This window comes from Weizmannia agrestimuris (assembly GCF_943193165.1).
GTDB classification, from domain to species: Bacteria; Bacillota; Bacilli; order Bacillales; family Bacillaceae_C; genus Weizmannia; species Weizmannia faecalis.
The window spans coordinates 1-57414 of the sequence record NZ_CALPDC010000008.1 but is presented as its reverse complement, the minus strand read 5'-3'; the positions used below and the strand labels follow the sequence as shown (position 1 = coordinate 57414).

Here is a 57414-nt window from a genome sequence, read left to right as displayed (position 1 = left end):
CACTTCTTCGACAGCCAGGCCGTTTTCCCTTAAAAATTTTGCCGTTCCCGCCGTTGCTTTTAAGGTAAAACCGATCTCGACAAAGCGTTTCGCAAGCGGCAGGGCTTCCGGTTTGTCTTTATCGGCAACCGTAAACAGGATGCTGCCATCCGGCGAAAGCTTCATGCCTGCTGCAACGAGCCCTTTGTACAGCGCTTTTTCAAATGTACGGTCGCAACCCATCACTTCTCCCGTCGATTTCATTTCCGGTCCGAGTGTCGGTTCCACCCGCTTCAATTTTGCAAAAGAGAAGACCGGCACTTTCACGAACACCTCCGCTTTTTCCGGCCTCAAGCCGGTGCCATAGCCGAGATTTTCAAGCGATTCGCCTAAAATCACTTTCATCGCGAGTTTTGCCATCGGGACATCGGTAATTTTGCTTAAAAACGGAACCGTCCGGCTTGAGCGCGGGTTCACTTCGATCACAAAGAGTTCATTGTGCGAGACGATAAACTGGATGTTCATTAACCCTTTGATTTCAAGCTCTGAAGCAAGCTTGCGGCACGTCTCCACCATTTCCGCTTTTAATGCCTCGGAAAGCCGCTGCGGCGGATAGACTGCGATCGAGTCGCCGGAGTGGACGCCGGCCCGTTCAATATGTTCCACGATGCCCGGGATTAAAATATCCCGGCCGTCCGCGATCACATCGACTTCAAACTCCTGCCCTGTCACATAGCGGTCAATCAAAACCGGCTGGTTCGGGCTGACTTTCACCGCGTGTTTCATATACTGGCGCAAGTCTTCTTCATGGTAGACGATTTCCATCGCCCGTCCGCCGAGCACAAACGACGGGCGCACGAGCACCGGATAGCCGATTTCGGCCGCAATTCGGACGGCTTCTTCCGCCGAAGTGCCGGTTTTTCCAAGCGGGCGTTTAATGCCGAGCCGGTTTAACAAATGGTCGAATTTGTCGCGGTCTTCGGCACGATCGAGATTTTCAAGCGAAGTGCCGAGAATGCGCACCCCGCGGTTTGCGAGCTGTTCCGCGAGATTGATCGCCGTCTGGCCGCCGAACTGGACAACAACCCCTTCCGGCTGTTCCAAATCGATGATATGCATGACATCTTCAATCGTCAGCGGTTCAAAATAGAGCTTGTCAGAGATGCTGAAATCGGTGGAGACGGTTTCCGGGTTGTTGTTAATGATGATCGCTTCGTACCCGGCTTCCTGGATTGCCCACACCGCATGGACGGTTGCATAGTCAAACTCGATTCCCTGGCCGATCCGGATCGGGCCGGAACCGAGGACAATGATGCTTTTTCTGTTTGTCACAACCGATTCGTTTTCTTCTTCATATGTACCGTAAAAATACGGCGTTTCTGATGCGAATTCGCCGGCACATGTATCGACCATTTTATAGACCGGTAAAATGCCATTCTCTTTGCGCCATGCGTACACTTTTTCTTCTGTCGTTTTCCACAGCCCGGCAATCGTCTGATCGGCAAAGCCCATTTCTTTTGCTTTCCGGGCCGCCTCTTTGTCCCATTGCGCCTCCTGAAGCGTGTTTTCAAAGCGGATGATGTTTTCCAGCTTATGAAGGAAAAACAAGTCGATTTTGCTCCAGTCATGCAGCTGCCCGATCGTGACACCCTTTCTTAGCGCTTCTGCGATGTAAAAAAGGCGTTCGTCGCCGGCATTTTTGATCCTTTTTTCGATCACGCCCATACCGGATGCTTCCTCGAGTTCCAAATGATGGACGCCGATTTCAAGCGACCGTACTGCTTTTAACAGCGATTCTTCAAATGTGCGGCCGATCGCCATTACTTCGCCCGTTGCTTTCATTTGCGTGCCAAGTCTGCGGTATGCCTGTTCAAACTTATCGAACGGGAACCGCGGAATTTTTGTGACGACATAATCAAGCGCCGGTTCAAAATTGGCGTAAGAAGTGCCGGTGACCGGGTTTTTCATCTCGGCCAGCGTGAGCCCGACTGCAATTTTCGCTGACAGTTTCGCAATCGGGTATCCGGTTGCTTTCGAAGCGAGCGCAGATGAACGGCTGACGCGCGGGTTGACTTCGATTACATAATATTGAAAACTGTCCGGGTCAAGCGCGAACTGTACATTGCAGCCGCCTTCGATGCCGAGGGCGCGGATAATTTTCAATGAAACATTGCGCAGCATCTGGTATTCTTTGTCGCTTAACGTCTGGCTTGGGGCGACGACAATCGAATCGCCGGTATGGACGCCGACCGGGTCAATGTTTTCCATGTTGCAGACGACGATGGCATGGTCTTCGCTGTCGCGCATCACTTCGTATTCGATTTCTTTAAAGCCGGCAATGCTTTTTTCGAGCAGGCACTGGTGGACAGGGCTCTGGCGCAATCCGCCTGATACGGTTTCGATCAGCTCCTCTTCATTACGGCAGATGCCGCCGCCCGTTCCGCCCAGCGTGTAAGCCGGACGGACGATGACCGGGTAGCCCGCTTTTTCGATAAAACGGTAAGCTTCTTCGAGTGTATGGATGATCATGCTGTCCGGCACCGGCTCGCCAAGTTTTCCCATCAGTTCGCGGAACGCTTCCCGGTCTTCCGCCTGCTCGATGGCGCCCAGTCTTGTTCCGAGCACTTCGACGCCGTACTCGTCAAGGATGCCGGATTTCGCCAGTTCCATTGCAATGTTGAGACCGGTCTGGCCACCAAGCGTCGGCAGGAGGGCATCCGGGCGTTCTTTGCGGATGATGCGGGCGACAAATGCCGGCGTAAGCGGTTCGATGTAGATTTTATCCGCCATTTCCGTATCGGTCATAATCGTTGCCGGATTGGAATTGACCAAAACGACATGATACCCTTCTTCTTTTAAAGCAAGGCAGGCCTGCGTGCCGGCGTAATCAAATTCTGCAGCCTGGCCGATCACGATCGGGCCGGATCCGATCACAAGAATTTTTTCGATATCAGTGCGTTTTGGCATAGGTTTGTTCCTCCTTTTGTTTTTCAACCATGGTTAAAAACTTGTCGAATAACGGGTTCGAATCGTGCGGGCCTGGCGATGCTTCCGGGTGGTACTGGACGGTAAAAGCAGGGTATTTGCGATGTGCCAGTCCTTCAATCGTGCCGTCGTTCAATGCCCGTTCCGTTACGATAAGGTCTGTTCCGGCAAGCGAATGTTCATCGACCGCATAGCCGTGGTTCTGCGAGGTGATCACCGTTTTCCCTGTTTCGATGTCCTGGACAGGATGATTCGCGCCGCGGTGGCCGAATTTTAATTTGAACGTATCGGCGCCGCACGCTAACGCAAACAGCTGGTGCCCGAGACAAATCCCGAAAAGCGGCACTTTCCCGAGTATGCCTTTTACCATATCAACCGCACAAGCGACATCTTTCGGGTTGCCGGGACCGTTTGACAACATCACCCCATCCGGCCGGAGCTGTAAAATGTCCGCCGCCGTTGTATCATACGGCAACACGGTAACGCGGCAGTTTCGTTTTGAAAGTTCGGTTAAAATGCTTTTTTTCGCGCCGAAATCGACAAGGGCAATATGTTTGCCGGGCCCTTCCATTTCGTAACGCTTCTTTGTGGATACTTGTGCAACGGCATCATGAATAGCTCGTTTCTCTTGAAGATTTTTGATCACGGCTTCCGGATCTTCGTCTTCGGCACAAAGGGCGGCCCTGAGCGTACCGAAAGCGCGGATTTTTCTTGTCAGTTTCCGGGTGTCAATGCCGGATATACCGGGGATGCCTTTTTCTTTTAAAAAGGTATCGAGCGTTAAGGTGCTCCGCCAGTTTGACGGGTACGAAGCCGCTTCTTTCACCACGACCCCCTTCACATACGGCTTTACCGCTTCAAAATCGTTCCAGTTGATGCCGTAGTTCCCGATGAGCGGGTAGGTGAACGTGACGATCTGGCCGTAAAAAGACGGGTCGGTTAATGTCTCCTGGTAACCAGTCATCCCGGTTGTAAAAACGATTTCCCCGTAAGCCGCTTTTTCACTGCCAAAACCTTCCCCTTTAAAAACCGTGCCGTCTTCCAAGAGCAGTTGCCTTTTCATTTCAATGCCAGCTCCTTTTCCCATACCAGTTTTCCGCTTCCCCATGTGGCTTGCGGGAAGCCTTTGCATACACACCCCAAAAACGGGGTATTTTTTCCTTTCGATAAAAAGCGATCCGGGTCAATTGTTTTTTCTTCTGCCAGGTTAACTGCCGTGATATCGGCGGGTGCCCCTGTTTTCAGCGTCCCGTATGGAAGACCGAACACGCTAGCCGGCTTTATTGTCATCCAGTCAACAAGCTGTTTTAGCGTAAATATGCCGGTTTCAACAAAATGTGTATATAAAAGCGGAAAAGCTGTTTCAAATCCGGTGATGCCAAATGGCGCCTGTTCAATGCCTTTTGCTTTTTCCTCCGCGGTATGCGGAGCGTGGTCAGTGGCGATAAAATCAATCGTGCCATCCAAAAGGCCTTCAATAAGGGCGTCGCGGTCTCTTTTCGACCGGAGCGGCGGGTTCATTTTCCAGTTGGCATCAGGGCCCGGGATGTCGTCTTCAGAAAGGAGCAAATGGTGCGGTGTCACTTCGGCTGTCACTGGAATGCCGGCCCGTTTTGCGTCACGAACAACCCGGACGGATTCTTTCGTGCTGATATGGCAGACATGATAATGGCAGCCTGTATGTTCTGCAAGCAACACGTCGCGGGCGATCTGCACCGACTCGCATACGGAAGGGATCCCTTTTAACCCGTGCGCCGCCGCGAAAGATCCGTCATGCACGCAGCCGCCCCGGATGAGCGAATTGTCTTCACAATGGGCGACGACCGCCATACCGAGTGTTTTTGCCTGTTCCATCGCAGCTAGCATCTGCCCCGCTTCCTGCACGCCGACGCCGTCATCCGTGAACGCGAAGGCGCCTGCTGCTTTTAAACCGGCAAAATCCACGAGTTCGCCGCCTTTTTCATCAAGGGTGATGGCAGCATAAGGGAGCACGCGCACAACTGCATCCCGGCTGATTTTTTCCTTTAGAGACAAAAGGCGCGCCGGCCGGTCGGTAACCGGTTTGGTGTTTGGCATCGCCGCTACCGTTGTAAACCCGCCTTTTGCCGCGGCCATCGTCCCGGTGCGGATCGTTTCCTTCTGTTCGAACCCCGGTTCCCGCAAATGCACATGCAAGTCGACAAACCCGGGGAGAACCGTAAGCCCCGTTGCATCATATACCTGTTCGCCCGCTTCTTTCAGTTCCGAGCCGGTTTCCGCAATTTTTCCATCTTTGATCCGGATATCCCGCTTTACCGATTCTCCCTTTTCATCTAAAACCATCCCGCCTTTAATTAACCAGTCCACTTGGCAAACCACCTTTTCTGTTTTGTCAAAATAGCGCGATCCATAGCAATTTTCATTTTTCAAGCTGTCTGGAAAACCGCTTTTTCTTTCTGTAAAATCGTTTTTAAAATCGCCATCCGTGCAAACACGCCGTTTTCCATTTGTTTAAAAATCCGCGACCGGCTGCATTCCACGAGGCTAGTTGCAATCTCGACATCGCGGTTGACCGGCGCCGGGTGCATAATGATGCTGCCCGGTTTCATCATCCGTTCCCGTTCCACCGTCAGCCCGTATGCGCGGTGGTATGCTTCTTTTGTCAGATGAGCGGTTTCTTGATGGCGTTCATGTTGGATGCGGAGCAGCATGACGACATCTGCTTCCGCTACGCCGTCATCGATCGGAACGTACGGGAGATGCATGGTCGGATCAAACCATTCTACAGGCCCCGAACATGTGACGGTGGCACCGAGCTTTTTCAATGCTTCGGCATTTGATCTGGCAACACGGCTGTGGACGATATCACCGATGATACACACCTTTAAGCCGCGGAAGCCGCCGAATTCCTGTTTGATCGTCAAAAGATCAAGCAGGCATTGGGACGGATGCTGGCCGCTGCCGTCTCCCGCATTGACAATCGAAAGCGCCAACCCTGCGAGCTGCCTGTAATATTCATCTTCCTGGTGGCGGATCACCACCACTTTGACGCCGATCGACTGCAGTGTTTTCACCGTGTCGTACAATGTTTCACCCTTTTGCACGCTTGATGCCCCGACTTCAAACGGAAGCAGCTCAAGGCCAATCCGCCGTTCTGCCACTTCAAAGCTGCATTTTGTCCGCGTGCTCGGCTCGTAAAACAAATTGGCTGCAAAAACCGGCTCCGGCGCTTTCCATACGGCCCCTTTTGAAAAGGCATCGGCTTCTTCCAGAAGTTCCAAAATTTCCTCATTGCCCAAATCGGATATCGTCAGAAAATGCTGCATGTTCCATCCTCCTTTGTTTTTCAGCCAAAAAAGCACCCTGCTTATGGCAGGGTGCGTGAAATGGCACGGCAAGTCAAAAGCCTTGCGCGGCCGGCACCCTTCCAAGCCTCTCCGGACTTGCAGTTAAAAGGTGTTCCGTATTCATTTCAATGAAAAAGCCCCTTTGCCGTGAGGGTACAAAGGGGCTTTCAAACCTCCTTTGCAAACCTCACAGGGCTTGCTTAAAAGGATTACACATCGTGGATTGTGACCAGGTCCCGCCCGTCCACATCCGTCAATTGTACAACGATTCTTTCCGACTGGCTCGTCGGGATATTTTTTCCGATAAAGTCGGGGCGGATCGGCAATTCCCGGTGGCCGCGGTCAACGAGCACCGCGAGCTGGATCCGGCTCGGGCGGCCGATATCCATCAGCGCGTCCATCGCCGCGCGCACTGTCCTGCCTGTATACAGCACATCATCGACAAGCACGATTTCTTTATCGGTGATGCTAGATGGCAGGTTCGCGCCTTTTACTTCCGGTTCGCCGTTTGCCGTTTTTTTCGATAAATCGTCACGGTACAGCGTAATGTCCAGCTCGCCGACTTCGACTTTGCGCCCTTCGATTTGCGCAATTCTTTCCGCCAGACGCTCGGCAAGGTAAATGCCGCGCGTTTTAATCCCGATGAGCATCGTATCTTCAATGCCTTTATTCCGTTCAATGATTTCGTGGGCGATCCGCGTCAACGCCCTGCGGATCATGATTTCATCCATTACTACCGCTTTTTGGGCCATGGTGTCTCCTCCCGAGAAAAATCAAAGCCTTCCGCACCGAAGGCAGGAAGGCTTTGTAAAATGAACGTTCCCTTGCCAGCCTCACGGGACTGTCTTTAAAAGGCTTATGAAGTTATTTTTACCTTACCCGTTTTTCATCCGTTTGTCAATCCTTTTTTATATCGAGCTTTTTGCGATGTTAACAATTTTTCTTTCAATGCAAATAGAACACCACCAGAAATATAATATTGTCAGATAAATATATGCCCATTTTCACTATAAAGTCAATTTTGCACGCTTAAAAAATGTACTGTTATCAGATAATTGTTGAAAAAATATAGAAATGTATCTAAAAAAAGGCGCACGAATCCAATGATCCACAAGCGCTTTTTTTGAAATTGATTTCCTTTATGTGGATAAGTTAAGAAACGAGGCTTCTCATTTTTTCAGCCTGGTTCTCTTTGATCCGGCCTAAGGCCATGGCTAACATGACACAGAGTGCCAGTCCACAACGCAGCTTCATTTTAGCCATTCCCCGAATTGTATGAAGTTCAAAGCCGAAAGAAGTATCAAGCCGGCTGTTCACGCGCTCTACAGCTGTACGTCTGTTGTATTCTTTTTTCCACTTATAGCTCGATCGATCAATGGGTGTAAAAATACGCCTGTCTTCAGATAATGAGATACGGAGCCCTTGTGCCACGGGGCATTGAGCCTTGCCTTCACATGTCACTCCCATTTGTTTCGCCGGGCAAAGTTTTTTTAGTTTCTGGCGGTCTTTCTCAAATCCCCCGTTGCACATTTCCCGTTGTTTACCTGTTTCAGGGCATACGCAGGATACGGTTCCTTTGTAGTTATAAACGACGTTTTCCTTTCCCGGGAGTAATCGTGTTTTGTCGGGGTCTTTCCACATATTGCGAATATCAATGATGGGCTTAATCTTATACGTATCCCAGAGTTTCGTAATCAGCTTCGTGTCATCATAACCCCGGTCTCCCGCCATCGTTTCCGCTGTTTTCAGAAGCTTTGGCTGCTTTTCTTCCATTTGCTCTAAGAGTTTATGCCCTTCCGTAATGTCTGACTCAGACGCTTTTGTAACCTTGAATGTTACCGGTAACTCGTAGGTTGCATCCACCACCAGATGCAGTTTGTAGCCAAACCATTTCACAACTTTTTGCCATGGGTTGCCTTCTTTTGTCACACCACTGTAAACCTTCTGGCTATGATTTGCATCCAGATCCCGGCGGCCATCCTCGGTTTCATGCTTGTTCGGATGTTTAGAAAACGATGAGATCGCCTTGCTGTCGATTGCCAAGCGTTTACCAAAATCCGGCAACCGTTCCAGGAGCTGTTCTACCAAAGTCTCAAACATTTTATCCATCATTTCTTCGTCACGGATTAGGGATTTTAGAAAGCGCGTATAGGCATATGAAGTTGGAACCTGCCCTTCAAAGCCACACATCTCCCTTAATTGGCCATTACGGGAGAGTTCACGGCGTAATTTCTCAATGCTTTCATGTTGAAATACAATGCCTGCCAAGATAGAATTCCACATGGCACGAACGGGGTAGTCATTACGGCCCTTCCCCCTTTTCTTTTCAAGGCTTTGCATGAACGCTTCATCAGGCATGTAGTCCAGTACAAGGCGAAGACGGTCTAAATCTCCAAGAATCTCAATTTCTTTCCATGTAAACAGACTCATTTGTGGTATAATAGCCATACAGGTGAACCTCCCAGTGTTAACTCCCAGTGTTAAGATGTTAGTCCTAAAACTATTTTAACCTACTGGGGAAACGGGTTCACCTGTTTTTGTTTCAGTGGGGTGGAATTTTTGTCCACTCCTTATTTTTTTATCATTTTTGCTTGTTTCCCCCTCTTTTTAGGGGGAAAATTTTTTTATCCTTTTTTCAAACCCTTGGGCTACAAGGAGTCTGTAACATCGCAATTACCTCATATCATGATGCTCACAACCCACGCCTGAGTGTGTTTAAAAGATGCGCGAAATCATCCGGCAGCGGTGCTTCAAATGTGAGCGTTTCTCCTGTGCGCGGATGGCGGAAACCGAGTACCCCAGCATGGAGCGCCTGGCCGCCGAAATCAATCGTTTTTTTCGGCCCGTATTTCGGGTCGCCTGCCAAAGGATGGCCGATATACTTCATATGGACGCGGATCTGGTGGGTGCGCCCCGTTTCAAGCCGGCATTCGATAAACGTAAACCGGTCAAACCGTTCCAGCACGCGGAAATGGGTCACCGCGTCTTTTCCGTTATCGACCACGGCCATCCGCTGGCGGTCAGCCGGGTCCCTTCCGATCGGGGCGTCAATGGTGCCGGCTTCATGCGGAATATTGCCGTGAACAAGCGCAAAATATTTGCGGGTTACCGTTTTTTCACTGAGCTGCGCCGCCAGCTTTTCGTGCGCGTAATCGTTTTTGGCCACCATTAACAGCCCGGATGTGTCCTTGTCAATCCGGTGGACAATCCCGGGGCGGAGCACGCCGTTAATACCCGATAGATCTTTGCAGTGGTACATCAGGCCGTTCACAAGCGTCCCTGTAAAATGCCCATTCGACGGATGGACAACCATGCCTTTTGGTTTATTGACGACAAGCACATCGGCATCTTCATAATAGATATCAAGATGCAAGTCTTCCGGTTCAATATCGGGCAATTCCGGCTCCGGCACCTCAATTTCAACCAAGTCGCCTGTTTGCAATCTGTAATTTGCTTTTTCTTTTTTGCCGTTTACGGTAATGTCACCATCTTTAATCCATTGCTGAACTTGTGATCTTGACCATTCTTCCCGGATAGAAGAGACCATTTTATCAAGCCGTTCATTTGCTTCGTGTTCAAGAATGGTGTGATCCATTTTTTCCATCAGTTTTCTCCTTTGTCTTTCTGTCTTCCAAAAGCATCGAAATCAGCAATAATACAACACCAATCGTTAAACTGGCATCCGCCACGTTAAAAATGGCAAAATCATAACTGCCGAAACGCAAATGGACAAAATCAACCACTTCGCCGCGGAACAGGCGGTCAATAAAGTTGCCGATTGCCCCTCCTAATATAAGGCCGAGGCTGATGCCGACTAGCGCCCTATCTTTCGCATATTTTTGTATGTAATAAAGAATGCCGGCAATGACAATTAGGGTAATGAGATAAAATAGCCACATCTGCCCTTCCAGTATGCTGAAGGCAGCGCCTGTGTTGCGCGTCGATGTGAGAAAAAAGAAACCCGGAATCACTTCGATGCTTTCCCCGAGCGCCATCCCTTTTAAAACGAGCCATTTGGCCAGCTGGTCCAAGATGATCACAATGAGTGCAACCGCATAATAAAAAATAACCAATCGCTTTTCCTCCGCCTGTGTTTACGGCAGGCGCAAAATACCGCCTGGTCCGGAATATATTTCTTTCTGCATTTTAGCATAAACAGCAGGAAGTGAAAAGAACGGACGGCTGGATCCGGTCCGCCCGTTCCTGCCAGCTTCTTTTAGGCGGAAACCATTTTTGCTGATTGAAGTTGCGCAAAAGCAATGCCCTTTTTGACATTTCTTTCTCCCTTTTCTAGTGAATAAGATCGTACGGGACGGTTACTTTGCCGTATGACAGGATGGTTTGCCGGTCCGCAGGCAACAGGGCAGGGATTTCCGCAAGGCCCGGGTCAACTTTCCGGGTGCCGTGGAACCCGTCCAATGCCGCCTCAATCTCTTTCAATTCCTCCTGAACCAGATGTTGCACAAGCTCATGTTTCGCCTCGTATACGGATAATTCAGCCCGTAGCGATTGCAGCCAAATTTTCGGATCTTTACGCATCTTCCAACAGCCTCCCCGCTTCTTTGTTGGTTTTAGCATTCCCGCAGGCAAGGCTTGTTTGCGGAAAAACGTTTTCTAAAAGTAACAAAATCATGCAGCGGCAAACGGTTTTTGCCAGTTAAAATCCGGCGCTGGCAATGGGCTGAAATCCGTTAAAAAAGCCGGCGCTGCATGTCTTCATGCAAGCCCCGGCTTAAAGCTTCACACTTCCCGCATCAATGTTTTCACAACTTGTGCACAGCGCGGGCAGAGCGTCGGATGGTCATGGTCCAGGCCGACTTCCGGCGTTACAACCCAGCACCGTTCGCATGTTTCGCCTTCCGCTTTTTCGACGACAATAGCCGCGTGTTCAAGCTTCAGCGCATTTTCCGGCGCGTCTTCAATGGCGCCTGCCACTTCAAATCCCGATACAATGAACAATTGCTTTTTGCTTTCCGAAATGCTGTCAAGCAGTGCTTTCGTCTCCTCATTCACATACAAGGTCACTTTCGCCGTCAGCGATTTCCCGATTACTTTTGCATTCCGCGCTTCTTCCAATGCTTTTAAAACGTCTCCGCGGAGCGCCATAAACGCATTCCATTTTTCTTCAAGCGCACTAGCATCCGGCAAATCCACATATTCCGGCATATCGGTCAGCTGGACGCTTTCTTCCGCGACACCCGGAATATACTGCCAGACTTCATCGGCTGTATGCGGCAAAATCGGCGACAACAGCTTGGTTAAGGAAACAAGGCATTCATACAAAACGGTTTGCATCGCACGGCGTTCCGGATTGTCTGCAAGCTCGATGTACAGCACGTCTTTTGCAAAATCCATATAGAACGAACTGAGGTCTGTGGCACAGAAATTGTTCACCGCATGGTAAATGGTGGCAAATTCGTACCGCTCATAAGCCTCCCGCACTTCTTTTACAAGCTTGTTCAATTTGACAAGCATAAACCGGTCGACCTCGCGCAACTCTTCATAGGCAACTTGGTGCCGGGCCGGGTCGAAGTCGTTCAGATTGCCCAGCATAAACCGGAACGTGTTGCGGATTTTCCGGTAGACTTCGGACACTTGTTTTAAAATTTCATTGGAAACCCGGACATCTGCCTGATAGTCAACGGAAGCGACCCACAAGCGGATGATGTCAGCCCCCAGCTGTTCAACCACTTTGCCAGGCAAAATCGTATTGCCGAGCGATTTGCTCATCTTCCGGCCTTCGCCGTCCAGCACAAACCCGTGGCTTAAAACGCCGTCGTACGGGGCGCGCCCTGTTACCGCCACACTGGTAATGAGCGACGAGTTAAACCAGCCGCGGTACTGGTCGGAGCCTTCAAGGTACAAATCAGCCGGCCGTTTCAAGCCTTCTTGTGCAGCCAGCACGCCCTGATGGGAAGAACCGGAATCGAACCAGACGTCCATAATATCCGTTTCTTTTTTAAATACGCCGTTCGGGCTGCCCGGGTGCGTAAAGCCTTCCGGAAGCAGGTCTTTCGCTTCCCGTTCAAACCAGACGTTTGATCCGTGTTTGCGGAACAGGTCGGACACATGCCGGATGGTTTCTTCCGTGATGATCGCTTCGCCGTTTTCCGCGTAAAAAACAGGGATCGGCACGCCCCATGCACGCTGGCGGGAGATGCACCAGTCGCCGCGGTCGCGGATCATGTTATGCATCCGGAGTTCGCCCCAAACAGGCGTCCAGTTGACCTCTTCAACGGCTTTCAAAATGTCATCGCGGAACATGTCAACCGATGCGAACCATTGCGATGTTGCCCGGAAAATTACCGGTTTTTTCGTCCGCCAGTCATGCGGGTACGAGTGCGTTAAAAACTTCAGTTTCAAAAGCGCACCTGCCTGATCCAGTGCTTCACAGATCGGTTTGTTGGCTTTGTCGTAAAACAGCCCTTCAAAACCGGGCGCGTCTTTTGTCATCATGCCTTTGTCATCTACAGCACAAATCACATCAAGCCCGTATTTTTTGCCGATGAGAAAGTCATCTTCCCCGTGTCCAGGTGAGGTGTGGACGCAGCCGGTCCCGCTGTCGGTTGTGACGTGGTCTCCGAGCATAACGAGCGAATCGCGACCGTACAGCGGATGTTTTGCAACAATGTACTCCAGCTTTTTCCCCGGAACCGTTTGAACGACTTCCGCGTTTTCCCATTCCAAAACGCTGCTTACTTCTTCAAGCAGGGCTTCGGCAACCAGATATTTGTTGCCGCCCGTTTTTACGACCACATAGTTGATCTCCGGATTGACGGCAATGCCGAGGTTTGACGGAATGGTCCAAGGGGTCGTCGTCCAGATGACGATTTTCGTATCCGTATCAAGCACGCCTTTTCCGTCTTTTACGTCGAACGCAACATAAATCGATGGCGATTTAATGTCTTTGTACTCAATTTCTGCATCTGCAAGCGCGGATTCGCTGGAAGGGGACCAGTATACCGGCTTCAGGCCTTTGTAAATATAGCCTTTTTTCGCCATTTCCCCGAATACTTTGATTTGCTCGGCTTCATATGCGGGCCGGAGCGTTAAATACGGATTTTCCCAGTCGCCGCGCACGCCGAGCCGTTTAAACGCTGTCCGCTGGCGATCGATTTGCTCATGGGCATATTTTTCGCACAGTTTCCTGAATTCGGCAACCGACATTGATTTCCGGTCTACGCCTTTTTTTGTCAGTTCCTGCTCTATAGGCAACCCGTGCGTATCCCAGCCCGGTACATAAGGGGCATGGTAACCTGTCATTGATTTGAACCGGTTGATGATGTCTTTCAATGTTTTATTCAGGGCGTGGCCCATATGAAGATCGCCGTTTGCATACGGAGGCCCGTCATGGAGCACAAACAAGGGCCTTCCTTCCGTGCGTTTCATCACCTTTTGATAAATATCCATTTCTTCCCATTTTGCCTGGATTTGCGGCTCTTTTTTCGGCAAATTTCCACGCATCGGGAAATCCGTTTTCGGCATTAAAAGTGTATCTTTGTAATCCATGCTGATCCTCCTGCCTTTTGCATATTGTATTTTGAATTTTTCGTTATGTTCAGCCTTGCCAAAAATCCAATAAAAAAACCTTCCCATCCCCAAAATAGGGACGAGAAGGTTCCCGCGGTACCACCCTAGTAGGCATTCCATATGCCCGCTCGACATCCGTAACGTGGAAGGTCCCGCTTAACTCTACTGGCCTTTTCGGCGTTCAAGGCAAGAACTCAAGGGGGATGTTCAGGCTGCGCGCTTTGCCGGGCTCGCACTGTCCCCGGCTCGCTTGGAAAGCTTTCACAACCCTACTGCCCTGTCATCGTTTTTTCGTATACAGTATTGAATGTATTCCATTATAGTTGACCCTTTTCGGATTCGTCAAGTCTGATTTGCTTCTTCTTCTTCGAGCTCAAAGTCCGTGGCATCGACTTCAAATTCCATCAGCTTTTCCCAATCGTCGCTATCAATCAGGTCAAGCTGCGCCTCAATCAGCATTTTAAAGCGCGTCCGGAAGACTTTCGACTGTTTTTTCAGCTCTTCGATTTCGAGCGCAATTTTTCTTGCTTTCGAAAGGGCTTCATTGACAATCCGATCGGCATTTTTTTCCGCCTCGCGGATGATCAGTTTCGCTTCTTTCTGGGCATTGCCCTTGACTTCTTCCGCCGCTTCCTGGGCAACAACAATCGATTTATTTAAAGTTTCCTCAATGGAAGTAAAATGGCTCAGGCGTTCGTTTAATGATGCCACCTTATCTTCCAGGTTTTTCTTTTCGCGGATCAGCATTTCATAATCTTTGATCAGCTGGTCAAGAAATTCATTTACTTCATCTTCATCATAGCCGCGAAACCCTTTGCTGAACTCCTTATTATGTATATCTAAAGGCGTTAAAGGCATGTGGCCACCTCCTGTTCAATTTGCCTTTCGATTGCAAGATTCCCCTTCTTTTTTATATTATAATGGAATTCGACGATTTTTTGGGAAAATCCTGCTAATCCATCAAATTATTTTAAAATCCCTGCCACCATTCGCCACTTTTCTTTCTTCGTTTTGCCTTCCACGCGGATGAGCCGGCTTCTCCCGTACCCCCTAGCTGAAAAAGTATCACCTTCCTCGCACTGGAATGCCGGATCTTCCACTGTTTTCCAGTTCACTTTTACAAGCCCGTGCTCAATCAGCGCCCGCGTTTTTTGCCTTGAAATATTGTAAACGGCGGATAAAATCGCATCAAGGCGGAGCGAACTGACGGTGGCCTGTTTTTCAAGCCAGCGTTGCTGTTGCCCGATGGCCTCGCCCAACTGCATTTTCGTAAGGGTAACCGGCGTTTTTCCAATTTGCCGGAATTCCATTTGAATAAAGTCCGAAAGTTCCGCTGCCACGAAAAACTGAATGCGCCCTTCCCCGATTAAAATATCCCCGAATTTTTCGCGTTTCAGGCCGAGCGCCATCAGCGAACCAAGCACATGTTTATGTTCAAAGGAAACAAATTTGGCAGGGTAATGGACTTCGAATAAGGCAAGATGGAAGTCGTCCTCATCCGGAGAAAAATAGTCAGGAAAAAGCAGCATTCTTTTCCGCTCACTCTCTCTGTATCCGCCAAAAGCCCGGACAGAGACTGCGCCGTGGTTTCCGATCACCGTGTTGACAATCCGCTGCATGCGCGGATCCAAAAAATCCGTCAGTTCAGGGGCATACGCATCTTTCACGTATTGTTTCCAGGTCAGCACCTGGTCAATAAATTCCTTTTCATCCGGCCGGAAATGCTGGTAAATCGAATCCATTTATCTTTGCTCCTTTTAAAAAAAGGAACTGCACAGTCCCTTTTTCTGAAAATGGCTTTTTTACATGAACCAAGAAAAAATTTGCGCAATGCCGGCTCTTGCCAAATCCAGGACAAAAAAAGCGACGATCGGAGAAATATCAATCATGCCGATCGGCGGAATGATTCTGCGGAAAGGGTCAAGATAAGGTTCCGAAACGCGCGCAAACAAACGCCCGATGTCGGTGTCCCTGAGATTAAACCACGACATAAAGATATAAATCAGGAGAATGTAAGAGTAAATTCTCATGAGAAGCAGAATGATGTTTAAAATTGAGACTAAAATTGGATCCATCCGGTTTATGGCCACCTCGTATCGTCATATTCCTGCCCCTGCAGGAATTCAGAAATTTTTCCGGAAACTTCCACGTTATCCGGCGTACAAAGAAAAATATTGCTGCCGACTCTCTGGATATCGCCTGCAATGGCATACACCGTTCCGCTCAGAAAATCGACAATCCGCTTCGCCTGGTCATGCGGCATGCTTTGCAAATTGACGACCACCGCGCGCCTGTTTTTCAAATGGTCGGCAATTTCCTGTGCATCGGCATATACCCGCGGTTCCACCAGAATGACTTTTGAAGACTTTTGGACGCTTTGCAGGCTGACCACATTTTGCCGCGCATGCCGGACCGGTTTCTCAGCGGGCTGCTCGGGTTCTTCATACTCTTTTTCCATCATTTCTTCTTCCTGGTCTTCGTATTCATCATCAAGCAAAAAGAATGACTTAAATTTCGTTTTCAGTCCCATTCCATTACACCTCCGTTTGTTTTCCCTTATCCGACAAGCGCAGTGCCGATTCTGACAAAAGTCGCCCCTTCTTCTACTGCAATTTCAAAGTCGTTGGACATCCCCATCGACAATTCGCGGCACGGAGCGTAATCCAAATGCAGTGATTCAATGTCCTGCTGCAGTTGTTTCAGCCCGCGGAATGTGCGCCGGATGACGTCCTCATCTTCCGTAAGCGGCGCCATCGTCATCAGACCCGCAACGCGAATATGCGGAAAATCCTTCAGTTTGCGGACAAAATCCACCACTTGCCCGGGCGCCATCCCGTGTTTCGATTCTTCCCCGGAAACATTCACCTGAATAAAGCAATTGATTTCTTTATCCAATTTTGCCGCCCTTTTTTCGATTTCCTCTGCAAGGCTCAGACGGTCCAAAGAGTGTATGTAGCTGACTTTATCAATAATGTTTTTGACTTTCCTTGTCTGCAGCGTCCCGATAAAATGCCAGACGGGACGGTTTCCGAGCGCCTCGTATTTTTTTAGAAGACCGTCATCGCGGTTCTCGCCTAAATGCTGAATGCCTGCTTCCAGTGCCTCTTTTGCTCTTTCTGTTGTGACATATTTCGTTACTGCAATGATTTCCACATCCCCGCGGCTTCTTCCTGCCCTTTGGCACGCTTTTTCAATTTTTTCGTTGATGCGCGCGAGGTTTTCCGATACTTTCATTTCTCCGGTGCTCCTTTTATCCCAATAAAGCCAAGCATTCTCCCGGTAGCGCCGTGATCGCGCCGGTGCGAAAAAAAGTCTTCTTCACAACAGCTTGTGCACAGGCTGCTGATTGCGATCCGGCTTTCCGGAATGCCTGCCTGCTGTAATATGATTTTGTTTAACTGCTTTAAATCAAGTGCATACTGGCCGGGTGATTTTTCCACGTACGGTAATTTTTCTTCTTTGCCAGTCCAAGGGCGGACAGCCTGGATGACACGGTCATCAACAAGATAGCATTCGCCGCAAATGGACGGCCCGATAACGGCTTCTATTTCATCAAGCGGTACGCCATCCTTTACCCATTTTTCAACCATTTTAGCCGCAATCCCGCGGGTGGTTCCTTTCCACCCGGCATGTGCGATCCCGACGCGCCCGTACTTCGGTGCGAAAAAGAAAACCGGCACACAGTCCGCAAACGCCAGCACAAGCAATATGTCTTTTTCATCGGTATACAATCCGTCCGTATGCGGAAAAGCGGAACGATAATCAGCCGCCCCCTTGCCGGCATCTTTATGCGTGACCCGTTGCACATGGTCTTCATGCGTTTGTTCAGCCCCGATCCAGTTTGATAAAGGGAATCCGGCCGCACTTGCAATGATCTCTCGGTTTTTCTTCACCGCTGCAGGGTCATCGTTCACATGGAAAGCAAGGTTTAAACTGCCGGGAAAATTTGTGCTTGTGCCGCCGTTTTTCACTGTAAATCCGGCACATAACCCGTTTTTTTGCCAGGCACCGACAGAATAATACACGTCCTGTGTTTTTATAAACGGTTCTCTCATCTCGCCTCACCCGGTTTCTCTTTTGTACTATTATACCTTTTTATCCATATGTCTTCTATAGATTTTAGCATTCAATCCGTTTTTTCCGTACTGATTTTATTTATAGCAAATTTCATCAAAATTCTCTACTTTTTAGCTTAAAAACGAGGATGATTCAGAAATTCCTCAGATGTAACAGGTTTGTAACGCAACTAATAAACTGCTGTTACCTCTCTGTTATATAAGACTGCTATTCTTTCAATAACAAAAACTTACATAACAGAGGGAATGAATTTGAAAAAAACTTTAGTATCACTACTGACTGTTTGTATGTTGTCTATTGGGACGGGCCATGCATTTGCAGCAACAACAACATATACGGTGAAGCCGGGAGATTCATTATATAAAATTGCCGGTAAATATCATGTGACTGTGGCACAGTTAAAAAGCTGGAACCACTTGAGGTCAAATATGATCCGGGTGAAGCAGAAGCTGAAAATCCAGACGAAAACGCCTGCAAAAAAAGTTTCATCTTCGTCTTCTTCTTACCGCACGATAACGGTGAAAGCAACGGCTTATACAGCGGGTTCCGGCGGCGGGATTACGGCGACCGGCTTCAACTTAAAAAGACATCCTTCCGCAAAAGTGATTGCGGTCGATCCAAAGGTGATCCGGCTCGGTTCGAAAGTGTACGTTCCGGGTTACGGGATGGCTGTTGCCAGTGATACCGGCGGGGCTATCAAAGGGAAAAAAATTGATGTCTTTATTTCAAGTAAAAAGAAAGCCCTCCAGTGGGGCCGAAAAACGGTGACAATTAAAGTGTATAAGTAAAAAACGGCTGCGCGGCCGTTTTTTTCTTTGTCAGGCCGCGCTTATTTTCTCGGTTCCTGCAGCTGCTGCTGGGTATAGGCCGACTCTTTAAACCTGACGAGGATCACATCGGCGCCGATTTTGACGATGTTGCTCCACGGGATGACCACTTCGTCCTCTTTTCCAAATAAGCCGAACATTTTCCCCGACGAGCCGCCGACAATGATGCTTTCAATTGTGCCATTATCCAGATTGATATCAATATCTTCCACGTTTCCGAGTTTTCTGCCGTCCGATATGCTGACAACATCTTTCACTTGAAAATCTGAAATTCGGACCATCTGCTCTCCCCCCTGCTGTCTTTCCGACATGTAATACAAGTTTATGCACGGGGGGCGGATTTTACGAATAGAAAAGCGGAGGCGTTGCCGGACAAGGATTTCAAAGCCCCCTTTAATAAAGGGGCGGAAATCCATACGCCGACGGGCAAGCGCCCTCCGCTTTTCTTATTGTCCAGCTCCGGCTCCTAGCGGCTAGCGGATTTTTGCGTCTTCTCCTTTCGATAAGCGGGCATCGATTCGCCTGTCGGCTCATCGTGTTTCCTTTATCTCGGTCGAAGACTACAAAATCCGTACGCCGCTGTACAGTCGCCTCCGCTTTTCTTTGTCCAGCTGCGGGCGCTGTCGGCTAGTGAATTTCCAGTCCCCTCCCCTACGATAAGTCAACATCGGCTCGTTCCTCGCCGTGTTTCCTTTATCTCAGTTCGGGGACTATGAAATTCATACGCCGACGAGCAAGCGCCCTCCGCTTTTCTTACTACTGTATATTTTTGTTCATTTGTTTGATGGCTGCTTTTTCGAGGCGGGAGACTTGGGCTTGGGAGATGCCGATTTCTTCTGCGACTTCCATCTGTGTTTTTCCTTGGAAAAACCGTTTGCGGATGATCATTTTCTCCCGCTCGTTCAGGCGCCGCATCCCTTCCTGCAAGGCGATTTCTTCAATCCATTGCGAATCTTTGTTTTTTTCGTCACTCACCTGGTCCATGACATAAATCGGATCCCCGCCGTCGTTATAAATCGGTTCAAACAGCGATACGGGATCCTGTATGGCATCAAGTGCAAATACAATATCTTCGTGCGGAACATCCAGCTCTCTGGCGATTTCTTCTGTTGTCGGTTCTTTCGAAGTGGCGCTCATCAGCTTTTCCCTTACTTGCATGGCTTTATAAGCAATATCCCTCAAGGAGCGCGATACGCGGATCGGATTATTATCCCGTAAATAACGCCGGATTTCGCCGATAATCATCGGCACGGCGTACGTTGAAAAGCGGACATTTTGATTCAGATCAAAATTATCGATGGATTTCATGAGTCCGATACAGCCGACTTGAAACAGGTCGTCCACATATTCGCCGCGGTTGTTAAAGCGCTGAATGACGCTTAACACAAGGCGCAAATTGCCATTGACCAGCTTTTCTCTTGCAGACGTATCGCCGGCATGCATTTTCTTTAAAAGATCCCTCATTTCCTCATTTTTCAAAACGGGAAGCTTGGAGGTATCCACCCCGCAAATTTCCACTTTGTTGCGCTTCAAATCTTTTCCCCCCTTCAGGACTCAGGAGCTGCTGTTCAAAAAACAGTATCTCCCCGGGTGGGAAATTTATGCACTGCGCAAAAAGCGGGAATTGCCTGCGGAAGATGCCCGGACATTGCCGTTCCTGCTTCCCGCCCGCCTGCAAATTTTCCTGCTATACCATTTTATTGAATTCTTTACGCAATCTTTTGATTATTCTTTTCTCAAGCCGTGAAATATAGGACTGGGAAATGCCGAGCATATCGGCGACATCTTTTTGTGTTTTCTCTTCCTGCCCTTTAAGGCCGAAACGCAATTCCATAATCTGTTTTTCCCGGTCCGACAAACGGTGCAAGGCGCTGTAAAGCAATTTTTTATCGACATTTGCTTCAAGGTCCCTTGTAATGATATCATCGTCCGTGCCGAGCACATCCGAAAGCAGCAGCTCATTGCCGTCCCAATCGATATTTAGCGGTTCATCAAACGAAACTTCGGACCGGAGCTTATTGTTCCGCCTTAAATACATCAAAATCTCATTTTCAATACAGCGGGAAGCGTATGTCGCCAGTTTGATCTTCTTTTCCGGATTAAACGTATTCACGGCTTTAATGAGGCCGATTGTGCCGATGCTGATTAAATCTTCAATATTGATGCCGGTGTTTTCAAATTTGCGCGCAATGTAAACGACAAGGCGCAAGTTGCGTTCAATGAGGAGCGAACGTGCTGCCTTATCCCCTGCCGGCAGTTTTTTTAACAGCATTTCTTCTTCTTCTTTGGAAAGCGGGGGCGGCAGGGCTTCATTCCCGCCGATATAATAAATTTCATCCGCTTTCAGCCCGAGCTTGAATAGGAGTTTGTACCAAAAATAAGCGAGTTTTAACCGTAAATGTTTCATATTCATCCTCCTTTAAAGTCACCATCAGGCGGATTGCGCAGCTTCTGCCATCATTTGCGGGTGAACAATGCAGCTGAATGCATCATCCCCGGATAAACATTGTGCCGAAAAAGAAATCAGCACTTTTTTTACAGGCCATGTCCGGTTTCCGCTCGTCAGTTGTACCTCATCCGGCTTGTACGCTAAAAGAAGCGATTGTTTCCCGACTGTTTTTGCCGGGATGAACCGGACGCGGCCGGCCCATTCGTCAGGAAGTGTAGCACTTCCGTTCAAAAGACGGGTCGCATCTTCCGCAAGCACCGCAATTTCTTCGGGGAGATGCTCACGGACGGGCAGGATGGAAAGGATCATCACTGGCAGCTTTGTCAGCGGATCATATAACTGGTTGCCGCTATCCACCAGCCCTTTTACTGTAAAATCACTTTCCCCGATGCGAATATAAACATCGACAAGCTGGTCATACTTGATTTTCGCCATTTCAAGCCCCTGAATCCGGTTCTTTGAAAACAGCCATGCCGCCGGAAGACCGAGCGCAACAAACGCCCAGCTGACCGGGTCGCCAAATCCCCCCGCCGCAGCTTTAAGCATTTTCACCTGCATGTCGAAGTGAAAGCTTAAAAAGTAGTGGGCCCCCATTAAAATGCCGCCCATCAGAAACGTGGCAAAATAAAAGGTTAGGAGATTTGAAAAAAAATAGCGCCACCGCTTATAGCCGAAAACTGCAAATACCATGATGCCGGAAAAAAGCAGCTTTACAACCGGATTACCGGCATAATAAGAAAGCTGCGGCATAAAGCCCATGATGATGATCGCTGAACCGATGAGCCCGCCTGCAAGAATCCGGAGCAGGCGGGCCGGCCGTTTTAAGGCAATGCTTGTCAGCCACAACAGCAGGCTGTCGGCAAGAAAATTCAAAAGCCAGATGGCATCCATATATACAACCAAACGCATCCCCCCTGTCTCCGCCTCAAATGAATCCGCAGCCGTCCCGCCAAAACGGCCGCTTTTGCCCGGGCCGCGTGCCCGAGGCTGCGGAATGCTTGCCGCAATGCATCCTGTGCCGGTTTTCGTATACTAACCCGGTAACGTTGTTGAAAGGTACATCGACTAAGGCTTTACCCGGTGATTGTTGCTGAAAGGTGCATCTGCTGCGGCTTTAAGAACGCCAATCCGGTGAATGAATCATGGCGCAAACCGGTCCGCGCAGTTCCGGCATGTTCCGGTTTCCAGGCGGACCGCTTTGCTCGATTGCTGCATCTGTCCTTCTTGATTTGATTTATGGCTAGTATAACGCACCCGGAGTATTAAAGTGTGTCAGTTTCTGCTGGCAAAAAAACAGAACTTTTCATTTTTTTAGCCGAAAAGTGTCAAGCGTGCTTGCCGGATAGTCCCGCTGTCACACCGGTATTCACCGAAAAGAAAAAACCCGGCTGGATAAGCAGACAACATCTGCAAATCCAAAACGGGTTTAAAAAATTTTCAAACGCAAAAGAGCCCATCTTTGCTTTCAGGCAATGGCCTGGAAAGCAGAGACGGGCTCTTTCATTATTTTCTTCTGTTCCGGTTTCGCAAAAAAGTCGGAATATCAAGTGTATCTTCACTGTACTGAACGGCGCGTTGCGGTTCAGACTGGGGTTCTTCACGCTTTGTTTCGCGTTTTGCCTGTTGGTTCAAGGCCGGCCTTGATTGTCCGAGCGACGGGCGCTGCTTGCTCTGGGTCTGCGCTTCTTCATTAAAGCCGGTTGCAATGACCGTAACCACGATTTCGTCCTTCAGGCTTTCATTGATAACGGACCCGAAAATCATATTGACTTCCTGGTCTGATGCGGAGGCGACAATATCGGCCGCTTCCTGCACTTCATACAAACTTAAATTTGCGCTGCCGGTAATGTTCATCAGCACGCCTTGTGCACCGTCAATAGACGTTTCAAGCAGCGGCGACGAAATGGCTTTTTTTGCCGCCTCTGTCGCACGATTTTCCCCGGAAGCGATCCCGATTCCCATCAATGCTGAACCTTTATTGGTCATAATTGTTTTGACATCCGCAAAATCCAGGTTGATCAGGCCCGGTACCGCGATCAGGTCGGAAATCCCTTGTACGCCCTGGCGCAGCACATTATCCGCTTCCCGGAATGCTTCTAGCATCGGTGTGCTTTTATCGACAATTTCCAGCAGGCGGTCATTCGGGATCACGATCAGCGTATCGACCGCTTCTTTCATGGCACTGATGCCGCCGGCCGCCTGGTTTGCCCGTTTGCGGCCTTCGAATGTGAACGGCCTTGTAACCACACCGACCGTCAGCGCCCCGAGTTCCTTTGCGATATGGGCAATGACCGGCGCCGCCCCTGTTCCGGTGCCGCCGCCCATCCCGGCTGTCACGAACACCATATCCGCACCCTTTAACGCTTCTTCAATTTGTTCTTTGCTTTCTTCGGCCGCTTTCCGCCCGACTTCCGGATTTGCGCCGGCACCGAGGCCACGCGTTAATTTTGCGCCAATTTGCATTTTAATTTCAGCTTTGGAAAGGTTTAATGCCTGGGCATCCGTGTTTACGGCAATAAATTCAACGCCCTGCAGATCATGTTCAATCATACGGTTCACGGCATTGTTGCCGCCGCCGCCAACGCCGATAACTTTTATCGTTGCCAAAGCGTCTACATTGGTATCGAACTCTAACATTCACTAATCCTCCTAATTCGTATTGCGTATCTTATCCCGGTCCTGCTGCCGGACGGGCTCCGGTTTTTTCGCACATGATGCCGGCAGGCTATTCGAAAAACAAACCAAAGAATTTTTTCATTTTCGATGACATTTTTTCTTCCTGACCGGAAGCTTGTTTTGGTTTGGACTGCGGCTTTTTCGCCGGTTTCGGTTCCGCATACTCCATTCCGGCTGCCACCAGGCGGGAGCTGACATTTTTCCCTTCCAGCCGCGCATTTTTCGCAGCGTACTGGATCAGGCCGACCGCCGTCGTATATTGCGGCTCACGGACACCGATATAATCCGGAATGGCAACTCTTACGCGGTTTTGAAAGACCGTTTCTGCAAGCTCCGGTACACCGGGCATATTTGCAGTGCCCCCTGTCAGCACAATCCCGCCCGGCAAATCATGGACGCCGATCTTCCTCAGTTCCTGCTGGATAAACAAAAAGATTTCTTCTAATCTAGCTTCTATAATATCAGAAATTTGTAATTGGTTAAATTGTTCTTTTTGTTCACTGCCGATGATCTGTACATCAAAAACATCGTCTTCGAGCGCATCCTGGCTGAACGCGTGCCCGTGCTTCAGTTTGATTTTTTCCGCATCTTCCGTTGAAGCCCTTAGACAGATGGACAAATCTTTTGTGATATGGTCCCCGCCGACGGGCAGCACGCTCGTTGTCCGGATATGGCCGTTTTCAAAAACAGCCAGCGTCGTCGACCCGCCGCCGATGTCAACGAGTGCCGTCCCGAGTTCCATTTCATCTTTTGACAGCGCAATGGCACCGGCTGCAAGCGGCATGAGAACAATTTCCGCGATGGTCAGGCCGGCCTTTTCAACACAGCGCAATGTATTATGTAAGATCGTTTTGGAAGTCGTGACAATGATGCCTTCCATTTCCAATCTGACACCGATCATCCCGCGAGGATCATGTATTTCATCCAAACCGTCCACAATGAATTGCTTCGGAATGACATTCACAATCTCTCTTTCGGGAGGAATAGAAAGCACTTGCGCCGCATCCATCACTCTTTGTACATCCCCATCCGTAATTTCCCGGTTCTCGCTCTGGACCGCCACCACCCCGTGGCACGGCTGCAGCATCACATGATTGCTGGCAATGCCGACGATCACGTGGTCAATTTTCATGCCGACCATTCTTTCCGCTTGTTCAATTGCCCGCCTGATGGACAGGACGGTTTCATCTATATCTACAATCGATCCTTTTTTAATGCCTTCGGACCTGACATTGCCAACCCCAATAATATTTAATGAATCATTGCCCATTTCGGCAATGATGACTTTCGTGGCAGATGTACCGATGTCAAGACTCACATATATTTCACTGCTGTTCATACTGCGGCACCTCCCTTTGCCTTTCGATCAAACGCAATCCGCCTATGTTAAAGCGCCATTTTTCCCAATTCGTCTCTTCTGAGGCGGGCTCTTTTTGCCGTTCCGTCCGTGAGTCCGCCAGAAGCCTCCATTCAAAAAGGTGATTATAAACAAAGTATTCTGCGTCATAATCAAATTCCCTTTTTTTCAATCGGACTTTTTTCATTTTCTTTTGGTGATCAAAATATTTCCAGTCTCAAAATATAGCAATTCCTAAAATTTGGTTTCATCATAAGTCTACACTAAGATGGACACGGAGAAAAGCGAAATTTTTTCATGTCTACTTCGAATCGTAAGCTTTAAAATACGAACCGACTTCGAGGTCAATCACACCTTTTTTCTTCGGGTCAAGCTGACTGATGATCGAAGGGTAATGCGCCATCTTTTCTGCGAACGACGGAATGCTTGCGCGCACTTCAAAACCGTTATTCATGTACAGGGTGACAAGGTCACGGTCAACGTTTGAAGGGGTATAGCGGACTTCCGAAATGGCATTTGTGATCGAATCCGGCAATTTTTGCATCTGGCGGATCATTTCATGCAAATGCGTATCCTGTTTGAAACCGGTAAATATCAGGCTTGCGGCCGGAATTTCTTTCACTGTTCTTTTGACGACCGAACCGTTATCCAAAACCGGCAAAAAACCGCCTTTCTGCTGTAAATACCCGATTTTTTGATGCTCTTTCACTTTTATGTAAAGCGTATTCGGCAAGGAAATGCCCACTTTCACCGAATCAACTTCAGGGATGGATGCGATTCTTTTCCGGACTGCGTCTTTACGGATATTCCATATATTCTCACCCGTGGCAATGCCGCTTTTTTTCAAAATGTACGGCTTGCTGACCGCCTCATTTCCCTCTATCTGAATGCGGTGGACGCGGCTCAGCGGGGACTCGAGGTAGATGATCAGCATCACCAGCATAAAAAAAACCGTCAGCAGCATGATGAGCCGCCGGTTCGTTTTTCGGCGGCGCTGCTGCTTTAATTTCGGGATCCGGTCTTCCAGCGAAACGATGTTTTTGTCAGACCGCGCCATTTTGTTCCTCCCTTTTTTATTTGCCGCATCACGATTTGGCTTTTGCGGCCAGATTTTCCATCACTTCATAAAGCCGCCATGAAGCGTCACGAATACCGAGCTTGCGGGCGGCCGCCTGCATTTTCTCCATCTGTTCCCGATCCAGCAAAATTTTATCAATCAAGGATACGAGCTTTGCGGAAGATAAATCTTTTTCAAGCAGCATAAAAGCTGCGCCGTTTTCCACGAGTGTTTTCGCGTTTTTTTCCTGGTGATTGTTTGTCACATAAGGGCTCGGGATTAAGATACTTGGCAAACCGAGCGCCGTCAGTTCGGCCAATGTGGTTGCCCCTGCCCTTGAGACGACAAGATCCACCGCTCGCAACACTTCCGGCATATTGTGGATAAACGGTACCACCTTGATATTTCCTTTTTCGCCGATCAATGCAATTTCTTTTTTGACGGCCTCATAATGCACATCCCCTGTCGCATAAATGACCTGGTAATTTTTTTGTGCAAAATTGGAAAAAGATTTCACAACCGCTTCATTAATCGGGCGTGCCCCGCGGCTCCCGCCGAAAATGAGAACGGTTGGAAGCGTTGTTTTCAGGTTGAAACCGGAAAGGACGCCGCGCCTTTTGTCCCCGATCACTTCCGATGCGCGCGGATTGCCGGTCAGCACCACTTTTTTCTCATCAAAAAAAGATTTTGCAGATTCAAAGCAAATGGCCACTTTGTCAACGTACCGGCTTAAAAATTTATTCGTCAGCCCCGGCACGCTGTTTTGTTCGTGAATGATGGTCGGGATGTGCAGTTTGGCGGCAGCGTAGACAACCGGACCGCATACATACCCGCCTGTTCCGATGACCACATCCGGCTTGAATTCGCGGATGATTTTTTTGCACCGGCTTACCCCTTTTAGAAAGCGGACAACCGTTTTGACATTTTCAAACGAAAGGGAGCGTTTAAACCCCGTAATATGAATCGATTTGAACGGAATGTTTTCCCGCGGCACAAGCCGGGATTCGAGCCCTTTTTCCGTGCCAATATACAAACATTCCGTGTCAGGATGTTTCTGTTTGATCGTTCTGATCAATGCCAGGGCCGGATAAATATGCCCGCCTGTTCCGCCCCCGCTGACAATGATTTTCATGTTTTTCCACCTCAGGACGCCGTGCTAGGTTGCACGGGTATCAATATATGATGTTTGAAACATTCATTTTTCTATATTACTATATTTTAAACGACAATGGGTGCACAGTAAAACGATTATTACCAAAATGTTAACTTGTTGTCAAACGAAAAAAGAACCCCTTTATGAGGTTCTCCTTCCGTTACAGCCGGGAATGGCGGCTGATGTTTAAGAGCACGCCGACTGAGACAAGCATCAACGTCAAAGAAGAGCCGCCGTAACTGATGAACGGAAGCGTAATGCCTGTAACCGGGATCAGGCCGATGACAACGCTGATATTGATCATCACCTGGATCGCGATCATGGAAATAATGCCGACTGCGAGCAGGCTTCCGTACAGATCGGGTGCGCCAAGTGCGATCCGGATGCCGCGCCAGAGCAATAGCGCAAACAAAATCAGGACAAAAGTCCCGCCGATAAAACCGAGCTCCTCGGAAAGAATGGCAAAGATAAAATCATTTTGCGGTTCCGGCAGATAGTGGAATTTTTGTTTGCTCTCCCCAAGCCCCATGCCGAACAGGCCGCCTGGACCGATCGCAAGGAGCGACTGGATAATTTGAAATCCTTTCCCCTGCGGATCGGACCATGGATCAAGGAAAGAGGTGATCCGTGCAATCCGGTATGGAGCCGATAAAACAAGAGCGACAAAACCGCCCACTCCAAGGAGCCCGAGCATGACAAAATGGGCAATGCGGGCGCCGGAAACAAAAATCATGATGATGCATGTCCCAAGCATCACCGTTCCCGTTCCAAGGTCCGGCTGCAGCATAATCATCCCGAAAGCAACAAAAACGAGCGCCAGCGCCGGGAGCATGCCTTTTTTAAAAGTCGTAATGTATTTCTGGTTCTCCGATAAAAATTTTGCCAAATACGCGATCAGCGCCATTTTAATGAATTCAGAAGGCTGGATGGAAAATGCGCCGACCCCGATCCAGCTCCGCGACCCGTTCCGTTCAAGCCCGATGCCGGGAATCAAAACAAGGACGAGCAGCACAAAACAGATGACCAGGATCGTTTTCGCCCATGCCCGCCACGTCCAGTAATCAATGCGCATCACGAAAAACATCGCTGCCACGCCGAGCCCGGCAAAAAGCAGCTGCCGCTTCAAAAAATAAAATGCATCGTTAAATTTGTATTCCGCCACGATTTCGCTCGCGCTGAACACCATCAGAAGCCCGGTTGCAAGCAGCGCCACGGTCACAATGATTAATAAAAAATCGGGATTCGTTTTTTTCGACGGCATCCGCGCCCACCCCAGAAAAGATTTAGAACTTCCCGCAAAAACCGGTAACCCGCACCGGCTAAAAGCGGGCCAAGCCCTTATCTTAACTTATGCACGGCGTCGATGAAAATATCACCACGAATTTCAAAAGATTTATATTGGTCCCAGCTGGCACATGCCGGCGACAGCAAAATGCAATCACCCGGTTCGGATAATGCCCATGCGACCGGGACCGCTTCTTCCACGTTTTCCACCGTGCGGATGACCGGAATGCCTGCTTTTTTCGCGGTGCTTTCCAGCTTCGGCGCGGTTTCTCCGAAAGTAATCAATGCTTTTACATATTTCAAAGCCGGGATCAGTTCATCAAAGCCGTTGCCACGGTCAAGCCCGCCGGCAAGCAGAATGACCGGCTGATGGAAAGCGGCAAGCGCGGCTTTGCAGGCGAGGATATTGGTCGCTTTTGAATCGTTATAAAATTTCCGTCCTTTGATTTCGCCGATATATTGCGTCCGGTGCTTCACGCCTTTAAACGTTCCGAGCACCCCGCTGATGGCATCATTACTTGCTCCCATCAGCTTGGCAGCGGCGACAGCGGCTAAAATATTTTCCAGATTATGGTCTCCCGGCAGCACAATGTCAGCGCGGTCCATGATTTTTTCGCCTTTCCACATGATGCTGCCGTCTTTTACCGATGCGCCGTCTTCAACATATTCCTTCGTTGAAAAAGGAATAATTTTTGCTTTCGTGAAGGAGACCAGATCCCACAGTTCCGGCTGGGCATGGTTCAGAATCAGGAAATCATCCTCTGTCTGGTTTCGGGTAATATTTGATTTTGCTTTTGCATAAGCTTCTTTTGTCCCGTGATAGTCGAGATGGGCTTCATAAATATTCGTGATGATGGCAATATGCGGCCTGAATGTTTGCACGCCCATCAGCTGGAAAGAAGACAACTCCACCACCATCTGCTGGTCCGCGCGTGCTCTTTGCGCCACCGTGGAGGCCACTTTGCCAATATTTCCGGCAATTAACGGATCAAGATGCGGATCCGCCTGGAAAATTTCATAAATCAACGTGGTAGTCGTCGTTTTCCCGTTCGTTCCCGTAATGCCGACCATCGGGCATTCTGCAATTTTATAAGCCAGCTCGATTTCGGTAATGACCGGGATCCCTTTTTCAATCGCCCCCGCAACAAGCGGGTTCGAATAAGGGATGCCCGGATTTTTCACAATCAGTTCAAAGCCTTCATCCAATAGTTCAATTGGATGGCTGCCACAAATGACTTTAATCCCCTGTTCCAAAAGCCCCTGCGCCTCCGGGTTCTCTTCAAGCGGTTTATAATCATTCACCGTCACAAACGCCCCGAGCCGGTGCAACAGGGAGGCCGCGCTCACCCCGCTTTTCGCCAGCCCGAGTACCAATACTTTTTTATGTTCATATTCCGTGATATTTTTCATGTTACATCCACACCTCGATATAAATTCCTAAAATCGCACACAAAAGGCCTACCGCCCAGAACGTCACGACAACACGCCATTCCGACCAGCCCGAAAGCTCATAATGGTGGTGCAGCGGGCTCATCCTAAAAATTCTTTTTCCTGTTGTCTTAAATGATATCACTTGGAGAATGACAGACAAAGTCTCAATGACAAAAACGCCGCCAATCACAATTAAAAGAATCTCAAGATTGGTCAGAATTGAAATGGCGGCAATCGCTCCGCCCAATGCAAGTGAGCCGGTGTCCCCCATGAAAACTTTTGCCGGATGGGCATTAAAGACGAGAAAACCGAGCACGGCCCCGACAACGGCAACCGAAAACAGGGCGACATCCGCCTGTGACTGGTTCCATGCCAAAACGGCGAATGCCCCGAAAGCAATCGCTGCCGTCCCGGATACAAGGCCGTCAAGCCCATCCGTCAGATTGACCGCATTGGAAAACCCGACAAGCCAGAGAAGAATGATAACAAAGTAAAACCAGCCGAAATCGACCGATTTGTCCGTAAACGGAATCGAGACTTCCGAAGATAAATGGAAGTGGCGGAAAACGACATAAAAAATGATGGCAACGAGAATCTGGCCGAGCAGTTTCTGCTTTGATGTAAGGCCAAGATTCCGCTTCATCACCACTTTAATAAAGTCGTCCAAAAATCCGAGCAGCCCGAATCCGATCGTCACAAGCAGCAAAAGGTAAATTCTTACAGTCGGTTCTGCGAATTTACCGGCCATGATCAGTGTGGATGCAATGATCGATACCAAAATAATCAAGCCGCCCATTGTCGGCGTCCCGGATTTTTTCTGGTGCGATTTCGGGCCTTCTTCCCGGATGCTCTGGCCGAATTTCAATCTCCTTAAAAAAGGGATAAAAACGGGCGAAAGCAGCACGGAAATCAAAAAAGCCATCAGCGTTGTAAAAAAAATCACTTGCTCGATCATGCTTTTTCCCTCCCGTGGCGCCTGCATGCACAAAGCAGCCGCTTCCTGTTTTCCGCATCCGCCAAATCATATGTATGAGGGTTTTTTTCCCGCAATTCCGGTCCGTAAAAAATAAAAGTTGTCTTCATATCCAAATCCTTGCTTTCCATTTTTTTTAGATAAAACTGTACCAGTTGTGTAAAAGCAACAGAAACATCCTCTGCCATAAACAGCGGAAAATCATTCGGTATATAGCGGGGCACGGGTGCATCGTTTTTCCAAAGCGCCGCGATTGCCCCGTGTGCAATTGCCCGGTTAATGTCCGGTTCAGAAAAAGGGACGTATAATCCCTTTGGCTGGTTTACATCCGCAAACACGCTGACTGTGGCAAATTCGAGCGCCATCTCCATGCCGCGGCCCAAACTGAAAAGGTGGGCTGTATCCCCGAATGATAACATATGCTTCACCGCTCCTTTATCATTTCCAGTGCAACTTCCCTGTCATCAAAATGATGCACTTCATTTCCAATGATTTGATACGTTTCATGGCCTTTTCCGGCAATCAGGACAACATCCCCCGCCTCTGCACGGAAAATGGCTGTTTTGATTGCTTCCCTCCGGTCGGGGATGCATTCATATTGCTCACCTTCTACCCCTTTTTCCATCTCGCGCAAAATGGCAATCGGATCTTCACTGCGCGGATTATCCGATGTAAAAATCGGATAATGCGCATATTTGCAAGCAATTTGCGCCATCACCGGCCGCTTTGTTTTATCGCGGTCGCCGCCGCAGCCGACAACGACAAAGATTTTTTTGCGGGCAAACTGCCGGATCGTTTTCAGGACATTTTCCAGACTGTCGGGCGTGTGCGCGTAATCGACAATCACGGAAAAATCCTGGCCGCCGTTTACGAGTTCAAACCGGCCGCGTATGCCTTCCATCGCTTCCGCCGTTTTAATGACCGAATCAAGCGGTACCCCGGATACAACCCCGGCTGCGATCGCTGCAAGCATATTATAGATGCTGAACTTCCCGGCGAGCTTGAGCCGGACTTCCCGTTTCTCAAAAGGCGTCACAAGCGTGAATGTTGTCCCGCGGGCGTGCATGTCAATGTTTTCGGCCATAAAATCCGCATCATGGTCGATCCCGTACGTAATGACAGGCACCGCGGTTACTTGTTCAAATTCCTTTGATGCGGCGTCATCTGCATTTAAGATGGCATATTTCGGCTTATCTTGCGGGCAGGAGTTCCCGAGCTGCGAAAACAATAAACTTTTGGCGCGCCGGTATTCCGCCATCGTTTTATGATAATCGAGATGATCCTGCGTGAGATTTGTGAAAACGGCAATATCATAGTCGCAGCCGTGCACCCGGCCTTCAACAAGCGAATGCGAAGAAACTTCCATCACACAATCGGTGACACCGCGCGCGTTCATTTCATGGAATGTTTTTTGCAATGTCAGACTGTCCGGCGTTGTGTTTTTCGTTTCCAGTGTTTCATCGCCGATTTTCATATACATCGTGCCAATCAGGCCGGTCGTTCTGCCTGCATCCCGGTATATTTTTTCGATAATATGGCTCGTAGTTGTTTTTCCGTTTGTGCCGGTAATTCCGACAAGGCGAAACTTGCGGGACGGCTGCCCGTAAAACCGGTCTGCAAGGAGCGCCATTGCCCGTTTTGTATTGCGGACGATAATAACTGGTATATCCACATCGACCGGCTTTTCGGCTAAAATGGCTGCTGCACCCCGTTTGGCCGCATCAACGGCAAACTTATGCCCGTCAACCGTATAGCCCTTGATACAAATAAACAGACTGTTTTTCGTGACAAGCCGGTTATCCTGGACAAGTTCCGTAATTTCCGGATTCACTGCAGGCATTTTCACAAATGGTAATGCCTCTAACAATGTATGTAACTTCATTTTGCTTCCAACCCTTCCTGTTCCAAACCCTTGTTGCTGCATCTTCTTTGTGTATACATGTAATACAGTCCTTTTCTATTGTACAAAAAAAACGGCCATTAAGCTATGAAGTCCTGTTGATTTTTAAAATGTACGCCGAAAGAGCTTGTTTATGCCTCTTGAAACAAAAACACGGGCGGCCGGACATACGGCGCCGCCCTGTTTTTCTGCATGCAAATCCGGATTGTTGAGCCTAGCGGGGCCCATTCCGGAATTGGTGAATCTATTTTACTGCATGTAAACCCGGATCGTTGAGCCCTCTTCCACTTTCACGCCTGCTTCAGGGGACTGCCGGATCACCTTGTTTCCGGATCCGCTGACATCAAGTTTGAGATTATATTGATCGTTCATCATCTCTTTTTTCGTCTCTCCGATTAAATTCGGCACTTTTACCGTTGGCGTTTCAAAATAACTTTTTTCTTTTTCCGCCTGGTTTTTCACCGGCTTGACGCCCATGGCACGCAGGCTGTCGCCGATGATCGTGCCCGCGATCGGGGCTGCCACCTGGCCGCCGAATTGGATCGTATTTTTCGGATTATCGACCGCCAAGTAGACGACGATTTTCGGATCATTGGCCGGGGCGAAACCGATAAAGGATAAAACATAATTGTTTTCGAGATAGCGGCCGTTTTTGGCTTTTTGCGCCGTCCCGGTTTTCCCGCCGACCGGATAACCGTCCACATAAGCATTTTTTCCGCTCCCTTGTGTGACAACTGTTTCAAGCGCATGGCGGATTTGTTTCGATGTGTTTTCCGAGATCACCCTTCTTTTGGCAACCGGGTTTTTCCGCATGACCGTTTCCCCTGTTTTAGGGTCAACGAGTTCCTTTGCAATATACGGTTTGTAAAGAATCCCGCCGTTTACGGCAGCCGAGACCGCTGCCACCTGCTGGATCGGCGTAACAGAAACCCCCTGCCCGAAAGCCGTTGTCGCCAGTTCAACCGGCCCGACGCGGTCAAGGTTGAACAAAATGCCGGAAGCTTCGCCGGATAGATCCACACCGGTTTTTGTGCCAAACCCGAAATTGCGGATGTATTTGAATAATGTATTTTTTCCGAGCCTTTCGCCAAGTTCGACAAAGCCCGGGTTGCATGAATTTTGGACGACTTCAAGGAACGTTTCGCTGCCGTGCCCGCCCCTTTTCCAGCAGTGCAGCGTCGAGCCTCCGACTTCAACCGCGCCGGAATCGTAAAATTTGTCTTTTGTCAAATTCACTTTCTTTTCTTCAAGGGCGGCGGCAAGTGTGATAATTTTAAATGTCGAGCCCGGTTCGTATGTGCTCCAGATCGGCAGGTTCCGGTTATACACTTCCTGTGGCACATTTTTATAATTGTCAGGCGTATAGCTCGGCCTGCTGGACATCCCGAGAATTTCCCCGGTGCCCGGGTCCATGGCAATCGCAATCAGCCCGTCCGGATGATATTTTTTTTCAGCATTATCGAGTTCACGTTCAATAATCGTCTGGACTTTTGTATCAACCGTTAGTTTCAGGTCAAGCCCGTTTTTTGGCGGTTCATATTCATCTGCCATATCCTTCATCTTTTTCTTCCCTTTTGCGTCCGTATAAAACTCGACTGCCCCTTTTTTTCCGCTCAGCGCATCATCATAATACAGTTCGAGCCCGGTCAGCCCCTGATTGTCGGCACCAGTGAATCCGAGTACATGCGAAAGGTAACGGCCGAACGGATAATACCGCTTGGAATCTTCCGCGATATAGACCCCTGAAAGCCCAAGGCGGCGTACGGCATTTGCCTTTTCATTGCTGATTTTCCGCCCTTCTTTTATTCTGACAATCGATCTGACCTGTGTAATTTCTTTATAAAGCTTTTCTTTGTCTGCATCAAGGGCGTCCCCCAGTTTTTCAGCCGTTTTTGCCGGATCCTTGACCTGCCTCGGAATGATAAAAATCGTCGGGGCACTTTGGTTGGAGGCGATCGGCACACCGTTTCTGTCTTCGATTTTTCCCCGCTCCCCTTCAAAAGGGATGCTTCTGCTCCATAGCGCTTTTGCCCTGTTCGTCAGCATATCCCCGAGCCCGAACTGGACATAGCCGAGCCGCACATCTATAATGCTGAAAATGACAATCCCGCAAAGCAATATAAAAACAAGCCGCTTTCTCACCGTAACATTGGATACACGTTTCACGAGCGCGCCTCCTTCATTTAAATCTCAAAGCAGCAGATTCCTGGGTAGGAAAGATGAAAGATTTCAGCCTTCTCTTGGTTTCCTTTAACCCTGAAAAATCCGCTCCGGGCGCATAAAATGCCCTTTGTTGCCTTTACACCCATTTATATGCTTGTACGCATCCGGCTAGTACCTTTTCACACGCATGAAAAAAAGCAAGCCTTATGCTTGCTTTTTTTCGCTATTCCTTCTGGCCCCCGCCTATGGATTCTTGAATTTTACAGTAAGGGCCTGTCCGGATTTCACCTTTGATTTTGCCGGAATGCTTTGGGACACGGCATAACCTTCCCCGCTTATGGTCAGGCGGAGGCCGAGCAGTTTGGCAGCGCCCGCCACGTCGCGTTTCGAAAAGCCGCGTATATCCGGCATTACTTTATTGCCATTTGTTTTCAAAAATACTTTTGCGCCCGGCAGCAGTTGTTCCTGTGCCCCGGGTTCCTGGGCCGTTACGGCATCGCCATCGCCGAGCACAACAGGGGAAAGCCCCAATGCTTTTACGGCAGATGTCGCTTCTGACCGGCTGTCACCCGTAAAATCAGGAAGTTTGGCAAGGCGTACGGTCTTCCCTTTTGCCGGTTTAATGTTTAAATATTGCAGGCTGTTCTTCATAATCGGGTTAAACAGCGCTTTAACCGGTTCGCCGCCAAGCTCACCGGCTTTTAAATGCGGCTGCTGGACAACGGCGTAAACGATTAGTTTCGGATTGTCTTTCGGCGCCATACCGAGAAAAGAAAAGATATAATTATCGGTACCGGTTAAATATCCGCCGCCGTTCGGATTCGGGATCTGGGCGGTACCGGTTTTGCCGGTCACCTCGTAGCCCGGAATGTTATAGGCCGTGCCGGTTCCGGTTTTTTTATTCGTCACAACCGTCCGCAAATAATCCCGGACTTTTTTCGCGGTATCCGCGCTGATCGGGTTGCCGGCAACGGTTGGTTTTGTTTTTTCCATTTTTCCGGTTGCGGGATTGACCACTTTGTCAACTACATACGGTTTCATCATTTTCCCGTCATTAGCAATCGCTGTTGCCGCCTGAATCATCTGCATCGCGGTAACGGTTGTACCCTGCCCGAATGTCGACGTATACCGTTCAATCGGATAATCGTATAAAATTTTGCCGGAAGCTTCATTCGGCAAGCCGACTTTCGTCTGTTTCCCGAACCCGAACGCTTCCAAATACTGCTTAAATTTATCCTGCTTAATATAATCCAGCAATGTGGCAAATGCAACATTAGAAGAACGCTGCAGCCCTTCTAAAAAGGTGATCCTGCCCCAGCCGACCCCGCCATTATGGTCTTTAATCGGGTTTGGCACATTTTTCACCCGGAATTCTCCTGACTTATAGGTCGCATTCGGGTGAAAAACGCCTTCCTGGACGGCCGCCGCCAAGGTAAAAATTTTCATCGTTGAGCCCGGTTCATAAGCGGTTTCGACTGGATCGTCCTGCCAAGCATCGCTCAAACCTTTCCGCGTTTCCGGATCAAATGTCGGCCGCTGCCCCATTGCCAGTATCTTGCCCGTTTTCGGATCGGCCACGACAACAAACGCTTTTTTCGGATTGTATTGTTTCTGGACTTTGCCAAGCGCATCTTCAACGAAAGACTGGATTTTCTTGTCAATCGTTAAATAGACATTTTCCCCGTTTTTCGGTTTGGTGACTTTTTTATGCGCGTTTGGCAAAATATATCCCCAAAAGTCGCCTTCATAACTGATTTTTCCGTCTTTGCCTTCCAAAGCGGCATTCATGCTTTTTTCGATTCCCATTACACCTGCCATTTGGCCGCCTGTCTCATTTTTCTGCGCATAGCCGACCAGATGGGAGGCAAACGAACCGTTCGGATACGTGCGTTTCGGCACGGCTTCGAACTGGATGCCCGGCAAGTTCTGTTTTTGAATTTCATTTTTTACGTTATACGGAATATCCTGCCCCGCCTTCCCGAACTCCACTTGAAACCGCCCTTTTTGTGTCAGGAGCGAATAAATTTTTGATTCGGGCATGTCAATATATTTCGCAAGGGCCTGGGCGGTTTTTCGAGGGTTGACAACATGTTTCGGATGTTCCGGATCAATCGTGACTTTCGGGTCCAAAACGGCGACCAGATTGTACGAAACAACATTTTCGGCGATCACTTCCCCGCTTGCATCGTAAATATTGCCGCGGGAAGCGGGAATGGCGCTTGTCCGCAAATATTTTTTCGCCGCTTTTGCCGCGAGCACTTTCCCGTCTGCCTGCCCTGTGATTTCAATCGTCAAAAACCTTACGGCGATAATAAAAAAGGACAGACCGAATATGATAAATAATATCGCTGCCCCCCTGTTTGTATTCAGTTTTCTGGACTTCATTTATTTTCAACAACCTTGACATTATTCTCGTCCAATTTCAAGCCGAGTTTTTTTGCCTTTTCGTAAATACGGTCGTAGCGGCTCAATTCGCTTACTTGCATTTTCAAATCATCGGTCACCTTGTTTTTGTTCTGGATCGTGGTTTTTGTATCTTCAATCGACCGGTTGACATTATAAATTGCAGCTTCCGTCGATACGATCTTCACGGCCATAATCAACACGAACAAAGCAAAAAGGCTTGCGATGATTTTTTCCCCTAAAGTGATCTGCGCGCGTCTTGTGGCCGGTGCTACTCTTTTTTCAATCTGTTGTTGCTGTTCCGGCGCACGTTTCGGCTGCCTTGCTAAATTACTCAAAAAACTCCCTCCTCTATTTTCTTAGCGTTTTTCCGCAATGCGCAGTTTAGCCGACCTTGACCGGTTGTTCTCGCCCACTTCCTCATCATTCGGGACAATGGGTTTCCTCGTAATGAGTTTTAATACGGGCTCGTATTCTTTTGGGATGACAGGCAGCCCATGCGGCAAATCTCCTGCACTGCTGTATTCTTTCAATATATTTTTACAAATGCGGTCTTCCAGGGAATGAAATGTAATGACAGAGACCCGCCCGCCTGGTTTTAAAAGCGAAATGGCATCCGTTAAAGACATTTCAAAAGCAGATAATTCATCGTTCACGGCAATCCGGATCGCCTGAAAGACCCTTTTTGCCGGATGCCCGCCTTTTCTTCGTGCGGGTGCAGGAATCGCTTCTTTAATTAAATCGGCCAGTTCACCGGTTGTTTCGATCGGTTTTTTGGCACGGGACGCCTCGATTTTGCGGGCAATTTGTTTTGAAAATTTTTCTTCCCCGTACCGGAAAAAGATCCGGACCAGTTTTTCATACGGCCATTCATTGACGACTTCATAAGCGGTAAGCGGCGTATCGAGGTCCATCCGCATATCGAGCGGTGCATCATGCTGATAGCTGAATCCCCGTTCCGGTGTATCAAGCTGGGGGGAGGAAACGCCCAAATCATACAAGATGCCGTCGACAGCCTGCACACCGCGCGCGTTCAATTCTGATTTTAAATACCGGAAATTGCTTTTAATAAAAGTGATCCTGTTTTGGTCATGGGCAAACTTTTCTTTGGCATGCTGAATCGCCGTTTCATCCTGGTCAAAAGCGTATAAATGCCCGCCGGTAAGCTGCTGAAGCAAATAGGCGCTGTGGCCCCCGCCACCGAGCGTGCAGTCAACATAAATCCCGTCCGGTTTAATATGTAGCCCGTCAACGGTTTCTTTCAGCAAAACGGTCTTGTGTTGAAACATACTGAATCTCCTATCCAATCGAACATGTTAAAGGTCAAAATCGATGAGGTTTTCCGCAATATCAGCAAAAGAAGCCTCCGATTCCTGAAAATATTCTTCCCATAAATCTTTGCTCCAAATCTCAATTCGATTGGAAACGCCGAGCACCACGCATTCTTTTTCAAGTTTCGCATAGGAAAGGAGCGGTGCGGGAATAAGAATGCGCCCTTGCTTGTCCCACTCGCATTCGGTCGCCCCCGAAAAGAAAAATCGTGTGAATGCGCGGGCATCTTTTTTCGTTAACGGAAGGGACTTCAGTTTTTCTTCCAGCTGTTTCCACTCCTCCGCAGGGTAACCGAAAATGCAACGGTCAAGCCCGCGGGTAATAACAAACGTATCGCCAAGCTGTTCACGGAATTTGGCCGGTACAATCAAACGGCCTTTTACATCGATATTGTGCCGGTATTCTCCCATGAACATTGGCGCGTGCCCCCCGCTTCCCACTTCATATTAATAATTTACCACAATCCCCCACCTTTCACCACTTTAATTTTTATATTCTCCCCGCAGCTCCGTTTTCCTGCTTTTTGCAAGAAAAAATCAATTTAAAACTTGCGGATCGTATAACCCGATTTCAGTATGGTGAGACTTGGCAACCCGCTTTTTTGCTTCGCAATATTTTTTCAAAAAGTGCATGCTGAACCAAAACCACGTCGGTATCGTATGGGAAGCGTCTTTCCCATTGCATTTTCCTAACAATGTATCGTGGACCAAAACGTTTCGGTTTGGTCATTCGATTGCCTCCCTTTTTAGCTTTCCCCACCAAAGTATCGTCGACCCAAACCCGGTCTGGCCGTTTATTTCAATCACGATTGTTTGCGATTTTCCAACAAAGCATCGTGAACCAAAACCCCTGTTTTTTTGCATAAAAAAAGCCGGCCGCTGTCAGCCGGTTAAATTTTGACGAGTTTATGGGTGCCGTCAAATGTGAACGGCAGGGCGGCAAGGGTGTGGATAAAGTCTGTCCCGTATTTGCTAAGGAAATAAAAAAGGTTCCAGACCCTTTCCTGGGGATTGCCGTCCGGGCGCAAGGCACGTTCGATCCGCGCGTATTTTTCAAGGACGACATCATGTTTTCCCGCAATCTCTTCATCCACTTTCCGCTGCAAAAACGCAAGCTGCCCGAGGTGAAAATCGAGATTTTTGCGGGCAAGCGGTTCCAACCCCTTTCCAATTGCAGCAAAAATTTTATCGTATTGCATTTTCAGCATGTTTTCCGTTTCTGCAATGAGCGCGTCCATAAGCTCATCTTTTGCGTCATTCCAATATTTTTCCCGCTCTTTCCGGGTCCCGTATTTTAATACATGCCCGATATCGAGTCCCAGTTCCTCGATATCCCTTTGGACCGCTCGCTCAAGCAGCGTGATATTGAGCCGCGGCACAAGAGGCGGCATCAGAATCCCCATTTCTTCAAACACCCGCTTCAGCTCGGCCCAGTACGCAATTTCGCCCGGCCCGCCGATAAACGCAAGGGTTGGGAAGAGCCATTCCTGCATAAGCGGCCGTGTGACAACATTATTGCTCAGCCGTTCAGGGCTTTTCGCACAAAGCGCGCACAACGCTTCCTCTGTAAAAAAGGGGCTGCCGCCTTTTCCGGTAAATCCGCCTTGCTCCGGACTGTACTCCAGCAAAATCCGTTCCTTGCCGTCATAATAAAAAAGATTCAGCGCCCGCCTGGAAATATCAATCGCTTTTGGAAACTCAAACTGCGCGATTTCCTGCTGCTGCCAGAGGACCGCTTCCGTAATCTTGTCATAATCCTGGATCATCCGTTCAAAAAACGGCGCCTCGATCTTCCGCAAGTGTGCATCAGCCGAATCGATGAGCAGCACCCCGTATGCCTTGAAAAGATCGTGAATCATGCAGGCAAACAGGTCAGAAAGGCTTTGTGCCCTGTCTGCAAACGCCTCCAGCTTGGAAAGAAGGGCATTGGTATGTTCGGTTTCGCCAAATGCTTCAAAAACTTTATGTATCCATTTTTTTAAATGGGCAGGATCCGGTGTGGTATCAGAGATCATTTTTTTCTCAAGCGGCCCTTCAGCATAACTAAATTTTTTTAAACGCCTTTCCTGTTCGGCATAAATATGGTTCACTTCCAAATAGTCATGGTCCTCGCCCGCGATCCAGAAAACAGGTACAACCGGAATTTGCAGGGCTTCTTCCTGCTCACTGGCAAGCCGGATAATCGAAATCAGTTTATGGATCGTATAAAGCGGCCCTGTTAATAGCCCTGCCTGCTGGCCACCGATCACAACAGCAGCGTTCGGCTGCCTTAATTTTTCCAAGGAATGGGCCGTCTCCGGGGAGATTCCAAATTTTTCCATATAGTGCCCGATACAATCTGCCAGCCCTTCCCGGTTAAAAGCCCGTTTTTTTAAATCTTCCACTCTTTTATGGAAAACAGAAGCATCCGTTATATCATAATGAAAAAAATCCTTTACAGGAGATTTTTGCGCAAGATAGAGGGAAGCGAACCGATTCGTTGCTGGAATTGAAAAGTTTTCCAGTTCCATCAAATGATTCTTCCTTTCTCGTTTTCATTGATTTTCTCATTGAGTATAGCATTTTTGTGAAAAAAAGAAAAAAAGCCTGCCTGCTCGTTTCAAGGCTGCCCGTTTTCAAAAACAGAAGCCATGTTTCCGGCCGCTGCGGGCACGGCGGCAACACACGGAACGTGCCTCACCCCTTATCCTCCATCCCTTTCACCATTTCATAAAGGGCGGACGCAAGCGGAACCTGGCTGTTTTGACGGGCAGCCGTTTCCAGCATGTAACCGAGAATCGCGTCAATCTCGGTCCGCGCTCCTTTTTTTACATCTTTTAGCATGGACGATTCATTTCCGCACGTATTTTTGCAAATGCCGGTGACTTCCTCCCACATCTTTTCCCGCGAAAGTTTCGGGAAAAGCGCCGCCAGTTCTTCAAATACGGCGCGGAACACACGGGCATAATGCGGGTTTTTGATCAGTTCCCCGTTCTTTGCCTTTAAAACGGCTGTGAGCGGATTGATGACGGCATTGGCAAAACATTTGCGCAAAAGCATCAGCTCATAATCCGGCTGCACCGTGAACGGGAAAGCATCCGTATGCAAATGCACGCTTTCATCCCATTTCCCGCGGTAGACGGCGATATTCGTTTTGCCGTGCCCATTATGCTTCACCGTTGTGCCGTCAAGCCGGGATGCGCCGTGCTCTACCGTACCGACAAGGATCGTTTTTTGCGGCAATTCTTCAAGAAGAACAAGATGGCCCATGCCGTTTTGCAAAAACAAGATCGTCACCCCGCCATCTTCGTTTTTTAAAACGGTTGTCACAGCAGGAAGGTCATATTGCTTGACGGCAACAATGACTAGATCCTGGGAGGAAAGCGAAGAGAACGTGTCATCTGCTTTGACGAAAGTTCTGAACGAAGATGCGCCGTCTTTTACGGTAATCCCTTTTTCATTCAGCTCTACGGTCTGCGCCTTCGTATTTGGAAACAAGGTCACTTCATGCAACTTACCAAGCCAACCCCCGTATAATAAACCGATCGCACCAGCGCCAATCACCCCAATTTTCATTTTGCCCGCCCCTTTCCATTTTCTTTGCTCCATTTTAACAGGCAATAAGGGAATGGAAAAGAAAATTCCAGACAAATGGTGTGCGACCGTTTACACGTATTTCTTTCATTCTTCCAATTGTTTGTTATATAATGATAATATCAACCGGTTTTATGTAAGAATCGCCGCCATGCTGCTGCGACACAGCATATAAAGAGGGATGGGGGAATTGATATGGCTTATCAAGTGGAAAGGCTGAAAGTGAACTACAAAACGCTCGAAGAATTCAAGCAGTTTAAAGAGTACGGGCAGCAGGAACTGTCCATGCTTGAAGATTTGCAGGACAATATTATTGAAGACAACGCCGACTCGCCATTTTACGGCATTTATTTTGCCGATAAACTCGTTGCGCGCATGAGCCTTTACGAACGGGATGCAAAATACGATCTCTATTTTGACCCCCCGCAAACATTTTTGGAACTTTGGAAGCTGGAAGTGCTCCCGAACTATCAATATAAGAATTACGGCCGGGCGCTTGTTGATTTTGCCAAAAGCTTCGGGCTGCCGATTAAAACAAACGCCCGCCTGAAGTCGCGGGGATTTTGGGAAAAAATGGGGTTCAAACCTGTTCCTTATAATGTCGAGCGCGATTTGAGCGAAAACCCGTTTGTCTGGTTGCCGCACGGCGTGAAGCTGAAAGACGCAAAACAGGACAAAAAAACGGCCTCTTCTTAAAGAACCGGATTCCGGTTCTTTTTTTGCCTTTTACGAACAAAAAATGTCCCCTGCCTTTTAAGGTCCAGGGGATGTGCCGCCGCTTTAATCTTGTTCAGACAACTGCCGTGCTTTTTCCATAATGGAAAGGAGCGCACTGTATTCTTTTTGCAGCTGCTCATGCTTTTCCTTTTCTTCAAGATACTTTTGAAGCAGCGCCTCATATTTGCTTTTCCATTCCTCTGTACCGCGCCGGGATGCGGACAACTGCCCACTCTCGTGCCTGCTTTTTTCCGCAAGCTGCTGAAGGATACGGATGGCATCAAACAGCGTCACTTCTGTCTGCTGCCCTTCTTCAGCCGGTGCTCTCCCGGAGTCTCGGACGAGCTGCTTTCTTTCCTTTCTTTCTTTTTTTGCGGCTTCAATTTCTGAGGCGTACTGCTTTCTCACATAAGAATTCCACCTGAACCCGCATGCCGCTGCGGTCCGGTTCATCCGCTTCCCTGCCTCTTCAAACGCCCGGAGCTGCGTGCTGCCTTCGCGGATATGGCGCAACACAATGTCCGATAGCAGCAAATCTTCTTCCTGTGTCCAGGCATCCTGTCTGACTGCCGGCATATCTTTCCCCCCATCCTTTTTAATACTATTCATATGCCGTTGATAGAAAAGATAGACGAAATTTCGAGAAAAAAAGGAGGAACGGGGAGAAGCTTTTGGCGGAAAGGGATGGCGTTTTGAAGGCAAATAAAAAAGCACGGGTTTGCGCCGTGCTCTTTTATTATTTATTTACCACAACTTTGTTTTTGTAATAACCGCAAGATGGGCATACGCGGTGTGCCATTTTCATTTCACCGCATCGCGGGCATTCAATCATGCCGGGAACTTGCAATTTAAAATGTGTGCGGCGTTTTCTTTTTGCCGTTTTAGAAGTTCTTCTAAAAGGTACAGCCATTCTTCCCACCTCCTTATAAGAGATCAGCATATCATTTAGCCGAAGATGGCGGTTATTCAGAATCCTGGTCAAAAAATTTCGCAAGGTCGGCCATACGCGGGTCTACCGCTTTTTCCGCCTTCTGCTCCATTTCCAGATACTCGTCCTCCGTCAGCACCTGCCAGTTGTCCGTATGCGGCAGTTCGCCTTTTTTGGCTTCCTCACTGAAAACCTGCATGGGAATATCGAGCAAAATCAATTCTTTCATAACCGGGATCAAATCAATGACCTCATTTTCGGCAACATGCACTTCTTCATCTTCAGTGCCTTCATAATCGGAAGGCTCGAGAAGAAACGTTTCTGTCGATTTCAAGTCTACCGGGTAATGTACATCAACAAGCGTCCGGGCACAAGGCAGCACAAGCGTTCCTTCAATGTGAAGATCAAACGTCACCCTGCCCTGCTGAGCACTCCCCGTTCCCGTTACGTGGAAAGGCGAAGCCCCGCGGATCTCGGAATCAGTTTCCATTAAATCTTTTGTAATATCAACCGATTCATCTATCTCAAAGCGCTTGTCCCGAAATTTTTGCAATTGAATGGCAGACCATTTCACTTTCATCACCCCAAGACAACAAAGGTAATTATAGCTTCCCTCATACCTTTTGTCAATATTTTTTGCTTTACAACCATGATGTCCAAAACGAAAATTTTTCTTCAAACCAGAAACCGGCCCGGGCTTGTTTAAGACGCGTCCTTTTTACGCTTTCATCTTCAAGACTCCCCGTTTTTTCAAAAAAATTTTGCAGCAGGCAGGATTGCTTTTTTTGCCGGTTATGTTAAAAATAACTTATCCCAAACGGGTGCTTTTAAACATCCAAATCTTCCGGAAAGGGGAATCACAATTGAAAAGTACCGGCATCATTGTGGAGTACAATCCTTTTCATAATGGCCATTTGCACCATCTTCGCGAGACGCGGCGGATGACAGGCGCAGAGTGTATCATTGCCGTAATGAGCGGCTATTTTATGCAGCGGGGCGAGCCGGCGCTTGTTTCAAAATGGACGCGGGCGGAGATGGCCGTATTATCGGGCGCGGATCTCGTTGTCGAACTGCCGTATGCATTTGCCGTCCAGCCCGCCGAAAAATTTGCGGCAGGCGGGATTGCCATTTTGGACGCTTTGCAGTGCAAAAGCTTCTGCTTCGGCAGCGAATCCGGCGACATCGAAGCATTCCGCCAGGCGGCTGCCGTCCTGCTTGAAAACGAAGCGGCATTTAACGCATCCGTCAAGCGCGAGGTCAAAAAAGGGATCAGCTATCCGGCAGCGCTATCAAACAGCTTTCAGAAGCTCGCACCAGGCGACAGTACGCTCGATTTAAGCTCACCCAATAATATTCTCGGCTTCCATTATATGCTCGCGGCAGCAAGGCAAAACCCGGCGATGGAGGCTTTTACCGTCCAGAGAAAAGCGGCTGGGCACCATGACGTCGCGATAACCGGTGAAATTGCAAGTGCAAGCGCCATCAGAAAAACCATCTTGCAAACCGAAGATCTGCACGCTGCCCGCCCGGTGCTGCCGGAACCAGCATTTCATGTACTGAGCCGGCACCGCAACAACAACGGGCACTTCCTGCATTGGGCGCTTTACTGGCCTTTTTTGCACTACCGGCTGCTTTCCTCATCTGAAGAAGAATTACGCGCCATTTATGAAGTGGAAGAAGGCATTGAATACCGTTTAAAAAAAGCCGCGGCATCTGCCAACAGTTTTCCCGACTTCATGGAAAAAGTGAAAACAAAACGATACACGTGGACAAGACTGCAGCGAATTTGCACCCATTTGTTAACCAATGCCAAAAAAGCAGAAATCAAAAAACATGCGGCAAAACCGTCGTATATCCGGCTGCTCGCCATGAACGAAACGGGAAGGCGCTATTTGAACAGCGTGAAAAAAACGGTACCGGTTCCTTTTATTTCAAAATTTTCGCTGCAAACTGCCCCGTTGCTTGCACCGGACATAAGAGCCGCGCGGATATATGCCCTCCCGCTTCCGGCAAACGAACGGGAACACTTAATGATCCGGGAATTCAGCAAGCCGCCTTTTTTTGCAGACGAAAAAACGGATGGCGCGTGAATCCGTAGGCTGTCTTTTTACAGGCGGAAAAGCTTCGGGCATGCGGCTGGGAAGAACCGGATGAAACGCATGATTTTATGAGAACGGCTTTTTGCAGACGAGAAAGCCGCATACTTAGGCTGTTCTCCTTTTTGCAAGCGAAAAAACTGCAGGCATGCAGGCTAACACCTTTTTGCAAGCGAAAAACCGATGAAACGCATGATTTTCAGCTTTTTACAGGCGGAAAACCGGAACCCACATTACATTTCAGACTTGCAGGCAAAAGCCCGGGATGCGTGACAGCCTTCCCCCTTATTTACAGGGAAAAGCCGCTAAAACAAGCGGCTTTCCGGTTATTTTTGTTTCAGGCCGTTTAAATAGGCGAGTGCATCATCCAGTGTTTTGACCGGTACAATTTTCATGTTCGTCCCGATTTCTTTCGCCGCCGCTTTTGCCTCTTCGTAATTCGGCTTGATGCCAGGCTCGGCTTTTTTCATTTCAGGTGTAATCGTATCATCTGGAGCAAAGAAAATGTCCGCCCCTGCTTTGTCCGCTGCAATCACTTTTTTATCAATCCCGCCGATGCGGCCGACCTCCCCGTTTGGCGAAATGGTTCCGGTTCCGGCAATTTTATAGCCTTTTGTGATGTCCTGTTTGGTCAGCTGGTTGTAGATTTCCAATGTGAACATCAGCCCGGCGGAAGGGCCACCGATTTTTTCGGTATCCATTTTCACAGCCGGGTCGGATTTGACGGTCCGGTCATCGACAAGGCTGATCCCGATTCCCGTTTTATGATGGTTTTCCTTGAATTTTGCAAGTGCAACGGTTGCCATCTTCGCCTTTTTATGACGCATATAGTCCAATTTCACTTTGTCCCCGGCTTTTTTCTTTGCGACATAGTTCATAAACTGTTTGGAAGACTTGAATGCATGGCCGTCCACTTTTGTAATTCTGTCCCCGGCTTTGAGCACTTTTGCGGCCGGCATCCCGTCATATACATTCAGGACATAAATCCCTTCGTAATAGGAGCTGAACGGCCTTTTTGCCTTCTTAAAAGCAGCCTGGATGGCATTATGTTTTGCTGATTCCATTAAATAAAGCTGATAGACATTGTATTCCTCGTCCGTCATATTTTTATCCATAATTTCACGAACCGGTACGACATCCTCGTGTTTTCTCATTTTTGCCCAAAGATACGTATACGGATTCGCGCGGCCCATACGGACAGTCGTCAGCATCAATTGGCCTTTTTCAGGATAGCCGCCCTTTACTTTGATCAGCGGGGCAAGCTGCATGGCACTCCCCGGCATTTCAATATAATAAGGCAGCGGCACAAAGGACAGGAGGGCAAGAATCAGCACTGCCACAATCAATATGCGCCGCCGGATGTTTCGGTGTTTCATTTGTCGGGCTCCTTCCATTTTTCCAGCAATTGCTGTATTTCAGTTACGGATTGTTTTGCTGCTTCTTCCCCTATCTTAATGATTTGTCCGGCATTTGTAAAAGCCATTGAACTGTACATCGAGACATCGGGGCGGATCAAAACATGGGCTTCCGTTTTCCGGCTTTCGGCCAGTTCCATCTGCATGATATCGATGCTTTGCATAATCACATCATAAATATGGCGGATTTCCGCTTCTTTTTTCATGACGGAAACATCCACCCCGATCAAAAGCTCCGCCCCCATTTCCTTTACAACGGACACCGGGACGCGGTCCACCACACCGCCGTCCACAAAAAGATGGCCGCCAATTTTTTTCGGGACAAAAATGCCAGGGATGGAAATGCTGGCGCGCACCGCTTCTTGAACCGGCCCTTTTTTGAACACCGTTTTTTCGCCGTTTGAAAGATTTGCGGCGACAACGGCAACAGGTGGGTTCAATTCTTCAAGTTTTTTCCCATGAACGAGCAAACGGATCAGATCTTCAATTCTTTTCCCCGAAATCAGGCCCATCTTGCCAATTTTAAAGTCCAAATAATATTTGCGTTTAAATGCACCGGAAAGCAGCTCCATCTCGCGGACAGTCCGCCCCGCCCCGTACAGCGCCGCAACCAGCGCCCCAATGCTGCTGCCGGAAATCATATCCACCGGAATGCCTTCCTCTTCAAAAACTTTCAATACGCCGATATGCGCAAAGCCTCTGGCGCCTCCCGATCCGAGCGCCAATCCGATTTTTGGGCGACCCGCCATTGTCCCCCTCCTCGTGTCCTTCTTTCGTACAGTTTATGGTCTAATTTACAGACCTATGAGTATATTTGATTTATAGGGACAAGCGAGCAAGTGCTGCGGATTGAAAGACAGGGGAGGAACACAGATTGTACCAGTCTAAACTCAAAAGCGCCATTTTGGCCTTCAGCGTTTCGATAATGGCGATTTCCATGATTGTATTGCCGGATGAATCTTTTAAAGCCTCCATTCAAGGTTTAAATATGTGGTGGGAAGTCGTTTTCCCCTCACTTTTTCCTTTTTTTGTCATTTCTGAACTGCTGATCGGCTTCGGAGTGGTCCGCTTCGTCGGTGTTCTCTTGGAGCCGTTGATGCGGCCATTATTCCGTGTTCCCGGTGTTGGCGGGTTTACTTGGGCCATGGGGCTTGCTTCCGGCAATCCTTCAGGGGCGAAGTTGACCGCCCGTCTCCGTCAGGAAAAACAGATTGACCGGGTTGAAGCAGAACGGCTTGTAGCGTTCACCAGTTCTTCCAGCCCCCTTTTTATTTTCGGGGCGGTCGCTGTCGGCTTTTTCCATAATCCTTCTCTCGGCCTTCTGTTTGCCGCGGCGCATTATGCGGGCAATATTATTGTCGGCCTGGTGATGCGTTTTTACGGAACCGGCGAGGATACAAGAGGGCCGAAAAAGAAACATACTTTTCTTTTAAAAGAAGCGCTTCTCGTTTTGCATGCGACAAGAATTAAAAACAGCAAGCCGATCGGGAAGCTGCTCGGGGACGCTGTCATGTCCGCCATCCAGACGCTTCTGATGATCGGCGGATTTATCATCCTGTTTTCAGTCTTTAATAAATTGCTTCTGTATATGCATGTCACGTCCGTATTCGGCATGTTTGTCTCCCAGCTGCTTCACCTTGCGCATTTTTCGGAAAAGCTGAGCATCCCGCTCATTTCCGGCCTTTTCGAAGTAACGCTCGGAATCCAAATGATCAGTGAAGTGCAGGAATCCTCGCTGCTTCAGCAGGCCATCGCCGCGAGCTTCATCCTCGGGTTTGGCGGATTCAGCATCCAGGCACAGGTGGCCAGTATTCTTGCCCAGACGGATATCCGTTTCCGGCCGTTTTTTCTTGCCCGCCTGCTGCACGGTTTTCTGTCGGCTGTGATCATCCGGCTCGTTTGGAATCCGGTCTACTTACGCTTTTTTGCTGAAAAAAGCGCGTGGCAGGAAGCTTTTGGTATGCCAGGTGGAGGCCGCAGCTTGTACGCGCGTGTGACAGATTGGCTTGAAATCTACGGGCCGTTGTTTACCCTGTCCTGTCTTGTACTGTACATTTTTCTTTATTATCGTGCCTGCCGGGCGGACCGGGCCTGAAAAAAGCGCAAAAAAGCGGGGAGCATTCCCGCTTTTTCTGATGCCTTCGCAAATTTTTCAATAAATAAACCGGGCCTGTTTTTAAAGTTTTTAGTGCGGTGTATAAACGGCATGTCCGGTTTTGGGGAGCCGGTTTAAAATGTACATCCGGCCCAGCCCGGGATTTTCCGGCACTTTATGTACGGCCGGTATGTCCGGTTCCCATTGCTTTTTCTATTGTATCAACACTTCTGTGTTCGTCCAGCTCTTCCGGAATGTCCGGTTCCGCCCGCTTTTCTATTGCCCCTGAAATTTCTTTTTCAATGCCTCATGCACAACCGGTGGTACCAGTTCCGCAATATTGCCGTGGTATTTGGCGATTTCTTTCACAATGCTTGAGCTGAGAAAAGAATACTGGTTGTTTGTCATGATAAAAAAGGTTTCAATTCTGTCATTCAGCACACGGTTCATGGATGTCAGCTGCAATTCATATTCAAAATCCGAAACAGCCCGTAAGCCCCGGATAATCACATCCGCTTTTTTTGATTCTGCATATTCCATTAAAAGCCCCTGGAAGGAATCGACTTCCACATTCGGGATCTCTTTTGTCACTTCCCGGATCAGCGCTTTTCTTTCTTCAATATCGAAAAGCGGCTGTTTTGAAATATTGTTCAGCACTGCCACATAGACTTTGTCGAATACTTTTGCCCCTCTTTTAATAATATCCAAATGCCCGTTTGTAATCGGATCAAAGCTGCCCGGGCAGATCGCGGTCTTCCCCACGGGTTTCATCCCCCTTTTTCGTGTAAATCGTGATGCCGGTGATGCCGTACTGTGCTGTTTTATATGTAAAAAGATTGCCCGCTTTTTCCGGTAAGGTCAGTCCGGCGTCGTGCTCGCAAACAGCGTAACCGTTTTCACGGAGAAGGCCGTTTGCCGAGATAAATTTCAGCATCGCGGTTAGTTTTTGCTTTTTGTAAGGCGGGTCGAGAAATACCGTATCAAAGGCAAGCCCCCGTTTCGCCAGCACTTTCAATGCACGGCCGGCATCATTCCGGTATACTTCACTCCGGCCTAAAAATTCGCATTTTTCCAGGTTGGCCCGGACGGTTTGCAGCGCCTGGATCTCCTTATCAACGAAAATCACTTTCTCCATACCCCTGCTCAAGGCTTCGATCCCGAGCCCGCCGCTCCCTGCATATAAATCGAGGCCCAGGCCTTTTTCAAAATACGGGCCGATCATATTAAAAATCGCTTCTTTTACTTTATCTGTCGTAGGCCTCGTTCCCATTCCCGGAACGGCTTTTAAAACAGTGCCCTTTTGGCTTCCTGAAATGACTCTCATGCTGGTCACCACGTATCATCAGATTTCCATCTTATCCTACCATATTTTCCGGCCGGGTGGAAAAGTTTTTCACCAAAATTTAAAGCAAAAGTATAATTCAGGAAAAGTTGGCCATAATGATACCAGCAGCATCAAAAGATGTTGCTGCCAACCGCGGAGAAGACTTACGTTTCCCCATAAGTTCTTCCTCCGGTTTCTCCTCTCCCTTTGCCTTCTGTCCGGAATAAGGATATAGAAGGGCCCTGCAGTATTGGCTGCAGGGTTTTTTATTTTCCGCATTCTTGGCCGGGCACGTCGTTTCAAAAAGCCGGCCGGCATCTCCCCCGGTTTATTTTGCAGAAATACTTTCCGAATAAAAAGAAGTGCAGTAGAATAGAAGCAGCAAATTTGTTTGTAAGCGAGGAATGAAGATGCAACAAAGATTTATTGAACTAGGAAACGGATATACAGATTTATTTGAACTGATCGAACTGGCAAAAGCAAACCGGCACCGGCTGCACGGCATGCTTGCCCTTCATACCATCGTTGCGGATCAAGCTGTCACTTCGCCCGTGCTCATTTTAAAACCGACCGATCCGGGGGAATTTCAGGCGTTATACGTTTGCCTTGAAGGGATTCCGGATCCGAGGGTGCAGCCAAACAAACGGTACAGCCTGTTTGCCGAAACCGCAGCTGCTTTAGGAGCGGACATTGTGGAACTCGAAGTCCGGCCATCTTCGTCTTTTTCCGACAAAAACCTTTTTTATCAATATTTAATCGGCATATTAAGAATGAACCGGCTGATTCCGCCGCTGCAATAAATATTTCGGCCAGAGTGCAGCTGGATGTGCTTGATTTAAAATGCGCGGGACGGAGCTTCCGGGCAGCAACGCTTTTTTGGGCACGGCGGATTTGCGGTGATGCACACGCAGGGAATGCTAGCATGCAAACCCGGCGCCTTTATAGCCCTATTTTATAATCGTATTCTTTTGCTTTGTCCGGTTTTGCGTTTTCATATTCCGTTTTTAAAAACGGCTTCATGGAATAATCCACTTTCCTTACAAACGGAAGATTTTCAATTTTCGCTTTTACCTGCTCTATCTCTTTGCGGTCACAATAAAGGACGGCATACTTCATCCTTTTTGACGCATAATGGACATTGCCAAATCTTCGTAAATGTTTCGTATGCTTCATCTGATACAGCCAAATGATGAGGCCCTGCCGATCTGATAACATAGCGTTTCCCCTTCGTGCTTTTTTTAATGAGTGTACCATACCTTTTTTCACGGAACAATAAGGAAAGGCCGCGGATTGCGGCCTTATCACGATTTATGCGGAACAGCTGCAGCTGCCGCCGGTTCCGCAGCCGCCGGAACAAGAGGCATCAAAAAACGGATTTCCGGTCGGCACTTTTATATGTTCAGAAACAGATTTGCCAATCATCAGGCTGATTTGGTCGAGCAGATCCTGGAGGGCATTTTCCGCCCGCCTGAATCTTGCGACGTTCTCATCCAGATCCATTTCCCTCTTGGCTTCCCTTGTTTCTTTGTTGATGCGTTTATAATCAGGGTGATACCTGCCAAAGCGCTGGACTTCCTCAAACTGTTCTTTCAGGCGTGCAAATTTCCGGATTTTCTGCTGTGTGGCTGGATCATGATACATCCTGTTATAGCAGTCCCGGTAATTTTCGGCAATATCCGAGGCAATGACCATTTTCGCCAGTGCTTCAGCTTCAGACAAAATTTCCGCGCTTTCCAATGTTGCAAGCAAAAAGCTCACCTCCACATGATGATTTTACCATGTTTCCGCAAGCTTTGCGAATTTGCCCGATCAGCTGACAGAAATATAAAACTGCCTGTGAATGCCTAGGCGGGCGCCTGTGTTTTTGTCCACTACTTCCAGCTGCACTGTATGTACCCCTTTATCAAGCCCTTTTACAACAAATGCAGCCGTATTGTACTCGCCTTTCCATACACCATCCACATAGACTTTGATTTTTGCCGGTTTGGCATGCCGGCTGCCTGAAAAGGTGACGCTTGGAATCATACATTCCACGAACAAATCCCGATCTTTTACAAAATACCGGACTGATGCCTGGTTTTCTGCCGCGGAAGCAGCATCCGCTTCCCGCTGCTCTTTACGCGGCATATGCCCGCTGCAGCCGGCAAACAGCAAACATACAGCAAGGAATCCTGCAGCCATCTTCATTTCGATCACTCCTTGCGGTTATTTTCCGCAAGAAAGCGCTGATTTACTCAAAAAAGGCAAATTTTTTCGGAAATCATCCTTGTTCATAGATGGACTGCACCATATGCATCATCATTTGTGCCATTTGCAACCCGTTTGCAAACTTTTCAACCCGCTGCGGGATCGTTTTCTGGTAATAATGGAGCGCGGCAATTTGAAATTGCTCCAGTTCCTCGGGATGCCTTGACAATTTCCGGTACCACGCCGGCTGCTCCCTTAAAAAAGTTTTCCATTCGTTCGACTGCCGGATGACTTCCATTACTTCGTTCCGCATATGTGCAGCCCCTCTCTAGTCTTTTCTGAATGAAAACGGGCCCTTCGGCTGGGGAGCCTGGGATTGTGGCGTCTGCCCCCCTGTAAACTGCGTGATCACATTTTGGACGGCGGTAATCGCTTCCGTCAAATGCTGCAGGTGGCCTTGGACCTGTGCTGGGTCCAGGTTCTCGAGCATCGCGCCGAGCTGGTTCAGCCAGCTGCTTCTCCCGCCCGTTTTTTCCTTCGTTTCACTGCCTTCTGCCGCGTATTTTTCCCAGACCGGGTCGTCTTCGCCCAGTATATACCATTCTTCAAAGAAATCCTGTAAAGACTTTTTTCCGCCCCGGACTTCTTTTAAAATCAAAGGATGGGTTTTTGTAAAAGCTTTAAACTTTTCTACGGAAGGATGCAATTTTTTCGTTCCCATTTCCGCTCACCCCGCGAGAAAACATTTTTTTCGAACGTTGGCTTTCTGTTACGTTCACATACCTTCCTCATATCCAGCATATGCCGGCAGTAAGCAGGTGTGAAGGTTTTCATTTCCCGTGAATTTTGATACGATATGGGTATGCTTTTAAAAAAACGCGTTAAAAGAGGTATCAGGAGATGAAAGAAGAAATACACCATACTTTTGAAAAAGTGGTCCAAGCGGCAACGGAAGAAGACTTAATCGTATTGCAGCAAATGTTAAATGGACTTTCCAATAAACAAGCCGGGAACGAACGTACATATTTCAAGGATCTCTTTTTGATGGAAGCGGACTTCGATGGGGAAGAATGCGAGGTGACCATTCCAGTTACGCCGTTACTCTACAATAACTTTTCCATCGTTCACGGCGGTGTAACGGCAACCCTGCTTGATACAGCAATGGGCGTGATGGCAAATCGCCTGTTGCCGGCGGGTCAGCAGGCTGTTACATCCAATCTCACCATTCATTATATTGCCCCGGGGACGGGAAGCCGCTTAAAAGCGAAGGCAAAGGTAATCCACCGCGGCACGCAAACGATGGTGCTGGAAGGAACTGCCTTTCGGGATGACGGGACAAAGATCGCCCATTGCACGGGTTCTTTTTTCATTTTGAAATGAGAAGCCGGAAATACCCTTTCAAAAGCCCCGGGCAGCCCGCCTGCCTTATATGCATACATCAGCCGGACCCCTCTCCAGCTTAGGCTGGAACGGTATCCGGCTATGGTGCCTTCATGAAATCCTGGGTATAGTATTTCTGGTACACCCCGACGCCAAGATGGGTGAAATCTTTCTCCAGCAATGTTTTCCGGTGGCCTTCTGAATTAAGCCATCCCTCCACAGCAGCCGGACCATCCGTATAGTGGGCGGCAATATTTTCCCCAGCCGCAGCATAAGAAACATGCCCATTCTTTAATCTTTCTTTTAAGTCTCCATATTTGGGGGAGACATGCGAAAAATAATGGTCGTCAGCCATGTCTTTGCTGTGATTGTACGCCACTTCGGAAAGAGCTGTATTCCAGGCCAGTTTTTTTAAACCGAATCGTGCCCTGACAATGTTTGTAAGGTCAAAAATTTGCCTGGCGTTCGCCTTTTCTACGTCAACCCATTTCGGATCATCCTCCGGAACGGATTCGGGCAGTTCTCCGTGGTACACCATTTCATATGGATGCAGCATCGTCAGTGTGTTTTTATCCATAAAACGGATAAACAGCAATTTGCCGCTGAACTTATCAAGCGCCAGCTGGGCATAGATATCCCCAAGACGGACAAGCGGGCGGATATTCAAATCTTCTTCCGACAATTCAAAGCGGTATGTGCCTTCATTTGTTTGCACCGTCATATCCGTATCCATTAAAATGGAACTGTAAATTTTTTCTACATTTTCTCCAATCTCAAACGGGGCTACGTCTAAACGGGTTCCGACAGCGTAAATGGTCGTAACCTTGCCATTTTTCACGCCGGCCTGAAAATAACCGGTCGATTTTTTCTTATAAATCCACCAATCATAACCATATGGAGACGGATCCACCCTTTGTGGTTTTCCGAAATGTGTGGTCAACGTTTTCACAGGTTTCCCGATATATACCGACATGCCATGATCCGGACGGCTGTACGTTTGATCCTTGCTGTGGTCATGAATGTCAGAACTGTTATCCATTTTCTTGTTAGAGGAATGGTTTTGCAGTACGCCGTTTTCAGGACGAAGCTGGACATAAAGTCCGATCAGAAATATGATCACAAGGATCGCGGCTGTTTTTAAAAAGGTACGCAGGTGACTTCACCTCTCTTGATGTTCCGTAAATTTTTTCTCCTTTAATTCATTTTATTATATATTTTACAGTTTTAAGCAGAAAAGCACCAATTTTTTCAATCACCTCCTCGAAGGGCAGCCGATGCGGCCGGTTTTTTTGCGGGTATGAACATTTGCATTGCATAAATGTTTGTATTCAGATAAGATAAAATTGAAAGATTTTAATTGCGCGGACGGGAGGGGTATTTTTGCGGTTTGATGACACGGGTTTGGAAAATATGAAAGTGGATCTGACGCGGCTGGATGATGTAATGGAGCGGCACAAGATGGTACGTGCCGGGCAATGGGATTATGAACGCGTCACATATGATAGAAAATTTACGATTCAGGAAGGCACCTATTATCTTCGCGTGCAGGGAGTTGCAACCGAGGGGGATGTGGATTCGTTTGATGCCGTGATTCAGTTAAAGGCGCCTATTTTAGGAAAATATTATTATCCGCATGGTGTGGAATACGGCGATGACGAGTATTTTCCGCATGATCTCGTCAAGTATTGCAGAAAAAATTTGGAAGCGCTTAAAGAAGACTTGGTTGTATTTGCTGAATAAAATGTGCCGCTCCTGTGGCCCCTTAAAACGGTGGGCCATAGAGAGCGGCCTTTTTTTAATGCTGTTCCATTAGCCTCCGCTGTTCTCCGGCAACCGGATTCTTTTCCGTGCTGCCATCTTCCTGTTCTGTCCTTGCCCATTGGAAAAAAATGCGGGCAAGCATGATGCCGTAGACGATTTCCTGCATGATTTTCATCACCACACCGCCAAGCTGCTGGTCCTGCAGTACAGGAAGCGGTGAGAAAAGCGCCGGGGAGCCGTAACGCGCCACTCCGGAGAGCATGTCAGCAGGCACACATAAATGCATGGACGAAAGCCACATCGTTCCGTCGGAAAAGCTCCTGTAAACCGGATGATTGGCGAACATGATTAAGGCGCATGCAGGGGTTAAAAGCATGGCGCTTGCAAATAAATAAGCGATTTTTTTCAGGCCACTCAGCGCATATTGCCCGGGCAATGGCGACAAAATCGGCCACCACATCGCTATGGCTAAAAGAAACAGCACAATGGTGTAGATGCTGTGGAGAAAAGGAGTGACCTTGACCTGATCGAAAACGGCCGGAATGTGGTACAGGGAAAAAATGATATTAAAGGTGATAACGGCAAGCACCGGATTTGTAAAGAACCGGACAACGGGCGCGACAACCGGAAGCTGCATCCCCTTTTCCAATATCCACACCGGCATCCCACGCAAAAACAGCGGTGCGACAATGAAAAAAAGGATAGACATTTGCAGCATATGGACGGAAAACAGGATATGCCCGATAAGATCGACAGGAGAGCCTTTGACGATGTAAAGCAATACCATCGCTGTACAAAAAGAAACAGACTGCACCGGACTCGGCGGCATTGCGTTCAAATAAGACCTTTTGCATAAGGACGCAAGCAGAAAATAAAGAAAAACAAACAGTAAGATCGTGATAAAAAAATAAGGGCTCCACAGTGCACGAAATCCGAATATTTCAAGCGGCACCATTACCACTCCTCGTATAATAAGTTTAAATCCAAAGTGGATGTCAATTTCCAGTTCATTCTGCTGCTCATTGACAAGTGAATAT

58 protein-coding genes and 1 other annotated feature (1 of these 59 only partly in view) are annotated in these 57414 nt (G+C 48.5%); of the genes, 7 read left to right on the top strand and 51 right to left on the bottom strand.

The features are described 5' to 3' along the window. From carB to pgeF, 16 genes are all read right to left on the bottom strand, one after another. Window positions 1-2946 carry the 5' portion of a carbamoyl-phosphate synthase large subunit gene (gene carB, locus NFR98_RS05680; RefSeq protein WP_251459807.1) on the bottom strand. 255 nt of this gene lie to the left of the window's left edge, so the window shows 2946 of its 3201 coding nt (coding positions 1-2946); its start codon is at window positions 2944-2946; the stop codon falls past the left edge of the window. Beyond that, window positions 2930-4027 (bottom strand): carbamoyl phosphate synthase small subunit, encoded by a 1098-nt coding sequence (locus NFR98_RS05675; protein ID WP_035181880.1) that lies wholly within the window; start codon window positions 4025-4027, stop codon window positions 2930-2932. The genes carB and NFR98_RS05675 overlap by 17 nt, the downstream gene beginning before the upstream one ends. After that, window positions 4024-5310 (bottom strand): dihydroorotase, encoded by a 1287-nt coding sequence (pyrC, locus tag NFR98_RS05670; protein WP_035181881.1) that lies wholly within the window; start codon window positions 5308-5310, stop codon window positions 4024-4026. Before pyrC ends, NFR98_RS05675 begins: the two co-directional genes overlap by 4 nt. Window positions 5311-5369: 59 nt before the next feature. Beyond that, a complete protein-coding gene (locus tag NFR98_RS05665; RefSeq protein ID WP_026685101.1) occupies window positions 5370-6269 on the bottom strand; it encodes an aspartate carbamoyltransferase catalytic subunit in 900 nt (299 codons plus the stop codon). A gap of 230 nt (window positions 6270-6499) precedes the next feature. Further along, window positions 6500-7042: a bifunctional pyr operon transcriptional regulator/uracil phosphoribosyltransferase PyrR gene (pyrR, locus tag NFR98_RS05660; RefSeq protein WP_026685102.1), complete on the bottom strand. Its 543-nt coding sequence runs from the start codon at window positions 7040-7042 to the stop codon at window positions 6500-6502. Between the two features lie 400 nt (window positions 7043-7442). Further along, a complete protein-coding gene (locus tag NFR98_RS05655; protein ID WP_014097075.1) occupies window positions 7443-8738 on the bottom strand; it encodes a transposase in 1296 nt (431 codons plus the stop codon). Between the two features lie 244 nt (window positions 8739-8982). Continuing rightward, window positions 8983-9894, bottom strand: a complete 912-nt coding sequence (locus tag NFR98_RS05650) for an RluA family pseudouridine synthase (protein ID WP_035181891.1) — start codon at window positions 9892-9894, stop codon at window positions 8983-8985. Beyond that, window positions 9866-10363, bottom strand: a complete 498-nt coding sequence (gene lspA, locus NFR98_RS05645) for a signal peptidase II (RefSeq protein WP_014095543.1) — start codon at window positions 10361-10363, stop codon at window positions 9866-9868. The genes NFR98_RS05650 and lspA overlap by 29 nt, the downstream gene beginning before the upstream one ends. 217 nt (window positions 10364-10580) lie before the next feature. Further along, the gene (locus NFR98_RS05640) at window positions 10581-10829 is read right to left on the bottom strand and encodes a hypothetical protein (protein ID WP_014095544.1); all 249 of its coding nucleotides are present in this window, start codon (window positions 10827-10829) and stop codon (window positions 10581-10583) included. A 201-nt stretch (window positions 10830-11030) separates the two neighbouring features. Beyond that, the gene (ileS, locus tag NFR98_RS05635) at window positions 11031-13799 is read right to left on the bottom strand and encodes an isoleucine--tRNA ligase (RefSeq protein ID WP_026104681.1); all 2769 of its coding nucleotides are present in this window, start codon (window positions 13797-13799) and stop codon (window positions 11031-11033) included. A 93-nt stretch (window positions 13800-13892) separates the two neighbouring features. Further along, window positions 13893-14113, bottom strand: a binding site (T-box leader). 49 nt (window positions 14114-14162) lie between these two features. Next, entirely contained in the window at window positions 14163-14678 is a 516-nt protein-coding gene (locus NFR98_RS05630) for a DivIVA domain-containing protein (RefSeq protein WP_026685108.1), read from the bottom strand. Between the two features lie 107 nt (window positions 14679-14785). Next, window positions 14786-15562, bottom strand: a complete 777-nt coding sequence (locus NFR98_RS05625; protein ID WP_251459805.1) for a YlmH family RNA-binding protein — start codon at window positions 15560-15562, stop codon at window positions 14786-14788. Window positions 15563-15622: 60 nt separating this feature from the next. Next, window positions 15623-15895, bottom strand: coding sequence for a YggT family protein (locus NFR98_RS05620; RefSeq protein ID WP_017554172.1), 273 nt, complete (start codon window positions 15893-15895; stop codon window positions 15623-15625). A 5-nt stretch (window positions 15896-15900) separates the two neighbouring features. Next, window positions 15901-16350 carry a cell division protein SepF gene (locus NFR98_RS05615; protein WP_013858990.1) on the bottom strand — a complete coding sequence of 150 codons (450 nt, stop codon included), beginning with the start codon at window positions 16348-16350 and terminating at the stop codon, window positions 15901-15903. A 26-nt stretch (window positions 16351-16376) separates the two neighbouring features. Then, window positions 16377-17054 carry a YggS family pyridoxal phosphate-dependent enzyme gene (locus tag NFR98_RS05610; RefSeq protein ID WP_014095549.1) on the bottom strand — a complete coding sequence of 226 codons (678 nt, stop codon included), beginning with the start codon at window positions 17052-17054 and terminating at the stop codon, window positions 16377-16379. After that, window positions 17051-17875 (bottom strand): peptidoglycan editing factor PgeF, encoded by an 825-nt coding sequence (pgeF, locus tag NFR98_RS05605; RefSeq protein WP_251459803.1) that lies wholly within the window; start codon window positions 17873-17875, stop codon window positions 17051-17053. Before pgeF ends, NFR98_RS05610 begins: the two co-directional genes overlap by 4 nt. Window positions 17876-18148: 273 nt before the next feature. Between pgeF and NFR98_RS05600 the strand changes: the two genes are divergently transcribed. After that, complete coding sequence (locus NFR98_RS05600) at window positions 18149-18685, top strand: 3D domain-containing protein (protein ID WP_035181903.1); 537 nt, start codon at window positions 18149-18151, stop codon at window positions 18683-18685. Window positions 18686-18726: 41 nt separating this feature from the next. Here NFR98_RS05600 and NFR98_RS05595 read toward each other — a convergent pair whose 3' ends face one another. From NFR98_RS05595 to NFR98_RS05495, 21 genes are all read right to left on the bottom strand, one after another. Beyond that, window positions 18727-19005 carry a YlmC/YmxH family sporulation protein gene (locus NFR98_RS05595; protein WP_014095552.1) on the bottom strand — a complete coding sequence of 93 codons (279 nt, stop codon included), beginning with the start codon at window positions 19003-19005 and terminating at the stop codon, window positions 18727-18729. A gap of 475 nt (window positions 19006-19480) precedes the next feature. Continuing rightward, window positions 19481-20257, bottom strand: coding sequence for an RNA polymerase sporulation sigma factor SigG (sigG, locus tag NFR98_RS05590; RefSeq protein ID WP_251459800.1), 777 nt, complete (start codon window positions 20255-20257; stop codon window positions 19481-19483). A 154-nt stretch (window positions 20258-20411) separates the two neighbouring features. Next, entirely contained in the window at window positions 20412-21131 is a 720-nt protein-coding gene (gene sigE / locus NFR98_RS05585; RefSeq protein ID WP_035189216.1) for an RNA polymerase sporulation sigma factor SigE, read from the bottom strand. A gap of 24 nt (window positions 21132-21155) precedes the next feature. Then, a complete protein-coding gene (gene spoIIGA / locus NFR98_RS05580) occupies window positions 21156-22082 on the bottom strand; it encodes a sigma-E processing peptidase SpoIIGA (RefSeq protein WP_014095556.1) in 927 nt (308 codons plus the stop codon). 594 nt (window positions 22083-22676) lie between these two features. Beyond that, window positions 22677-23810 (bottom strand): cell division protein FtsZ, encoded by a 1134-nt coding sequence (gene ftsZ / locus NFR98_RS05575; RefSeq protein ID WP_014095557.1) that lies wholly within the window; start codon window positions 23808-23810, stop codon window positions 22677-22679. Between the two features lie 88 nt (window positions 23811-23898). Further along, window positions 23899-25188, bottom strand: coding sequence for a cell division protein FtsA (ftsA, locus tag NFR98_RS05570; RefSeq protein WP_014095558.1), 1290 nt, complete (start codon window positions 25186-25188; stop codon window positions 23899-23901). A 319-nt stretch (window positions 25189-25507) separates the two neighbouring features. Then, window positions 25508-26263 carry a cell division protein FtsQ/DivIB gene (locus tag NFR98_RS05565; protein WP_014095559.1) on the bottom strand — a complete coding sequence of 252 codons (756 nt, stop codon included), beginning with the start codon at window positions 26261-26263 and terminating at the stop codon, window positions 25508-25510. Between the two features lie 28 nt (window positions 26264-26291). Next, a complete protein-coding gene (gene murG / locus NFR98_RS05560; RefSeq protein ID WP_014095560.1) occupies window positions 26292-27395 on the bottom strand; it encodes an undecaprenyldiphospho-muramoylpentapeptide beta-N-acetylglucosaminyltransferase in 1104 nt (367 codons plus the stop codon). Window positions 27396-27576: 181 nt separating this feature from the next. Next, window positions 27577-28677, bottom strand: a complete 1101-nt coding sequence (spoVE, locus tag NFR98_RS05555; RefSeq protein WP_014095561.1) for a stage V sporulation protein E — start codon at window positions 28675-28677, stop codon at window positions 27577-27579. 77 nt (window positions 28678-28754) lie between these two features. After that, a complete protein-coding gene (gene murD, locus NFR98_RS05550) occupies window positions 28755-30110 on the bottom strand; it encodes a UDP-N-acetylmuramoyl-L-alanine--D-glutamate ligase (protein WP_014095562.1) in 1356 nt (451 codons plus the stop codon). Between the two features lies 1 nt (window position 30111). Further along, window positions 30112-31086, bottom strand: coding sequence for a phospho-N-acetylmuramoyl-pentapeptide-transferase (gene mraY, locus NFR98_RS05545; protein ID WP_014095563.1), 975 nt, complete (start codon window positions 31084-31086; stop codon window positions 30112-30114). Next, entirely contained in the window at window positions 31083-31523 is a 441-nt protein-coding gene (locus NFR98_RS05540; protein ID WP_026684689.1) for a hypothetical protein, read from the bottom strand. Before NFR98_RS05540 ends, mraY begins: the two co-directional genes overlap by 4 nt. Window positions 31524-31528: 5 nt before the next feature. Then, complete coding sequence (locus NFR98_RS05535; RefSeq protein WP_026684690.1) at window positions 31529-32986, bottom strand: UDP-N-acetylmuramoyl-L-alanyl-D-glutamate--2,6-diaminopimelate ligase; 1458 nt, start codon at window positions 32984-32986, stop codon at window positions 31529-31531. Between the two features lie 267 nt (window positions 32987-33253). Continuing rightward, window positions 33254-35170, bottom strand: a complete 1917-nt coding sequence (locus NFR98_RS05530) for a stage V sporulation protein D (protein WP_026684691.1) — start codon at window positions 35168-35170, stop codon at window positions 33254-33256. 240 nt (window positions 35171-35410) lie between these two features. Continuing rightward, window positions 35411-37552, bottom strand: coding sequence for a penicillin-binding protein (locus NFR98_RS05525; RefSeq protein ID WP_026684692.1), 2142 nt, complete (start codon window positions 37550-37552; stop codon window positions 35411-35413). Next, window positions 37549-37908: a cell division protein FtsL gene (gene ftsL, locus NFR98_RS05520; protein WP_026684693.1), complete on the bottom strand. Its 360-nt coding sequence runs from the start codon at window positions 37906-37908 to the stop codon at window positions 37549-37551. The genes NFR98_RS05525 and ftsL overlap by 4 nt, the downstream gene beginning before the upstream one ends. Before the next feature lie 21 nt (window positions 37909-37929). Next, window positions 37930-38859, bottom strand: a complete 930-nt coding sequence (gene rsmH / locus NFR98_RS05515) for a 16S rRNA (cytosine(1402)-N(4))-methyltransferase RsmH (protein ID WP_251459798.1) — start codon at window positions 38857-38859, stop codon at window positions 37930-37932. Between the two features lie 27 nt (window positions 38860-38886). Then, on the bottom strand, window positions 38887-39318 hold the full coding sequence (gene mraZ, locus NFR98_RS05510; protein WP_026684695.1) for a division/cell wall cluster transcriptional repressor MraZ: 432 nt from the start codon (window positions 39316-39318) through the stop codon (window positions 38887-38889). 154 nt (window positions 39319-39472) lie between these two features. Beyond that, entirely contained in the window at window positions 39473-39631 is a 159-nt protein-coding gene (locus NFR98_RS05505; protein ID WP_155245508.1) for a hypothetical protein, read from the bottom strand. A 160-nt stretch (window positions 39632-39791) separates the two neighbouring features. Then, window positions 39792-41411 carry a bacillithiol biosynthesis cysteine-adding enzyme BshC gene (bshC, locus tag NFR98_RS05500; RefSeq protein ID WP_026684697.1) on the bottom strand — a complete coding sequence of 540 codons (1620 nt, stop codon included), beginning with the start codon at window positions 41409-41411 and terminating at the stop codon, window positions 39792-39794. Window positions 41412-41577: 166 nt separating this feature from the next. Further along, the gene (locus tag NFR98_RS05495) at window positions 41578-42456 is read right to left on the bottom strand and encodes a 2-dehydropantoate 2-reductase (protein WP_026684615.1); all 879 of its coding nucleotides are present in this window, start codon (window positions 42454-42456) and stop codon (window positions 41578-41580) included. A 213-nt stretch (window positions 42457-42669) separates the two neighbouring features. Between NFR98_RS05495 and NFR98_RS05490 the strand changes: the two genes are divergently transcribed. After that, window positions 42670-43170: an N-acetyltransferase gene (locus tag NFR98_RS05490; RefSeq protein WP_017553866.1), complete on the top strand. Its 501-nt coding sequence runs from the start codon at window positions 42670-42672 to the stop codon at window positions 43168-43170. A gap of 84 nt (window positions 43171-43254) precedes the next feature. Here NFR98_RS05490 and NFR98_RS05485 read toward each other — a convergent pair whose 3' ends face one another. The 3 genes from NFR98_RS05485 to NFR98_RS05475 all read right to left on the bottom strand — a co-directional run bounded on the left by NFR98_RS05485 (window position 43255) and on the right by NFR98_RS05475 (window position 44699). Continuing rightward, a complete protein-coding gene (locus tag NFR98_RS05485) occupies window positions 43255-43767 on the bottom strand; it encodes an RsfA family transcriptional regulator (protein ID WP_026684616.1) in 513 nt (170 codons plus the stop codon). A gap of 160 nt (window positions 43768-43927) precedes the next feature. Further along, window positions 43928-44101, bottom strand: a complete 174-nt coding sequence (gene rpmF, locus NFR98_RS05480; protein ID WP_014095573.1) for a 50S ribosomal protein L32 — start codon at window positions 44099-44101, stop codon at window positions 43928-43930. 52 nt (window positions 44102-44153) lie between these two features. Continuing rightward, entirely contained in the window at window positions 44154-44699 is a 546-nt protein-coding gene (locus NFR98_RS05475; protein WP_014095574.1) for a YceD family protein, read from the bottom strand. A gap of 283 nt (window positions 44700-44982) precedes the next feature. On the opposite strand from NFR98_RS05475, the gene NFR98_RS05470 reads away from it, so the two are divergent. After that, the gene (locus NFR98_RS05470) at window positions 44983-46209 is read left to right on the top strand and encodes a nucleotidyltransferase (protein ID WP_035200283.1); all 1227 of its coding nucleotides are present in this window, start codon (window positions 44983-44985) and stop codon (window positions 46207-46209) included. 332 nt (window positions 46210-46541) lie between these two features. On the opposite strand, the gene NFR98_RS05465 is transcribed toward NFR98_RS05470, so the two are convergent. Together NFR98_RS05465 and NFR98_RS05460 are read right to left on the bottom strand one after the other, a co-directional pair. After that, window positions 46542-47591, bottom strand: a complete 1050-nt coding sequence (locus tag NFR98_RS05465; RefSeq protein WP_026684618.1) for a SepM family pheromone-processing serine protease — start codon at window positions 47589-47591, stop codon at window positions 46542-46544. Continuing rightward, complete coding sequence (locus tag NFR98_RS05460) at window positions 47588-48379, bottom strand: patatin-like phospholipase family protein (RefSeq protein WP_014095577.1); 792 nt, start codon at window positions 48377-48379, stop codon at window positions 47588-47590. Before NFR98_RS05460 ends, NFR98_RS05465 begins: the two co-directional genes overlap by 4 nt. Window positions 48380-48504: 125 nt before the next feature. On the opposite strand from NFR98_RS05460, the gene ylbJ reads away from it, so the two are divergent. Next, a complete protein-coding gene (gene ylbJ / locus NFR98_RS05455; protein WP_017552188.1) occupies window positions 48505-49725 on the top strand; it encodes a sporulation integral membrane protein YlbJ in 1221 nt (406 codons plus the stop codon). Between the two features lie 276 nt (window positions 49726-50001). On the opposite strand, the gene coaD is transcribed toward ylbJ, so the two are convergent. After that, window positions 50002-50496, bottom strand: a complete 495-nt coding sequence (gene coaD / locus NFR98_RS05450) for a pantetheine-phosphate adenylyltransferase (protein WP_205421937.1) — start codon at window positions 50494-50496, stop codon at window positions 50002-50004. Continuing rightward, entirely contained in the window at window positions 50453-51049 is a 597-nt protein-coding gene (gene rsmD, locus NFR98_RS05445; protein WP_017552186.1) for a 16S rRNA (guanine(966)-N(2))-methyltransferase RsmD, read from the bottom strand. The genes coaD and rsmD overlap by 44 nt, the downstream gene beginning before the upstream one ends. A gap of 410 nt (window positions 51050-51459) precedes the next feature. Between rsmD and NFR98_RS05440 the strand changes: the two genes are divergently transcribed. Continuing rightward, on the top strand, window positions 51460-51849 hold the full coding sequence (locus tag NFR98_RS05440; protein WP_014095581.1) for a DUF7147 family protein: 390 nt from the start codon (window positions 51460-51462) through the stop codon (window positions 51847-51849). Between the two features lie 139 nt (window positions 51850-51988). On the opposite strand, the gene NFR98_RS05435 is transcribed toward NFR98_RS05440, so the two are convergent. From NFR98_RS05435 to NFR98_RS05415, 5 genes are all read right to left on the bottom strand, one after another. Then, window positions 51989-52264 carry a YlbG family protein gene (locus NFR98_RS05435; protein ID WP_014095582.1) on the bottom strand — a complete coding sequence of 92 codons (276 nt, stop codon included), beginning with the start codon at window positions 52262-52264 and terminating at the stop codon, window positions 51989-51991. Window positions 52265-52357: 93 nt separating this feature from the next. Next, window positions 52358-52798 carry a YlbF/YmcA family competence regulator gene (locus tag NFR98_RS05430; RefSeq protein ID WP_014095583.1) on the bottom strand — a complete coding sequence of 147 codons (441 nt, stop codon included), beginning with the start codon at window positions 52796-52798 and terminating at the stop codon, window positions 52358-52360. 60 nt (window positions 52799-52858) lie between these two features. Then, entirely contained in the window at window positions 52859-53236 is a 378-nt protein-coding gene (locus NFR98_RS05425) for a hypothetical protein (protein WP_017552185.1), read from the bottom strand. 73 nt (window positions 53237-53309) lie between these two features. Further along, complete coding sequence (locus NFR98_RS05420) at window positions 53310-53549, bottom strand: YlbE-like family protein (protein ID WP_014095585.1); 240 nt, start codon at window positions 53547-53549, stop codon at window positions 53310-53312. A 15-nt stretch (window positions 53550-53564) separates the two neighbouring features. After that, window positions 53565-53957 (bottom strand): YlbD family protein, encoded by a 393-nt coding sequence (locus NFR98_RS05415; RefSeq protein ID WP_017552184.1) that lies wholly within the window; start codon window positions 53955-53957, stop codon window positions 53565-53567. Between the two features lie 179 nt (window positions 53958-54136). Between NFR98_RS05415 and NFR98_RS05410 the strand changes: the two genes are divergently transcribed. Continuing rightward, entirely contained in the window at window positions 54137-54616 is a 480-nt protein-coding gene (locus NFR98_RS05410; protein WP_014095587.1) for a PaaI family thioesterase, read from the top strand. 100 nt (window positions 54617-54716) lie between these two features. On the opposite strand, the gene NFR98_RS05405 is transcribed toward NFR98_RS05410, so the two are convergent. Continuing rightward, the gene (locus NFR98_RS05405; RefSeq protein WP_017552183.1) at window positions 54717-55736 is read right to left on the bottom strand and encodes a CAP domain-containing protein; all 1020 of its coding nucleotides are present in this window, start codon (window positions 55734-55736) and stop codon (window positions 54717-54719) included. Between the two features lie 260 nt (window positions 55737-55996). Here NFR98_RS05405 and NFR98_RS05400 point away from each other — a divergent pair, with 260 nt between their 5' ends. Further along, on the top strand, window positions 55997-56356 hold the full coding sequence (locus NFR98_RS05400) for a YugN family protein (protein WP_026684619.1): 360 nt from the start codon (window positions 55997-55999) through the stop codon (window positions 56354-56356). A gap of 55 nt (window positions 56357-56411) precedes the next feature. Here the strand turns inward: NFR98_RS05400 and ctaG are convergent, their stop codons facing one another. Continuing rightward, a complete protein-coding gene (gene ctaG, locus NFR98_RS05395; RefSeq protein WP_035200286.1) occupies window positions 56412-57332 on the bottom strand; it encodes a cytochrome c oxidase assembly factor CtaG in 921 nt (306 codons plus the stop codon). Between the last annotated feature and the right edge of the window lie 82 nt (window positions 57333-57414).

Coding starts and splice junctions, on each gene's coding strand:
- NFR98_RS05615 (WP_013858990.1), bottom strand. CDS start 16,350: ATGGGACTGAAAACGAAATTTAAGTCATTCTTTTTGCTTGATGATGAA.
- mraZ (WP_026684695.1), bottom strand. CDS start 39,318: ATGTTCATGGGAGAATACCGGCACAATATCGATGTAAAAGGCCGTTTG.
- murD (WP_014095562.1), bottom strand. CDS start 30,110: ATGAAAAATATCACGGAATATGAACATAAAAAAGTATTGGTACTCGGG.
- NFR98_RS05650 (WP_035181891.1), bottom strand. CDS start 9,894: ATGGAAAAAATGGATCACACCATTCTTGAACACGAAGCAAATGAACGG.
- bshC (WP_026684697.1), bottom strand. CDS start 41,411: ATGGAACTGGAAAACTTTTCAATTCCAGCAACGAATCGGTTCGCTTCC.
- spoIIGA (WP_014095556.1), bottom strand. CDS start 22,082: ATGCGTTTGGTTGTATATATGGATGCCATCTGGCTTTTGAATTTTCTT.
- NFR98_RS05675 (WP_035181880.1), bottom strand. CDS start 4,027: ATGAAAAGGCAACTGCTCTTGGAAGACGGCACGGTTTTTAAAGGGGAA.
- NFR98_RS05490 (WP_017553866.1), top strand. CDS start 42,670: ATGGCTTATCAAGTGGAAAGGCTGAAAGTGAACTACAAAACGCTCGAA.
- NFR98_RS05415 (WP_017552184.1), bottom strand. CDS start 53,957: ATGGGAACGAAAAAATTGCATCCTTCCGTAGAAAAGTTTAAAGCTTTT.
- NFR98_RS05460 (WP_014095577.1), bottom strand. CDS start 48,379: ATGGCGGGTCGCCCAAAAATCGGATTGGCGCTCGGATCGGGAGGCGCC.
- mraY (WP_014095563.1), bottom strand. CDS start 31,086: ATGATCGAGCAAGTGATTTTTTTTACAACGCTGATGGCTTTTTTGATT.
- NFR98_RS05465 (WP_026684618.1), bottom strand. CDS start 47,591: ATGAAACACCGAAACATCCGGCGGCGCATATTGATTGTGGCAGTGCTG.
- NFR98_RS05525 (WP_026684692.1), bottom strand. CDS start 37,552: ATGAAGTCCAGAAAACTGAATACAAACAGGGGGGCAGCGATATTATTT.
- NFR98_RS05620 (WP_017554172.1), bottom strand. CDS start 15,895: ATGGATCCAATTTTAGTCTCAATTTTAAACATCATTCTGCTTCTCATG.
- NFR98_RS05435 (WP_014095582.1), bottom strand. CDS start 52,264: ATGTTATCAGATCGGCAGGGCCTCATCATTTGGCTGTATCAGATGAAG.
- NFR98_RS05410 (WP_014095587.1), top strand. CDS start 54,137: ATGAAAGAAGAAATACACCATACTTTTGAAAAAGTGGTCCAAGCGGCA.
- NFR98_RS05485 (WP_026684616.1), bottom strand. CDS start 43,767: ATGCCGGCAGTCAGACAGGATGCCTGGACACAGGAAGAAGATTTGCTG.
- NFR98_RS05420 (WP_014095585.1), bottom strand. CDS start 53,549: ATGCGGAACGAAGTAATGGAAGTCATCCGGCAGTCGAACGAATGGAAA.
- NFR98_RS05640 (WP_014095544.1), bottom strand. CDS start 10,829: ATGCGTAAAGATCCGAAAATTTGGCTGCAATCGCTACGGGCTGAATTA.
- NFR98_RS05655 (WP_014097075.1), bottom strand. CDS start 8,738: ATGGCTATTATACCACAAATGAGTCTGTTTACATGGAAAGAAATTGAG.
- rsmD (WP_017552186.1), bottom strand. CDS start 51,049: ATGAGAGTCATTTCAGGAAGCCAAAAGGGCACTGTTTTAAAAGCCGTT.
- rpmF (WP_014095573.1), bottom strand. CDS start 44,101: ATGGCTGTACCTTTTAGAAGAACTTCTAAAACGGCAAAAAGAAAACGC.
- NFR98_RS05625 (WP_251459805.1), bottom strand. CDS start 15,562: ATGGATTCGATTTACCAGCATTTCCGGCCGGATGAAAAGGAATTTATT.
- NFR98_RS05540 (WP_026684689.1), bottom strand. CDS start 31,523: ATGTTATCATTCGGGGATACAGCCCACCTTTTCAGTTTGGGCCGCGGC.
- ftsZ (WP_014095557.1), bottom strand. CDS start 23,810: ATGTTAGAGTTCGATACCAATGTAGACGCTTTGGCAACGATAAAAGTT.
- NFR98_RS05425 (WP_017552185.1), bottom strand. CDS start 53,236: ATGAAGATGGCTGCAGGATTCCTTGCTGTATGTTTGCTGTTTGCCGGC.
- NFR98_RS05610 (WP_014095549.1), bottom strand. CDS start 17,054: ATGAAAGTATCGGAAAACCTCGCGCGCATCAACGAAAAAATTGAAAAA.
- ileS (WP_026104681.1), bottom strand. CDS start 13,799: ATGGATTACAAAGATACACTTTTAATGCCGAAAACGGATTTCCCGATG.
- NFR98_RS05665 (WP_026685101.1), bottom strand. CDS start 6,269: ATGCAGCATTTTCTGACGATATCCGATTTGGGCAATGAGGAAATTTTG.
- NFR98_RS05535 (WP_026684690.1), bottom strand. CDS start 32,986: ATGAAGTTACATACATTGTTAGAGGCATTACCATTTGTGAAAATGCCT.
- NFR98_RS05505 (WP_155245508.1), bottom strand. CDS start 39,631: ATGACCAAACCGAAACGTTTTGGTCCACGATACATTGTTAGGAAAATG.
- ctaG (WP_035200286.1), bottom strand. CDS start 57,332: ATGGTGCCGCTTGAAATATTCGGATTTCGTGCACTGTGGAGCCCTTAT.
- spoVE (WP_014095561.1), bottom strand. CDS start 28,677: ATGCCGTCGAAAAAAACGAATCCCGATTTTTTATTAATCATTGTGACC.
- ftsA (WP_014095558.1), bottom strand. CDS start 25,188: ATGAACAGCAGTGAAATATATGTGAGTCTTGACATCGGTACATCTGCC.
- pyrR (WP_026685102.1), bottom strand. CDS start 7,042: ATGGCCCAAAAAGCGGTAGTAATGGATGAAATCATGATCCGCAGGGCG.
- NFR98_RS05595 (WP_014095552.1), bottom strand. CDS start 19,005: ATGGTCCGAATTTCAGATTTTCAAGTGAAAGATGTTGTCAGCATATCG.
- coaD (WP_205421937.1), bottom strand. CDS start 50,496: ATGAAACCCGTGGGGAAGACCGCGATCTGCCCGGGCAGCTTTGATCCG.
- pgeF (WP_251459803.1), bottom strand. CDS start 17,875: ATGAGAGAACCGTTTATAAAAACACAGGACGTGTATTATTCTGTCGGT.
- NFR98_RS05475 (WP_014095574.1), bottom strand. CDS start 44,699: ATGAAAGTGAAATGGTCTGCCATTCAATTGCAAAAATTTCGGGACAAG.
- rsmH (WP_251459798.1), bottom strand. CDS start 38,859: ATGTTTCAACACAAGACCGTTTTGCTGAAAGAAACCGTTGACGGGCTA.
- NFR98_RS05440 (WP_014095581.1), top strand. CDS start 51,460: ATGCAACAAAGATTTATTGAACTAGGAAACGGATATACAGATTTATTT.
- murG (WP_014095560.1), bottom strand. CDS start 27,395: ATGAAAATCATTGTCAGCGGGGGCGGAACAGGCGGGCATATTTATCCG.
- sigE (WP_035189216.1), bottom strand. CDS start 21,131: ATGAAACATTTACGGTTAAAACTCGCTTATTTTTGGTACAAACTCCTA.
- NFR98_RS05495 (WP_026684615.1), bottom strand. CDS start 42,456: ATGAAAATTGGGGTGATTGGCGCTGGTGCGATCGGTTTATTATACGGG.
- NFR98_RS05565 (WP_014095559.1), bottom strand. CDS start 26,263: ATGGCGCGGTCTGACAAAAACATCGTTTCGCTGGAAGACCGGATCCCG.
- NFR98_RS05630 (WP_026685108.1), bottom strand. CDS start 14,678: ATGCCTTTAACGCCTTTAGATATACATAATAAGGAGTTCAGCAAAGGG.